Annotated in this window: 42 protein-coding genes and 3 pseudogenes (1 of these 45 running past the window's edge); 32 read left to right on the top strand and 13 right to left on the bottom strand. The window is 57.0% G+C overall.

All coding sequences use genetic code 11. The annotated features are described in order from the left end of the window. The 18 genes from trbC to SK53_RS21645 all read left to right on the top strand — a co-directional run. Positions 1–259 carry the end of a type-F conjugative transfer system pilin assembly protein TrbC gene (gene trbC / locus SK53_RS21555; protein WP_039265177.1) on the top strand. Its footprint begins 365 nt before the window's first position, so only the last 259 of its 624 coding nucleotides appear in the window; its start codon lies beyond the left edge, outside the window; the stop codon is at positions 257–259. Next, the gene (gene traN, locus SK53_RS21560) at positions 256–2,091 is read left to right on the top strand and encodes a type-F conjugative transfer system mating-pair stabilization protein TraN (protein ID WP_048210000.1); all 1,836 of its coding nucleotides are present in this window, start codon (positions 256–258) and stop codon (positions 2,089–2,091) included. The genes trbC and traN overlap by 4 nt, the downstream gene beginning before the upstream one ends. Then, on the top strand, positions 2,088–2,870 hold the full coding sequence (gene traF / locus SK53_RS21565) for a type-F conjugative transfer system pilin assembly protein TraF (protein WP_039265175.1): 783 nt from the start codon (positions 2,088–2,090) through the stop codon (positions 2,868–2,870). Before traN ends, traF begins: the two co-directional genes overlap by 4 nt. A 9-nt stretch (positions 2,871–2,879) precedes the next feature. Beyond that, on the top strand, positions 2,880–3,347 hold the full coding sequence (locus SK53_RS21570) for a hypothetical protein (RefSeq protein ID WP_048210001.1): 468 nt from the start codon (positions 2,880–2,882) through the stop codon (positions 3,345–3,347). Further along, positions 3,344–3,562 (top strand): hypothetical protein, encoded by a 219-nt coding sequence (locus SK53_RS21575; RefSeq protein WP_032656077.1) that lies wholly within the window; start codon positions 3,344–3,346, stop codon positions 3,560–3,562. The genes SK53_RS21570 and SK53_RS21575 overlap by 4 nt, the downstream gene beginning before the upstream one ends. Further along, positions 3,552–4,160 carry a type-F conjugative transfer system pilin assembly thiol-disulfide isomerase TrbB gene (locus SK53_RS21580; RefSeq protein WP_032656074.1) on the top strand — a complete coding sequence of 203 codons (609 nt, stop codon included), beginning with the start codon at positions 3,552–3,554 and terminating at the stop codon, positions 4,158–4,160. Before SK53_RS21575 ends, SK53_RS21580 begins: the two co-directional genes overlap by 11 nt. A 17-nt stretch (positions 4,161–4,177) precedes the next feature. Next, positions 4,178–4,441 carry a hypothetical protein gene (locus SK53_RS21585; RefSeq protein WP_032656071.1) on the top strand — a complete coding sequence of 88 codons (264 nt, stop codon included), beginning with the start codon at positions 4,178–4,180 and terminating at the stop codon, positions 4,439–4,441. Further along, positions 4,438–4,842, top strand: a complete 405-nt coding sequence (locus SK53_RS21590; protein WP_048210002.1) for a hypothetical protein — start codon at positions 4,438–4,440, stop codon at positions 4,840–4,842. Before SK53_RS21585 ends, SK53_RS21590 begins: the two co-directional genes overlap by 4 nt. Further along, entirely contained in the window at positions 4,835–6,199 is a 1,365-nt protein-coding gene (traH, locus tag SK53_RS21595) for a conjugal transfer pilus assembly protein TraH (protein ID WP_048210003.1), read from the top strand. The genes SK53_RS21590 and traH overlap by 8 nt, the downstream gene beginning before the upstream one ends. After that, complete coding sequence (gene traG, locus SK53_RS21600) at positions 6,199–9,156, top strand: conjugal transfer mating-pair stabilization protein TraG (RefSeq protein WP_048210004.1); 2,958 nt, start codon at positions 6,199–6,201, stop codon at positions 9,154–9,156. Before traH ends, traG begins: the two co-directional genes overlap by 1 nt. A gap of 1 nt (position 9,157) precedes the next feature. After that, complete coding sequence (locus SK53_RS21605) at positions 9,158–9,847, top strand: hypothetical protein (protein ID WP_048210005.1); 690 nt, start codon at positions 9,158–9,160, stop codon at positions 9,845–9,847. A 147-nt stretch (positions 9,848–9,994) separates the two neighbouring features. Beyond that, positions 9,995–10,726, top strand: a complete 732-nt coding sequence (gene traT / locus SK53_RS21610) for a conjugal transfer complement resistance protein TraT (protein ID WP_048210006.1) — start codon at positions 9,995–9,997, stop codon at positions 10,724–10,726. Positions 10,727–10,916: 190 nt separating this feature from the next. After that, complete coding sequence (locus SK53_RS21615) at positions 10,917–11,228, top strand: hypothetical protein (protein WP_048210007.1); 312 nt, start codon at positions 10,917–10,919, stop codon at positions 11,226–11,228. Between the two features lie 119 nt (positions 11,229–11,347). After that, positions 11,348–13,948, top strand: coding sequence for a type IV conjugative transfer system coupling protein TraD (gene traD / locus SK53_RS21620; RefSeq protein WP_048210008.1), 2,601 nt, complete (start codon positions 11,348–11,350; stop codon positions 13,946–13,948). Next, positions 13,945–19,446, top strand: a complete 5,502-nt coding sequence (gene traI, locus SK53_RS21625) for a conjugative transfer relaxase/helicase TraI (RefSeq protein WP_048210009.1) — start codon at positions 13,945–13,947, stop codon at positions 19,444–19,446. Before traD ends, traI begins: the two co-directional genes overlap by 4 nt. A 27-nt stretch (positions 19,447–19,473) precedes the next feature. Continuing rightward, entirely contained in the window at positions 19,474–20,262 is a 789-nt protein-coding gene (locus tag SK53_RS21630; RefSeq protein ID WP_048210010.1) for a DsbA family protein, read from the top strand. Between the two features lie 582 nt (positions 20,263–20,844). Next, positions 20,845–21,858 carry a plasmid replication initiator RepA gene (gene repA, locus SK53_RS21640; RefSeq protein ID WP_048210011.1) on the top strand — a complete coding sequence of 338 codons (1,014 nt, stop codon included), beginning with the start codon at positions 20,845–20,847 and terminating at the stop codon, positions 21,856–21,858. Between the two features lie 880 nt (positions 21,859–22,738). Continuing rightward, positions 22,739–23,545, top strand: coding sequence for a DUF4225 domain-containing protein (locus tag SK53_RS21645; protein ID WP_048210012.1), 807 nt, complete (start codon positions 22,739–22,741; stop codon positions 23,543–23,545). On the opposite strand, the gene SK53_RS21650 is transcribed toward SK53_RS21645, so the two are convergent. From SK53_RS21650 to merR, 3 genes are all read right to left on the bottom strand, one after another. Beyond that, entirely contained in the window at positions 23,520–23,846 is a 327-nt protein-coding gene (locus tag SK53_RS21650) for a hypothetical protein (RefSeq protein ID WP_048210013.1), read from the bottom strand. The two genes, SK53_RS21645 and SK53_RS21650, sit on opposite strands and share 26 nt — an antisense overlap. A gap of 131 nt (positions 23,847–23,977) precedes the next feature. Then, complete coding sequence (locus SK53_RS21655) at positions 23,978–24,748, bottom strand: TraX family protein (RefSeq protein WP_048210014.1); 771 nt, start codon at positions 24,746–24,748, stop codon at positions 23,978–23,980. Between the two features lie 39 nt (positions 24,749–24,787). After that, positions 24,788–25,222, bottom strand: a complete 435-nt coding sequence (gene merR / locus SK53_RS21660; protein WP_000429836.1) for an Hg(II)-responsive transcriptional regulator — start codon at positions 25,220–25,222, stop codon at positions 24,788–24,790. Between the two features lie 71 nt (positions 25,223–25,293). Between merR and SK53_RS21665 the strand changes: the two genes are divergently transcribed. From SK53_RS21665 to SK53_RS21705, 9 genes and pseudogenes are all read left to right on the top strand, one after another. Then, positions 25,294–25,644: a mercuric transport protein MerT gene (locus tag SK53_RS21665; RefSeq protein WP_001294663.1), complete on the top strand. Its 351-nt coding sequence runs from the start codon at positions 25,294–25,296 to the stop codon at positions 25,642–25,644. Positions 25,645–25,657: 13 nt separating this feature from the next. Continuing rightward, positions 25,658–25,933 carry a mercury resistance system periplasmic binding protein MerP gene (merP, locus tag SK53_RS21670; protein WP_000732292.1) on the top strand — a complete coding sequence of 92 codons (276 nt, stop codon included), beginning with the start codon at positions 25,658–25,660 and terminating at the stop codon, positions 25,931–25,933. Between the two features lie 35 nt (positions 25,934–25,968). Next, positions 25,969–26,391: an organomercurial transporter MerC gene (gene merC / locus SK53_RS21675; protein ID WP_001340589.1), complete on the top strand. Its 423-nt coding sequence runs from the start codon at positions 25,969–25,971 to the stop codon at positions 26,389–26,391. Positions 26,392–26,442: 51 nt separating this feature from the next. After that, a complete protein-coding gene (merA, locus tag SK53_RS21680) occupies positions 26,443–28,137 on the top strand; it encodes a mercury(II) reductase (protein ID WP_000105636.1) in 1,695 nt (564 codons plus the stop codon). Positions 28,138–28,154: 17 nt separating this feature from the next. After that, positions 28,155–28,517, top strand: a complete 363-nt coding sequence (gene merD / locus SK53_RS21685; protein WP_001277456.1) for a mercury resistance co-regulator MerD — start codon at positions 28,155–28,157, stop codon at positions 28,515–28,517. Beyond that, entirely contained in the window at positions 28,514–28,750 is a 237-nt protein-coding gene (gene merE, locus SK53_RS21690; protein ID WP_000993386.1) for a broad-spectrum mercury transporter MerE, read from the top strand. The genes merD and merE overlap by 4 nt, the downstream gene beginning before the upstream one ends. After that, positions 28,747–29,394, top strand: a pseudogene (locus tag SK53_RS21695) (EAL domain-containing protein); the annotation flags it as partial. The gene merE and the pseudogene SK53_RS21695, both read left to right, overlap by 4 nt. Positions 29,395–29,528: 134 nt before the next feature. Then, positions 29,529–30,779, top strand: a pseudogene (locus tag SK53_RS21700) (transposase); the annotation flags it as partial. A 64-nt stretch (positions 30,780–30,843) separates the two neighbouring features. Then, entirely contained in the window at positions 30,844–31,548 is a 705-nt protein-coding gene (locus SK53_RS21705) for an IS6-like element IS26 family transposase (protein ID WP_001067834.1), read from the top strand. 189 nt (positions 31,549–31,737) lie between these two features. On the opposite strand, the gene SK53_RS21710 is transcribed toward SK53_RS21705, so the two are convergent. After that, entirely contained in the window at positions 31,738–32,553 is an 816-nt protein-coding gene (locus tag SK53_RS21710; protein WP_000018329.1) for an aminoglycoside O-phosphotransferase APH(3')-Ia, read from the bottom strand. 150 nt (positions 32,554–32,703) lie between these two features. On the opposite strand from SK53_RS21710, the gene SK53_RS21720 reads away from it, so the two are divergent. The 4 genes from SK53_RS21720 to mphR(A) all read left to right on the top strand — a co-directional run bounded on the left by SK53_RS21720 (position 32,704) and on the right by mphR(A) (position 36,254). Next, entirely contained in the window at positions 32,704–33,408 is a 705-nt protein-coding gene (locus SK53_RS21720) for an IS6-like element IS26 family transposase (RefSeq protein ID WP_001067834.1), read from the top strand. Positions 33,409–33,529: 121 nt separating this feature from the next. Further along, a complete protein-coding gene (locus SK53_RS21725; RefSeq protein WP_000219391.1) occupies positions 33,530–34,435 on the top strand; it encodes an Mph(A) family macrolide 2'-phosphotransferase in 906 nt (301 codons plus the stop codon). After that, complete coding sequence (mrx(A), locus tag SK53_RS21730; RefSeq protein ID WP_000004159.1) at positions 34,432–35,670, top strand: phosphorylated macrolide efflux MFS transporter Mrx(A); 1,239 nt, start codon at positions 34,432–34,434, stop codon at positions 35,668–35,670. The genes SK53_RS21725 and mrx(A) overlap by 4 nt, the downstream gene beginning before the upstream one ends. Next, positions 35,670–36,254 carry a macrolide-binding transcriptional repressor MphR(A) gene (mphR(A), locus tag SK53_RS21735; protein WP_001137892.1) on the top strand — a complete coding sequence of 195 codons (585 nt, stop codon included), beginning with the start codon at positions 35,670–35,672 and terminating at the stop codon, positions 36,252–36,254. Before mrx(A) ends, mphR(A) begins: the two co-directional genes overlap by 1 nt. Positions 36,255–36,746: 492 nt before the next feature. Here mphR(A) and SK53_RS21740 read toward each other — a convergent pair whose 3' ends face one another. From SK53_RS21740 to dfrA12, 9 genes and pseudogenes are all read right to left on the bottom strand, one after another. Next, a complete protein-coding gene (locus tag SK53_RS21740; protein ID WP_001389365.1) occupies positions 36,747–37,511 on the bottom strand; it encodes an IS6-like element IS6100 family transposase in 765 nt (254 codons plus the stop codon). A 226-nt stretch (positions 37,512–37,737) separates the two neighbouring features. After that, positions 37,738–38,043, bottom strand: coding sequence for a PadR family transcriptional regulator (locus SK53_RS21745; protein ID WP_000130000.1), 306 nt, complete (start codon positions 38,041–38,043; stop codon positions 37,738–37,740). Between the two features lie 10 nt (positions 38,044–38,053). Beyond that, entirely contained in the window at positions 38,054–39,259 is a 1,206-nt protein-coding gene (chrA, locus tag SK53_RS21750) for a chromate efflux transporter (RefSeq protein ID WP_000184001.1), read from the bottom strand. 155 nt (positions 39,260–39,414) lie between these two features. Next, positions 39,415–39,618, bottom strand: a complete 204-nt coding sequence (locus SK53_RS21755) for a hypothetical protein (RefSeq protein WP_000376616.1) — start codon at positions 39,616–39,618, stop codon at positions 39,415–39,417. A 127-nt stretch (positions 39,619–39,745) separates the two neighbouring features. Next, positions 39,746–40,585, bottom strand: coding sequence for a sulfonamide-resistant dihydropteroate synthase Sul1 (sul1, locus tag SK53_RS21760; protein WP_000259031.1), 840 nt, complete (start codon positions 40,583–40,585; stop codon positions 39,746–39,748). Beyond that, a complete protein-coding gene (locus SK53_RS21765) occupies positions 40,579–40,926 on the bottom strand; it encodes a quaternary ammonium compound efflux SMR transporter QacE delta 1 (protein ID WP_000679427.1) in 348 nt (115 codons plus the stop codon). The genes sul1 and SK53_RS21765 overlap by 7 nt, the downstream gene beginning before the upstream one ends. Positions 40,927–41,042: 116 nt before the next feature. Continuing rightward, positions 41,043–41,881, bottom strand: a pseudogene (locus tag SK53_RS21770) (AadA family aminoglycoside 3''-O-nucleotidyltransferase). 5 nt (positions 41,882–41,886) lie between these two features. Beyond that, a complete protein-coding gene (locus SK53_RS23690) occupies positions 41,887–42,177 on the bottom strand; it encodes a DUF1010 domain-containing protein (RefSeq protein WP_001336345.1) in 291 nt (96 codons plus the stop codon). A gap of 111 nt (positions 42,178–42,288) precedes the next feature. Continuing rightward, a complete protein-coding gene (gene dfrA12 / locus SK53_RS21775; protein WP_001083725.1) occupies positions 42,289–42,786 on the bottom strand; it encodes a trimethoprim-resistant dihydrofolate reductase DfrA12 in 498 nt (165 codons plus the stop codon). A 144-nt stretch (positions 42,787–42,930) separates the two neighbouring features. On the opposite strand from dfrA12, the gene intI1 reads away from it, so the two are divergent. Then, on the top strand, positions 42,931–43,851 hold a 921-nt coding region (gene intI1 / locus SK53_RS21780), incomplete at its 3' end, for a class 1 integron integrase IntI1 (RefSeq protein WP_048210015.1).

The following is a 43,851-nucleotide window of genomic DNA, read 5'->3' on the forward strand; positions in this document are numbered from 1 at the left end:
TCTGGTGAATAACGACATGCGACAGACCGCGGCGGCTATGTTTGAGCTGAGTAAGGAGGACAAGGACGCCGGCGTGCAAATCGATCCAACGTTGTTCACTCAGTACAACATCACCACGGTGCCCGCCCTGGTGGTGACCTGCCCTGGCCACTATGACGTCATCAGGGGAAGCCTGCCCCTGCAGCAGGCTCTCGAAAAAGTCGCTGAAAGTGGTGATTGTGCGGCAACGGCACGCCATCTTCTGGAGGCCGGCAAATGAAAAAACTGCTTTCAGCGGTGCTGATGCTTTTTCCGCTTCTGGCTGGCGCAGCTGATCCTGCCTTTGAGGCGGGAGCGAGCTTTGGCAAAGGCAATGCTTCCGCCGGCACGGGAGCCCTGAAGAACCCGGATACCGTCACGGGGGCAATACCAGGCTATACCGCTAATCCACCGGAGAAAGGGTATTACGGCGGCGTGGATGGCGGAGACGGCGGGCTGGCCAACAAAGGGCAGGCCGCTCTGCAGGGCAATGACGCAGCGCAGTCGGTTATCAACGCCGGAAAAACGAACCCGACGCCCGCCATCGACCCGAACGCACCTTTCATCACAATCGGAAAAAATGCGGAGAGTACGGCAGACGGGATCATGAATGGCACCAGTCAGCAGTGTAAGGAGACGACGGTATCAAAATCGACGTTTGAGAACTTTACCTGCGATCGGGATATGGCCACCATCCAGACGTGCGGAAGAAGAGCCAGTATCACCGGGCATTATGAGGATAACTACAGCTATAAGACCATCACCATAGATTCAGACAATCTGGACGTCAGCAGCCCGCAAGTGTCCTACAGCATGCCGGAAGGAACGGTGTATTCAGCGACGATGAATTACACGTTCAAGAAAAATTTAGCGTTCAGCAACGATCTCTGGTTCCTGAACATTACGGCTCTCGGTTCGCTGATGACGATGTACCAGACCTCCGGATCGTATGACCTGCCTCCGGGTAAGAGTTTTACCGAAGGAGAGAAGCTGACTATCACGTTTAATAACAAAAGAAACGTACCCGAAAGGGTTGCCAGCATTTGGCAGACCGGAAAAACCAACCACATGTACCATTTTGTCATCACCATCGTTTACCGTACCGGCACTAAGGTTTGGGTTCCGCAGACGACCTGGACTGAAAGCTGTGGTTTTGACAAAAAATCGGCCCTGTCCAGCGCAGGCAGTATCTGTACCGAACCAGGCGGCACTCGTACCATCACTGTCGACGGGAAGCAGTACAGCCAGACAAACAGTTGCTGGGCATATTCAGATTCTTATGTGACGGGTACCAGTTCTCGCGGGAACTGCGGTTCGCTGATGGATAACCCCGCCTGCACGCTCTCTTCCCATTCCTGTACAACAACTGAGTCGGGCATCTGTACCCATCAGTCAGAAACGTATCAGTGTCAGAAAACCTGGTCATCAAGCGGTCTGGTCTGCGGCGGGGAGTATATATGTCAGTCCGGTGCCTGCGATGAGACGAACGGTACCGGTGATAACGGGTTTGATACGGCTGTGGCCAAACTCGCGGGCCTGGCCTCTGCGGCAGAAGATGTCAGGGATCAGAACAGCACTATAGATGTCAGGGCCTTCACGGGTAAGGCCATGAGCTGCCGTAAGGCGTTTGCAGGCTTCTCCAACTGCTGCAAGGATTCCGGCTGGGGACAGGATACGGGGCTTGCCGCCTGTAACGATGATGAATTAGCTCTCGGGAAGGCCAAAGCCAAAAAGATCACCGTCAGCGTCGGCGATCGCTGTGACCGTCAGGTGCTGGGTGCCTGCATCCAGAAAAGTCAGGTCTACTGCGTCTTTGACGGCAAGCTTGCCCGCATCATTCAGGAGCAGGGGCGTCGCGACCAGCTGGGCGTTAAGTTCGGCAGCGGCGACAGCCCGAACTGCCGGGGGATCACGGTCCCAGAGCTGCAGAGTATCGACTTCGACAAAATCAACTTCTCTGACTTCTACGAGGATTTGATGAAGAACCAGAAAATCCCCGATACCAGCACGCAGGTCCAGCAGATTAAGGAGCGCATCGCCGCGCAGGTGAACCAGCAGGGAGGTGGTAAATGAAGCGTGTCCTCTGTGGCCTGCTCATGGCGCTGGCGAGCCATACGGCAGTGGCCGAGGAGATTGTGACGCCGGCAGAGCCGTTCACCGGCTGGTCCTGGTACAACGAGCCGAAAAAGCCGCCGGAGCAGTCCAGAAAGCCACAACAGCCTGCACCGCAGGCCATTCCGGACCTCAGCAGAATGTCCCCGATGGAGCAGGCCCGGGTACTGAAAGGGTACACACAGGAGGCGCTTAATCGCGCCATCCTGTACCCCTCGCGGGAAAACACGGCGACGTTCCTGCGCTGGCAGAAGTTCTGGACCGATCGGGCATCGATGTTCAGCCAGTCCTTTGCGGCGGCGCAGCTGAGCCACCCGGATCTCGACTACAACCTGGAGTATCCGCACTACAACAGCATGGCGCCGTTTATGCAGACCCGCGACCAGCAGACGCGGCAGAGCGCCGTGGAGCAGCTGGCGCAACAGTACGGTCTGTTCTACTTCTACCGGGGCAGTGACCCGATTGACGTGCAGATGGCGGGCGTGGTGGCGGACTTTGCGAAAACCAACGGGATTTCGCTTATCCCGGTATCGGTTGACGGTCAGGTGGCCGCCTCCCTGCCGCAGAGCCGTCCGGATACGGGGCAGTCCCGGTCAATGAATATTACGCACTTCCCGGCGCTCTACCTTGTTGACCCCCGGAGCAAGAATTACCGCGCGCTGTCATACGGCTTCATGACGCAGGATGACCTGTCTAAGCGATTCCTGAACGTGGCCACCGGCTTTAAACCGAATTCCTGAGAGTTTCTTATGACAAAAATGCTTTTACCCCTCATCCGTGATGCAGGGCGTTTTGCCCTGTTCACCCTTGTCTTCGGCCCGGCGCTGTTGCTGTACGGTATTGTGATAGCCATATCGCTGGAGGGCTCGCTGGCCGGGCAGTTTGTGAAAGAGGCGCAAACGCTAACCAAAGGCGCGCCCGACGGTAAGGTAATGCAGTGCGTTACGCATTATGAACCGGCACCACGACCCCGGCTACCTGAACCCGGCGAGGAGGCCAGTCCTCCTTCTTATCAGCTCCCGCCGATGTCGATTTGCCATCGTGAACCGGTTGACAGCGAACGCTGGACAAAGCCGATGGATGCCACGCTTTTCAACTTCTGGCTGATAGCTGCGCTCTTCGGCGCAACTCTGGGTTTTCTGACCCATCTGTATATTCATCGTCGCGCCTCTGTGCATGAGGGGCGTGATATCTTCCAAAAGGAAACACATGTATGAATGCATCCCTTGTTGCAGGACTGATTTTCTGGGGCACGATGGCGCGCGTACTGAGCGAGCTGATGACCTGGTCGGTTGAGCATACGCAGCAGGGGCTTTTATGGCTCTGCAATGGTATGTGGGCCGGGGCGGCTGGCATGGTGGTGTATGCCGTGTATCGCTGGTTCCGTGACGAAAGAGGGCAAACGCATAAGGAAGGCGACCATGAACATTAAAACCGGACTCACGGCTCTGCTGATGGCCATACCGCTGCTGGCGAACGCCGGGGCGCGCGAGGAGTTAGTGGCGCTTGAAGCGACAAAAACGGCCTCTGCTGACGCTGCAGCCGTCACCGCCTCCACCATTCCGGTTCCCGCGCCGGTAAACCTGATGTCGCTGCCGGACGGTCGCCAGGCAAACATGAAGGATTATGCGGTGGTGCTCTTTATGCAGGCGCACTGTCAGTACAGCGCGAAGTTTGACCCGCTGCTGAAGGGCTGGGCCGATGAGCATGCCATCAGGGTGTACCCGTACACCCTTGACGGCGGCGGGGACGTATCTTACCCGACCCCGATGATCCCGCGTAAGACGGACCCTAACTCTCCCATCGCAGATGAGATTGTCACCTTCTTCGGAAACGGTTTGCCAATTGCGACACCGACGGCCTTTATGGTCAACGTCAACACCCTGAAAGCCTATCCACTCACCCAGGGCGTGATGGAAATCCCCACGCTTGAAAGCCGTATGGCCAGCCTGATTCAGGCCGACCTGGATAATGTTGACCCGAAATCGCTGCCGCCGATGCCGGCAAGTGCGCAGGTCACCCCTCAGTAAGACAACCGGACTTCAACATGAATACAACATCGTATGCATTATCGCGTGCCGAGCGCGTGTGGCTGCTGTTCAGCATGACGTTGCTGGTATCTGCCGCGTTTTACGGGACGCTGGCCCATCGCGTGGTCAGCGCACTGTCCCGCCCGGAAATGACTCTTTACCTTCAGGACGTGCCGGTGCTGCTGCTCATTTCGCTGAGTGTCGGCTTCTTTTTCACTGCCACCGGGTTGTACATCTGCCGTCTGACCCTGTCCCGGAAACCCCGTGAGGAGATCGCATGAAATTCACCAGACTGAAAACCTGTGTCCGCAATGGCTTCATTAAACAGATGAAGGACTCTGAGGGGAGCAAAGAGTCCCGGCAGTGGGCGAATTTATTCACGCTGAAACTGCTGTACAGCCTTGTTTTCTTTATCTTCGCTGAAAGAATTTATGTGTGGTGGGCTGACAACACGCTGGCTGCCATGCCGGAGCCGCTTGTTCGTTCTGAACAGTTTACACTCTCGCTGCTCATCCATTATCCGCAGTATCTCCTGTGGGCGATCATGAGTGGTCTGTTTGCAGTACTGGTACTGCACTGCATTCTGTGCTGTGTGGGCAAACTTGAGGAATCCCTGTACTGCCGGATAACCCGAAAAGACAGCGGGTTGGAGCCTGAGAGAACAGAGGTGCCCAATGATTAAGGCACTGATAACGGCAGGCGCTGTCTTTCTGGCTGGGCTGGTTGCACTGCCGGCGAAGGCGGACGTCAACGGCGACCTGAACGGTTTCTTCAATAATCTGGGCTACAGCGGCAACGTGACTCAGGCACAGGCCTGGCAGGGACAGGCGGCCGGGTATTTCTCGGGTGGTTCTGTCTATCTGCGAAACCCCGTCAAAAACGTGCAGCTCATCTCAATGCAGTTGCCCTCCCTGAACGCCGGCTGCGGCGGTATCGATGCCTATCTGGGGTCGTTCAGTATGATCAGCGGCGAAGAAATCCAGCGATTCGTGAAGCAAATCATGAGCAACGCCGCTGGCTATGCCTTCGACCTGGCTCTGCAGACGATGGTACCGGAGCTGAAGCAGGCGAAAGACTTTCTGCAGAAACTGGCCAGTGACGTGAACAGCATGAACATGAGTTCATGCCAGGCCGCTCAGGGCATCATCGGCGGGCTGTGGCCAGTGACGCAGGTCTCTCAGCAGAAAATCTGTCAGGACATTGCCGGCGAAACCAACATGTTTTCCGACTGGGCGGCTTCCCGTCAGGGCTGCACCGTCGGAGGACAGGGCGACAAAGTCACGGCTAAGGCCGGGGATGCTGAGAAGGATCAGGTGCTGAAGAACAAAAACCTTATCTGGGACACCCTCAGTAAGAATGGTCTTCTCGGCAACGACCGCGCGCTGAAGGAGCTGGTCATGAGTACCGTCGGCTCCATCATTTTCAACAAGGATGGCGATGTGACAATTCTGACGCCGCTGGTTGATAACCGCGACCTGATTAAAGTCCTGATGCGCGGGGGGACGGCGAAGGTCTACGGATGCGACGAATCCACTCTGTGTCTGGGACCTGTTGTCACCAGTCTGACGATTTCTGAGTCCAACGCTCTGGTCACGCTGGTTAAAAACCTGATGCTCTCAATGCAGAACAAGCTGGTCGACGATACTGCGCTGACCGATCAGGAAAAAGGCTTTGTGAACACCACCTCTGTACCGGTGCTGAAGTATCTGACTAACGCCCAGAGTATGGGGATGAGCGCCACGTACCTTCTGCAGGTTTCCGACTTCATTGCTCAGGACCTGATGATTCAGTACCTCCAGGAGCTGGTGAAACAGGCAAGCCTGTCTCTGGCCGGCAAGAACTTCCCTGAAGAAGCAGCCGCAAAACTACGCGACAACATCATTCATGCGCAGGGACTTCTCGCTGACATGAAGCTGCAGTCAGCAGCCGATCAGAACGCGCTGGACGGTATCGACCGCAACATGCAGTACCTGCAGCAACAGGTATCCACCATTGTTTCAGGCTCCTATCAAAGCAACTATCACTGGGGTGATCGCTGATGCTTGAGATATATACCATTTATGGCGGGGGAATGTGGAAAACGGCGCTGGACGCCGTTGTCACCCTTGTCGGCCAGAATACTTTCCACACCTTACTGCGTATTGCCGGCACCTTCGGTGTGCTGGCCGTACTGCTTACCTTCATCAAACAGCGTAACCCGATGGTTTTCGTTCAGTGGCTGGCGGTCTTCATGATCCTGACTTCCATCCTGCTGGTACCGAAACGCTCAGTGCAGGTCATTGACCTGTCCGATCCCGGTGCGGTCTGGGTAACCGATAACGTACCGGTTGGCCTGGCGGCTATCGCGTCGCTGACGACCAGTATCGGGTATAAGATGGCGTCAGTTTACGACATGCTGATGGCCAGACCCGACTCGGTGACCTACAGCAAAACCGGGATGCTGTTTGGCTCGCAGATTGTGGCAGAAACCAGTGACTTCGCCACGCAAAACCCGGAGCTGGCGCAGATGCTGCCGGATTACGTGGAAAACTGTGTGATCGGCGACATTCTTCTGAATGGTAAATACACAATCAATCAGCTGCTCAATTCCACTGACCCGCTGACGCTGATAACCAGTAACCCAAGCCCTCTGCGGGGCATCTTTAAGATGACCTCCACCTCACGCCAGTTCCTGACCTGCCAGCAGGCCGCAACGGAGATACAGAAGCTCGCCAATACTGACGTCAACCCGGGGAGTGCGACGTTTACCTGGCTGACGAGAAAGGTCTTCGGCAACAAGCTGAATGGCGCGACGCTTCTGGCCAACGCTATGGGGGAAAGCTACGGATATTTTTATTCCGGTGGTATGACTGCTGCGCAGATCATGAAGAACAACATCACGAACAGTGCAGTACGGCAGGGGATCAAGGGTTTTGCCGCTCGCTCATCCGATACGGCTAACCTGCTTAATCTGGCCACCGAGAACGCTGCAACAAAACAGCGACTCAGCTGGGCTGCAGGTAACGAGCTGGCGACCCGAACGCTGCCGTTTGCACAGTCCCTGCTGATGCTTATCCTGGTTTGCCTGTTCCCGCTGATGATTGCGCTGGCCGCGTCAAACCACACGCTTTTTGGTCTGAACACCCTGAAAATATACGTTTCCGGTTTTATCTATTTCCAGATGTGGCCAGTGATGTTCGCCATTCTTAACTATGCCGCCAACTACTGGCTGCAGAGCCAGTCCGGGGGCACGCCCCTGGTGCTGGCCAACAAGGATGTGGTTGCGCTGCAGCATTCGGACGTGGCGAATCTGGCAGGGTATTTGTCCCTTTCCATTCCGGTGCTGTCGTTCTATCTGACCAAAGGTGCTGCGGCGATGGGCTCTCAGGTGGCAGGGAGTGTACTCAGCTCGGGCGCCTTCACGTCAGCAGGTGTGGCCGCGACCACAGCCGACGGAAACTGGTCGTTTAACAACATGTCGATGGACAATGTCAGCCAGAACAAGATGGATACCAACCTGATGCAGCGTCAGGGTCAGCAAACCTGGCAGGCGGATAACGGCTCCACGCAGACTCAGACGGCCGGTGGCCATACGGTTATCGACGGCTCGGGTGCAATGTCGAACCTGCCGGTGAACATGAAGCTCAGCCAGCTGGCCAGCAGTGGATTCCAGGAGTCCGCCCGTCAGTCGCAGGTACAGGCGCAGACTGCACTCGATGGCTACAACCACAGCGTTACCAGTGGCTGGTCACAGCTCTCTCAGCTTTCTAATCAGACCGGTACCAGCGACAGCCTGACCAGCGGTAGTGAAAATAGCCAGGCCACTAATGCAACGCGCGGTGCTGGCATGATGTTGTCTGCCGCTGAAAGTTATGCGAAAGCAAACAACATCTCGACGCAGGAAGCCTATAACAAACTGATGGATATCAGTAATCAGGGTTCTATATCTGCAGGCATTAAAGGAACGGCCGGAGGGGGGCTTAATCTGGGTGTTGTTAAGTTAGGTGCTGAAGGAAGTGTTTCAGGCGATTTGCGGCATTCGACGGGCAGCTCAAGAGGAATCCAGAATTCAGATTCCCATTCGCAAGATATGCGGCATGATCAGAACAGCCAGGCAGTTAATGACTTCCGCCAGGGTATGGATATGGTTAAAAGCAGCCGTATCACCGATGGCGCGAATCATTCCGAAAATGCAGCAAGCAGTAATGTTCAGCAGCTGGCCGCAACACTCAATGATGCTGAAAGCCAGTACCATCAGTACACCACCAGTTCTACACAGAGTAGCGAGTTCAGTCGGATGGCCACCGTTGCGCAGAATCAGAGCGCAAGCCTCGATACGAACTATACGCAGGAGTTTGTGGACTGGGCGGCTAATAAATACGGTGATAAGGCCCAGTCCATGCTGACAAGTGCGCCGTCGGCGCGAGAAGCTGCGATGGAATTCGTAAATGAGCGTCTCAAACCTGAAATTATGGGGGATTATCAGCAGGGTCGTTCAGATCTTACCAGCGGCCAGGAGCATGCACCATTCAGTGGTGAGCATATTGTTCAGCCAGCGGGCGGCAGTCAGCAGGTATCAGGTTCATCTGGTCATGATGCTGGAGTCAGTTACAGCTCTCAGAATGGTGGTGCTCATAGCTCGGGAGGTGTTGGCGGCGAAAAAGTACGTGGTGATGCTATGCAGGAGTCCTATAGAGAAAATCAGGCTAAGTTGCATGAACATTCTACGCAGGATTTTGGTCCTCAGAATGAATTACAGCGCCGAGTGGCGGAACAAAGATCTGAAAATGAGCATAAAATCAACGAATCTGCTGGGGAAATTGATAAAAAACAATCCACTGTTCAGGCATCCAGTGATATCCTGAAAGGAGAAAACTTAATCGGTCAAGGGCGATTCAAGCTTGGTCGTGCCGAAGCTGAACTGGATCAATCAAGTAAACTCAATCCGTTTAATGATCTCCAACCAGATGAACTGCAACAGAGAGTGGCAGAATTAAGGAAGAAAACTGGAGGGTAAAATGAACAAAAAAGTAAGTGCTTATTGTTGTTTCATTCCAATCGGCATTTATGCAGCTTATTCTTTAAGCATGCAGGTACTTTTTGACGTGCCATTTATGGCTAAGAGCATGCTCTTATCAATTATCCCCAGCGCTATCTATCTGCTCTGCTTTTGGAAGTTACGAAGCAGCCAAAGAGGGATGAGTTTAAAAGCAACTTTCCTGAGTAACGTGGTGCTTGCAGTCTTGCTAACCTTCCTGATGGCGTATGTAGGCAATGATACAGAAAGTGCTTTAATAGCAGGCATAGCTGTTCACTCGTTAATAGCTTTTATCCTAGTGGGAGCAGTATTGCGACCTACTACTTACAAGGATAATACCCTTCTTAAGGATGAAGATAATGGGCGGATATACGTTATCCGGAACGGGATAGCTCATGTGTTACCAGATAATGAGGCTCAACGCCTTAGCGCTATTGACAACAAAATTATCAGCTTTTCAGGCAGCCAAATGAGTATCCAAGATGCCGGTATAACCCCTGTTCCTTTAAATACTTCCTTCAACGATTCGTTCAGTAATGGAATAACGGTGAACCCTGCATCAGGAATGCCAATGGTTGGTGGCATCTCTGGCCTGGATATACACGGAAACAGTTGGGGAACAAACTTCAACGAACCTTTAAATACGTATGACCCTAACCGGGGATACTGAGAGTAAGGGGGCAATGGCCCCCTTAATTTTTGTAGTAATCTAAGCCAATCATCTATTTAACCTAAATTCCCTTTCAAATCAGCCGATAACATCTCTGTTAGCTATCTCTCGCTAACGGGGACGTTTTTCTATGCACAGGAAGAATTCATGAAATTAAAACAATTAGCCGTTGTAGGTCTGATCGCTTCTACTCTTGCACTGTCAGGTTGTGGTGCCATGTCCACTGCGGTGAAGAAGCGTAATCTCGATGTCAAAACTCAGATGAGTGAAACCATCTGGCTGGAGCCATCATCAGAGAAAACGGTTTATCTTCAGATCCGTAATACCTCTGACAAGGACATGTCTGGTCTGCAGGCACAAATTACAAATGAACTGGCCGCCAAAGGCTACCGCGTCACCAGTTCTCCTGACGCCGCCTACTACTGGATTCAGGCAAACGTGCTGAAAGCCGAAAAGATGGATCTGCGTGATGCGCAGGGCTTCCTCAAGACCGGGTACGAAGGTGCGGCAATGGGAGCGGCACTGGGTGCGGGTATTACGGCGTATAACTCGTCTTCAGCGGGCGCAACGCTGGGTGTAGGTCTTGCCAGTGGCCTGATTGGTATGGCTGCAGATGCAATGGTTGAAGACGTGAACTACACGATGGTGACCGATCTGCAAATTTCCGAGCGCAGCAAGGCGACCGTCACGACTGACAATATTGCTGCACTGAAGCAGGGAACCTCAGGCGTCAAGCTACAGACCAGCTCAGAACAGGGTAACCGCGCCAAATACCAGACCCGTGTGGTATCAAATGCCAACAAGGTAAACCTCAAGTTCGAAGAGGCGAAACCTGTCCTGGAAGCTCAGCTGGCCAAATCCATCGCCGGCATCATGTAATACCCTGCGGCTGTGGCGACCGTCACAGCCTGTTCCCCCTCAGACTGATATTTACCGCGTTCTTTCCGGAGCAGGGTGCGTCAGTGCTTTCTGTCAGTTACCAGTAATTACGCTTCCTCGCATGACTGCGCCAGGCGCAGCCCTGTCTGCGGCGAGCGTTGCGTCCTTAATTTCAAGGAGTTCGTCCATCATGATGCATCAGAGAAATGAACGTGCAGATTACTCAGCTGAATTCTGGTCACTTATCCATCTGGAAAGCGAGCTGATGGCAGCAAGGGCCTGGATGAATGTATTCGGTTCACTTCCTGAGGGGCAGGGTATGACCATTGTTGCTTTCTGGGCTGGCTATGAATTTACCCTTTATGATCTGGAGCCCCGGGAGTGGCATTCAGCGGTTTATAGGGATGTGGCCTCGTCAGTCCGTTCTGTGGCTGCATACATTAATAAACAGGACTGGGAGGACGGATGTCAGCAGGCCAGGTATGAACTGAGTCAGATGTAATAACCTGACGATTAACCCCCCCACGCGGTACCACATTTTTTCATCACCCTTTTCAACGCTTCTTCTCTGATAACACACATCACCGAGCAGGTGATGCGATAACGGCCGGACAACACGCTATGAGCTTCGCAGGAAAAAACCTCACCCAGGGCGGGCAGATGACCGCCTACCGCTGGCGCATGTTCATTCAGGTGAACAACTGGATAGGATTCTGGATCTTCATCCTGTTCGCCGTACTGACTACCGCCATCTTTCTCTGGCGAATCCCTCAGGAAGCCCTGGATAACGGTTCCCTGTGGTGGTTCGCCAGTATCAACAGCAGCTTTATTGACCTTATGCCGGCATCGGGAACGCCAAAAATCTACGACGTTCACTACTGGTATGCGCCGACCGCGACGGCAATGGTGCTGAAAATGACCCTGCCGCAGATTTATACCGACCCGTACATGCAGGCGATGGGCGACCAGTGTCTGCGCGAGCTGCAATGGGCGGCTGGCGCCAGCGGGCTGTTCAGTATGGTGGTGTTTATCGCCGTGACCTGGTTTATCGCGAATATCGGCCGAAAGGAGAGCGAGGACGAATATCTCTCCGGCATGCAGCTGACCGACAAGCCAGCGGAAGTGAATAAATTACTGCGCAAAAACGGTGAGATCTCTGATCTGCGCGTAGGCGACCTGCATATGGTCAGGATGGCGGAGGTACTCAATTTCCTGATGCATGGCACTATCGGGGTGGGGAAGTCGACGCTGATACGCTGGTTACTCGACTACATCCGCAAACGCGGTGACCGGGCCATCATTTACGACTCAGGTTGTACCTTCACAGAAACCCACTATAACCCGTCCACCGATATCATCCTTAACGCCCACGACGAGCGATGTGCCAACTGGCAGATGTGGGGTGAGTGCGTTGACGCGGTCGATTACGACAACCTGGCCGCCAGCCTCATTCCGGTAGAAGGGGAATCCGATCCGTTCTGGGTATCCAGCTCGCGAACCATTTATGCCGATCTTGCAATTCGTATGTCGACGGACCCGGAACGGAGCATTGAGAAGTTCCTCAAAACCCTGCTGTCCCTCAGCATGAAAAATCTGCGTGACTATCTGGCCAACACGCCCTCAGCCAACCTGGTTGAGGAGAAGATCGAGAAAACGGCCATTTCCATTCGCTCGGTGGTAACCAACTACGCCAAAGCCCTTCGCTATCTGCAGGGGCTGGATGACGGAACGAAGCCGCCGTTCACCATCCGCGAGTGGATGACGCAGGAGCGCTATGACAGCAGCTGGCTGTTTATTTCAACCCAGGCACGTCACCGCAAGAGTGTACGCCCGCTGATCTCGCTGTGGGTATCTCTGGCCACGCTGATGCTGCAGAGCATGGGGGAGAACAGCGACCGCCGCGTATGGTTCATTATCGATGAAGCCCCCAGCCTGCAGCGCATCCCCGAGCTGGCCGAGACGCTTGCCGAGGCGCGTAAGTTTGGCGGATGTTTCGTGCTGGGGATGCAGAACATGGCCCAGCTGGTTCACGTTTACGGCCGCGAGCTGGCCAAAAGTATCTTCGACCTGATGAACACCCGTATGTACGGCCGCTCACCGAGTGCGGAGATGGCCAAAGTGGTGGAAGAGGAGCTGGGCAACCAGCGTAAGCGCAAAATCCGCGAGCAGAACAGCTACGGTCTGGACCAGGTGCGTGACGGTGTGTCCCTCGGTAAGGACGAGGTCAATAACCCGATTGTCGACTACGAGCAGATCATGCGTCTGCCGAACCTCAACTTTTATGTGCGCCTCCCGGGGGAGTATCCGGTCGTCCGTCTGAAGCTGAAATATCGCGCGCCGAAGAAGCGGCAGGCAGGCCTTCTCGAGCGCAATATCCGCGATGCACTGAGTCCGGAGCTGGAGAGGGTTATTCAGGAGAACGAGCGCGCAGCTGCAGCTGCAGGTCTGACGTTCCCGACCGGTGATGAAGTGCTGGAGAAGGGGAGCGAGACATCCTCTGCAGACGACAGTCCAGCTCCTGTTTCTTCTTCAGGATCATCCGGCGCGCCGGTAACTCCGGCCGCCGAAAATGTGGCTCGTACCCGAATGGAAGAACCGAAACCTTCGCGCAGCGCTGCATCTGAACGGAAGCCAGTACCAGCCAGGGAGCCCGTCACATCCCGGGCAGAACCAGTGGTTCAGCAAGAAGTCACTGAGAACAACAATCCGGTGACAGACCCTGTCACCGAAGACAAAAAAGATAACGTGGTTTCTCTGCGTATTGTCGGGCCGGCTAAAAGCACCTCTCAAACGCCGGACAAAGCACCGATCTTATCCGATGTATCCGGTAGCAAATCTGTGGCTGGCTCCGGGCAACCGATGCCGGATGCCCTCAAAGCCTTGCGAAACCGTCACCACATACCTGAACCGCCCGTCGCCTCACCTCTAAGCATGCTGCAGAGGGCACGCCAGCGCCCGGCCTCTTCGGAAAGCGATCCGCAGACAGAGGAAAACGGCGGAGAGTCCATGAACCTCGACATGAAGGTAACGGCACTGCCTGACGGCGGCCTGAGTCTGACGACGGCAGGGAAGTCAGTGACACCGCAGACCCCGGATGAAGCCCACAGCACCCACCGGCAGCTGGCGCAGGAAGAAGAGAACATTTTACTTCACCGTCACGCGGACGACCCGGGTTACGACGAAAACGACCATCACTATTACGACAGAGAGCCTGAACTATGATGTCAGTCGCCCCAGTAGCGTCAGCCGGCGAGGCTGCAGGCTACTACAGCAATTCCGATAACTACTATTTTCTGGGCAGCCTGCAGAGCCTCTGGATGGGTGAGGGGGCAAAAGAGCTGGGCCTTGAGGGCAACATCCGTGGCGATGATCTGACGGCCGTGCTCGAGGGCCGTCTGCCGGACGGCTCACGGCTTGGCAAGGAGGTTAACGGACAGCACGTCCACCGCCCCGGTCATGACCTGACCTTTTCCGCCCCCAAGAGCGTGTCCATTCTGGCACTCATCGGCAACGATAAAGAAATGGTGGAAGCACATAACCATGCCGTCCGCGTGGCGGCCGGCTATGTGGAGAAGCTCATCTCGGCCCGCGACACGAAAGACGGCGTTACGTCCATCGTACACACCGGCAAGATGGTGGCGGCCGCCTATACGCATGATACCTCGCGCAATCTTGATCCGCAGTTGCACACCCATCTCCTGATTGCCAACATGACGGAGTATGCGGGCAAATGGAAAGCCCTGGCCACGGACTATATCCATAACGCGGGCTTTATCGAAACCGTCATGAAGCATCAGGTCACGCTTGGGAAAATTTATCGCAGCGCGCTGCGTGAGCGGGTTGAAGCGCTCGGCCATGAAGTGGAAGAAGTAGGCAAGCATGGCATGTGGGAGATTAAGGGCGTTCCGGAAGACGTCAGGGACGAATATTCCTCCCGGGGCAGGGAAATTCAGGGTGCCGTGGGGGCTGAAGCCACGCTGCGCAGCCGGGATGTGGCCGCCAAAGACACCCGCAGGGCGAAAGTCGACCCTTCGAGGATGCGCCTGATGGAACGCTGGCTGGGCCAGATGAAGGAGAAAGGATTTGACCTGAAGGCGTATCAGGAAAGCGTGGTGCCGCGTGATGCAGGTCTTCGTGAGAACGCGCCTCAGCCGGAGCGAGATCACCTGGCTAAGCCGGTTCCTGCCGGGCCTGAACTGGCTTCTCTGCAGACGTCGTCCACGGCAGAAAAGAGCGTCGATACACCTGCTCAACCCGCAGAACGGGAGAGCCAGTCCCGTCAGCCTGTACCACAGCAGACTGACACGCTGAGTCAGCCGGCGCAGACCGGACCCGAAAAGACGCCGGCGACCAGGAGCTTTCCTGCAGCGCAGCTGGACACTGAAATACCCCGCCCGGAACTGACTGAGGCTGTCCGTCTGGCCATCTCGCAGCTCAGCGACAGTAAAACGCGCTTCACCTTTGGCGAGCTGATGATGACCACGGCGGAGCTGAGCGAACAGCTGCCGGAGATTCAGGATATTCGCGTGGCCATCGATGCGGCGCTGAAGGACGGCATGATTGTGCCGCTGGACAGTGAGAAAGGGGTCTTCACCTCCCGTATTCACCTGCTGGATGAACTCTCGATCCAGGCGCTGAGTCAGGAACACCTCAAATCCACAAAAGTCGTCAGTTTCACCCGTCCGGCGCAGTACGCGCCGGCGGCACTGGAAGTGGTGGAGAAAGACGCCCTGGTTCTGATGAATGCCCCGTCAGGCGTGGCGGGTATCCGTGACCTGACCGCGCAGCTGGCCGGTATTGCCGGCGCGAACGGTCGTGACGTGCAGGTGCTGGCCAGCTCTGCCGAGCGCGCCATTTCGCTGGCGAAATCCGACGATTTGCGGGAGCGGATCATCAGCCGTCAGCATGTTCTGAGCGGTGATTTCCACCTGAAACCCCAGAGCACGCTGATTATCGAAGGGGCAGAGCGTCTGGGATTAAAGGAGACGCTGGTACTGCTGGGCGAAGCGCGTGCGCAGGACGCACAGCTGGTCTTTCTCGACAGTGCCGGGCGTCAGGCGAACGGTAATGCCATGTCCGTGCTGGAGTCCGCGGGGGTTGCCCGCTCCCGCCGCACGGAGCCGGCGCCCGGGCTGGAGGCCGAAGTGGTCAGTATTCCGAACAAACGCGACCGTTACGAGGCGCTGGCCAACCGGTTTGCAGAGCTGAGCGGAGGAACTGATAACGTCACCGCCGTCGTGGTCGGCAAACGTGAACAGGCGCAGCTGACGGGTCTGGTACGTGAGGCGCTGCAGAACGCAGGACAGCTGGGGCGCGACGGCGTGGAGATAGAGGCCCGGCAGCCGGTGTGGCTCGACAGCAAAACGCGCCGGATGCCCGGTTCATACCGTCCCGGCATGGTGCTTGAAGATCGCACGGACGCAAAAGAGCGTAAGTCCTATGTGATTGACCGGGTGCATGAGGACACGCGAGTCCTCTCGCTCATCGACGGGGATGGCGTGCTGACCCGGATGAAAATCGGGGATATCAGCGCTGACTGGCGTCTCTTCAGCCGTGAAACCCTCAGCGTGGCCACCGGCGAAAAACTGCTGTCCGTGGCGGGTGACCGTGAGCACAGCCTGAAGGCCAAAGATCGTCTTGAGGTGACCGGGATAAGTGAAAAGGGGATTGAGGTTAAACGGGGGGAAGACACCCTGACGCTGCCAAAAGACCAGCCGCTCTATCTGTCACATGCTTACGTGACCGCGCCGGGCGGACGGGATAACGACACCGGCGTGGTGCTGGCCGCGCTGAACAGCCGCGACATATCGACCCAGACCATGAACTCGCTGGCACAGAGTGGCCACCGGGCGGAAGTGTTCACGGCCGAAGTGCAGGACCGGGCTGAAGCCCGGCTGCAGCGCATGAAGACCAGTGCCTCTCCCGTGCAGCTGGTCAGAAACCTGAGCGGTCACCAGGACGTCAGTCAGGCGGTTGATTCACTGCATGACAGCGTCCGGACTGACGCGGGCCTGGCCGTCTGGCGTGCCATTAACGACCAGCGCACCGTGGTGATCAGCGAGCTTAAGCTGGCAACGGAAGCGCAGAAATATCATCCCGACCTCGAGGCCATCGGGAATGAAATTGGCGCGATGATTAAAAATGGCGAGCTGTTGTCCGTATCCGCAGGGGGAGAGCCGGTACTGGTTTCCCGGTCCACCTGGGAGATGGAGAAAGCCATTCTGCGCGTGGTGGAGGAAGGGAAAGGCACACAGCAGCCGTTGCTGGAACAGGTACCGGAGGCCGTGCTGAACGGACTCACCGATGGCCAGAAAAAGGCGACCACCCTTGTGCTGGGTACCACGGATCAGTTTATCGGGATTCAGGGCTATGCCGGCGTGGGGAAAACCACGCAGCTGAAGGCGGTGATATCTGCACTGGAGACCCTGCCGGCGGACGTTCGTCCGGTGATGACGGGGCTTGCTCCTACGCACCAGGCGGTGAAAGAGATGAACGACGTCGGTGTCCGGGCGCAGACCATCAAATCCTTTATCGTTGAACATGACCAGGCGACGGCCGCAGGCAGGAAGCCCGACTATAAAGGACAGGTGTTTCTTATCGATGAATCCTCAATGGCAGGCAACCAGGATACGGCAGCCCTGTTCCAGGCCATTGCCAGCGGCGGCGGTCGCGCGGTCTCGATGGGGGATATCGACCAGTTTGAATCGGTCGACGTGGGCGCACCGTTTAAGCTGATGCAGGAGCGCAGCCCGATGGATGTGGCCATCATGAAGCAAATCGTCCGTCAGAAAGACCTGCAGCTGCGCGGTGCCGTTCACGACATCATTGATAACCGGATCGATGCGGCCCTGCAGCGCATTGAAACCCAGCCGGCTGACCGTGTGGCGCGTAGCGCTTCAGCCGCGCTTCCGGAAAGTGCTATTCAGGAAACGGAGACGCCTGTTAGCGACATCGTGGCCGACTGGACGGACCGGACGCCGGAGGCGCGGTCCCGTACCCTCATTATCACCCAGCTGAACGCCGACCGTCGTGCGGTAAATGCCGGCATTCATGCTGTGCTGGCTGCCCGGGGAGAGCTGGGGGAGAAGGCCATTACGGTGCCGGTGCTCGATAAAATCACCCACACCCGTCATGAGTTCAATAAAACCGATGCATGGGAAGCCGGGATGGTGGTTAAACGCGGCGATCGCTACCAGGACGTGCTGGCCGTTGACCGCAACGGCAGTACGGTGACGGTGCGAGATGAGGAAGGCAAAATTGGGCTGTATTCCCCGAAGCAACTCATCACCGGCGACGTGCAACTGTTTCGCCGCAGCGAGAGGGAAGTCCGTGCCGGCGATCTGCTGAAGTTCACGGCGACAGACAAGGAGCAGGGACAGATGGCCAGCCAGCGCTATACGGTAGAGTCGGTCAGCGAAACGGGCAATATTCGTCTGAAGGGGGAAAACGGCCGCATTACCATCAATCCTCAGGCCGTCAGGGCGCAGCAGCATATTGATTACGGCTGGGCCGTCACCGGCTACGGTGCTCAGGGGGCCAGTAGCGATTATGTCATTGCGCTTGAGGGCACGGAAGGCGGGCGTAAGGCACTTGCCTCCCGTCGCGCCTTCTACATCTCGGCCTCGCGCGTGAAAGAGCACGTCCAGATATACACCGACGGGAAGGCGGACTGGGTTAAGGCGGTAAAAACGCCGGAGCGGGATATCAAAACGGCGCACGATGCGCTCGCACCAGAAACGCAGCGTAAACAGGCGAAAGCCATCTGGGCAATGGGACAGCCGGTGAATAAAACGGCCATTGGCCGCGCCTGGGTGCGCCATCAGGGTATGCAGGACGCGTCACTGACGGCAAAAATCATTCCGGCCACCCGGCGCTTTCCTGAACCGGCGCTGGCGCTGCCGGTGTATGACAACAACGGCCGGAGTGCGGGCCTGGCCCTGGTTTCCCTGGTTGCCAGCCCGGAAGGGCGGATGACACAGGGGGAGACCCGGATGGTCATGACAGAACGTGCCCGTGGTGCGGTACTGCAGCGGAGTCAGTCCGGAAACACGATTGTGGCCAGCGACCTGACTGCCGCGCTCGATGCTGTCCGCAACCATCCAAAGGACGGTGTGGTCTGGCAGACCAGCGATGAACCGCCTTCAGCCTACCTTCTGAAAGTCAGTGGTGGAAGTCTCAGGCGCGAGGAGGAAGGACTTGCTCAGCGTATCAACGCCAAAGAGAGTGACATCCTGCTTTCGGCAAAAGCTGAACGTAATGAAACCGCATCAGAAACAGTGGATCTTAAAGCTGCCCTGGCTCAGGAAGAAGCAAGACGCCAGCAACAGGAGCCTCTTATCAGTAAGGCACTGTTACAGGAGAATGCGACAAAAGATGTGGAGGAGAAATTCATATATACAGATCCGGATGTTATTCACATTCGGCCTGATATGCTCACGGACAGTGATGGTACTGAATCCGTAAAACCTGACAGTCGGGTATTGAAACAAATTGCTGCCAGTGACAGTAACGCCGCCAGTGAAGCAGGAAGGGAACTTCGTCACGAGAGCCAGCCTGAAACTGCCCGTTTAGGCAAAGAACAGCATGCAGCATCACTGATTGTTAATCAGCTTGCCAACAGTGAACGGGATATTGTTCGTCAGCCGGACGCCGGCGAACGTGGGCGTATGCCGGAACATGACGAACACACCCTCACCCGAACCATTCAGAAAGAACGTTAATCCCCCTTTAAACATGAGAGTTCAGTAATGAAAGCAAACACAATAGCGGCATTAATAGTTACAACATACATTGGCTTTGGTTTTACTGCCCACGCCTCAGCACCTCAGCCGGTATTCAGCCCGGAGCAGGAAGCACGAATCGGCGAAATTGCCGCAGACTACCTGGTGGCACACCCGGAAATCCTGGTCACGGTCAGCAGTAAGCTGCTGGAGCAGCAGCAGACGCGTAAGCAAAATATGTTTGCACTCAGCGTGATGGATAATCAGACCGCTCTGTTGCAGGACCCTGACACCCCGGCCTTCGGCCCGGAAAAGGCGAAAGTGGCAGTCATCGAGTTTTTTGATTACCAGTGCGTGTTCTGCAGCCGCTTCGCGCCGGAGCTGGAAAAAGTCATGAAAGCACAGCCGGACGTCCGCTATGTCTTTAAGGAGTGGCCTATCTTTGGCAACCGCTGGCCAGAATCTCTTCAGGCCGCACAGCAGGGTCTGTCGGTCTGGAAACAAAAAGGAGCACAGGCGTATGTGACCTACCATAACGCCCTTTACGCCACTGGGCACAACGAGGGCGCCCTCACAGAGAGCGATATCAGGGCGGCGGCGTCAAAAGCCGGACTGGCAACGCCAGCGAAGGACGAAAATACCGCATCCCTTGAGAAAAACAGTAACCTGGCAGAGGCGCTGGGACTCACCGGAACGCCGGGGATCATCGTCATGCCCGTTAGCGGAGCCACTCCTGACACCATCACGGTCTTCCCGGAAGCCGTTACCGCTGAAAAACTGCAGGCCGCTATAAGGAAAGCCTCACAGGGACAATAGTCCACCGGTCCGGCGAACGTCTCCCGCCAGAGACTGTTCTTCATGTTCCGCGCGTAAATGCCATCTTCCCGTTCCGTTCCCCTGCGCTTCCTCGATCAGGCCTGCCGGCCTGATGCTGCGGCGAGCGCTGCCGGTTAAACGTCCCTTCAGGACAATTAGCACGCAAACAATGAACGCTAATCTGGCCTGACATCTGGAAATATTGCCAGCGAGAAGGTAGTATTCGGATCGTCAGCGATCGTCTTGTGGTGGGACAGATTGTTGATTCAGATTACTTTTGTGACCTAACTCAAACTGACGGTTTGACTGCTTTGTGGTGAGGCAGACGGGTGGCAGAAGATGGTTTTACGGAAGAAATGCGGACTTCCGGAAACAGACAGGGACAGGACGTGTCCAGTAAAACGTTCAGGAGCAGGTGACGGGATTTCCCGGAGCCTGAATGCACAAACCCCCCGATAACTGTCATCATCTTGGCGGAAGAAACAGGTATCAGGGGGTCCAAAAGCAGGCGCGTTGCCTGTGAAGGATTATAACGCATGCACCATAGAAAACAACACCCGGCCGCCATAAGAACAGGCCGCCGTGAATGACAAGCAGATTTCTGTTCACTGGTCTGAACTTCCGGCCGAAGAGTTAATCCGTTTCTGGCAGGATGTCGATGCCGGCACACAGGATAATTTTCTTACTGAGCCGGTCAAAAAGCGGACCCGCCGTAAGCGCGGTGAACACTCCACAAAAGCCAAATGTGAAAACCCGTCCTGGTTCCGTCCTGAGCATTATAAAAAGCTCTCCGGGGAACTGGGGCATGCCTACAACCGTCTCGTGATGTTCGACAAGCGGACCGGCCGCCCCAGACTGCGTGTTCACGTTTCCCGTCATCCCCTTTTTGTCACCGGTCGCCGTAAGGCAGGACGCAGATATGGTTTCCGGCCGGAACGCCGGAGCCTGATCGACTCCCTCTGGCCCCTGCTCATCAGTTTCTGTGATGGCGGCAAGCATACCGTCGGCATGTGTATCTCCAGGCTGGCCAGAGAGTTAAGCCCGAAGGACGCTAAAGGAAATGTCATCCCGGAAACGGAGGTGACAGTGTCACGCTTATCCCGCCTGATTGAAGAGCAGGTACGCTTTGGTGTGCTTGGGCTGGCGGAAGAGCGCACCTGGGATCGGGAATCCCGCTCCTGGCTGCCGACCTATGTCTATATCACCCATCTGGGATTCCAGATGCTGGGCGTCAATATGGACAAGCTGTTTAAGGAGCAGGATAAGAAGCTCCGTCAGAGCGCCGAGCGCGAGCAGCTGATCCGGGAAGGGGTGATGAGCGAACATAATGATGTTCAGCCCCACTCTGCGCGTAAATGCTGGTCTGCCCGTAAGCGCCGTGAAGCACTGATTTACCGTCGTAAAAAAGGCGCTGAGCGTAAACGTGCCAATAACCTGATAAAGCTGCCGGTGGATGAACGTCTTCATGCCATGGAAAAATGGGTTTTCAAAACCCTTCCTCATGATGAGGCGTACTGGTGTACGCCGGAACGACTGACACAGCTGGCGATTCAGCATCTTTACCAGCTGGACCTGGCGCTGTCACCGCCGGACTAGCCGCGACATACGGCACATCATCTCCCTCTGTTCACATGCCCCTCGCCGGGGCTTCTGGTGCTGGTTTTTCCCGGAAAAATTGAGCATTTTTTGTTCCCGCCACCCGGTCGGGCGGCATTTTCTGACGCAGACGCATTACCCTGATGGCCTGGAAAACCGGTGAATTCTTTTTTCCACAGAAATCCGCAAACGAATAAGTCACCTTTTCCGGAAAGGAAAAAAACAGAACCCGCAATTTAATCTAACCCCCTTTTTTTATCGCTCTGTTCATTTCATTCCAGAGTGGATCTTTGTCTTCCGCCACTCTGTGGATAATTAAAAAGGCCTTCGCATGCAGCGGCCTCACGGCCGCGCGCTCAGAAGAAAATCAAAAGTTCCTCCCGTCGCACACGACGGGCCCCGTTCAGGCCAGAACCTGCCCCCCTCTCCTGGCCTGACCCCTGCTAAACCGACGCCGCCCCGGCCCGAAGGGCCGGAACACCCTCGCTTTAAGAGGGATGTTGTAACTAGAAATCAGAGCTGCTGCAGTTAGCGTCGCGGCAAGCCCGCTGTACACGCTCGTAAGCGCCTGACGGCGCTAACGCGGAGATACAGCCCGTCAGCGGCCAGAGGCCTTGACGGACTCACTCCGACCGCGCACATTAGCAATCAGGAAGCTTTAAGCGGGTATAGCTTTGCAGGGAAGGGATGGGATTGGCAGAACCTATCAATCCGTAACGGCTGATGCCGGTTACGACGCCCCTCACCAGAATCACCCGGTTCAGCTCCGGCTGGCGTCTCCATGCCGCTTCGCGGCATATATGTACCCTTTAAAGCAGGGTTGCCTAAATCCGGGAGCGCGATAAGCTTTAACGGGTGATTTTCAATCAGGATGAGAAACATGGATATAATTCTTCCGGGAAACAAAAGCCAGGCACGAGTCTGGGCAGAAACCATGATTAATCTGGAGGCCCGCAAACTCGTCAATACCGCTAATATTGTTGGCGCCCGACATCTGGGGGATGGATTGACGCGTCTCAAATTCATCGATGAAATTAAATCTGTCATTAATGGCGAATTTGAGCGTGCCCGGCGGGCACAGTCTGACGAAGAGTGCATGACCTGCCTGCGTAACCTGCAGGCCGAAAACACCAGTCTGCTTGAGCAGAGCCGTCAGCTCCAGACCGGTTATGCGAAGCTATATGCCCAGATCAAATACGTCAGGGATGAAGACCGGATGGTCGGTTATGTCATCTCAGGAATTAAAGTGGTGCTGGCAGGTATGCAGGGCGTATTTGGCTTCGTGCTGACTTCCTCAATGACCCCCGTTGGCGTTCTTGCCGGGGCTATTCTGATTGTCGACTCGGCCAACACGATAACCCGTGAAGTTGGTCGTCAGTTCCTGAATGAACCTGACACGCAGGGTATGTTTGGTGATGGTGCCATGAACATCGCTAAATTCATGGGATTTGAACGATCAACAGGGTTGGGGTTATACAACGGGATCGCGCTTGCAGGCAATATCTACAGTGTCTATGGATTAATGGCCAGACCTGGAACATGGCGTCTGTTTAACTATATCAGCACCGATTTTTACCGGAAAATCGACACCATGTCCCGGGGCAAACTGACAATGAAAATTGTGGGATGGGGGGTAAAGGCTAAGGTTGTTTTCGATCTGATCACTTCTGATGAGGCTGGGAAATGAGATTCCGGCGGTAATGCCATGATTTATAGGCCAGCTTCAAAGGCATGGTAATCGTAAACAGAGTGCCAAGAACAAGAATAGCCACGCCAAAGGAAATGGCATGCATCCTCGAGCCCGCCAAAAGTGTGGCCACAAAAATCAGTAACATGACTGACAGCACCCATATCAGGGCCTTAAAACGGTTTGCCAGATCGTTCAGCAGGGTATCAATCTCCGTACCCGTTTTAGCTGAACTGGCCCGCAGCCGGACAATGTCCTCTTCACTGAAGCCGTGGTTCGTCAGATCACTTTCATGTTTCATGCTTCTCTCCTTTTCCCTGCGGGAAGTTTAACATGCCCTGCGCTAATAATCAGTTAAGCCCGACCGATAACCTCTCAGGTGGTTACGGGCTATCAGCTCTTTCTCACTGATAGCCATCACGTCATCCTAAGTCAGCCAAAAGCAGACTGTACCAGACCAATAATCCCCAGGTGGCCGGCGTAAGCATAATAAAAGAAATTACGCGGCATGAAACGCTTGCGGCCCTCCGGACAGATTTTTCTGCAGAAGGAAACCACTGCCAGGGGGAATGCCAGAGTAGGCAGCGTGGCCAGTAATAATGTTTCTGCGGGCATATCCAGGAGATGCGATAACCCGTTTAAACAAATCAGTGACAGCACGGCAGTGATGGCCGCCAGACGCTGCACTTCGGGTTTTTCGTTGCCAGAAACGGTTGCCATACTGATGGCCAGCGTTATTCCTGCCAGCCCGTAGCTTGCCGGCTGCAATGGCCAAATCATGATGGCCAGGAGCAGATATCCCACAAACATTCCTTTCAGGCCGTGCTGGTACTGCAGGGCAATCAGCTGCGTGACGCCGGCAAACACGAACAGAATGTTCAGGGCCCACCAGGGCTGGTGATGCCAGAAGGCCAGGCTGAACACCGGCTGCGTGATGACTGCCCAGATCCACAGACGATTGGCTCTCTTCTGCAGTCGTTCCGGGGTACGCTGTACGTTCATCGCCCATATAAGCGTGAACAGGGGGAAGGCCATCCGGCCAAGCGCATACATCACCGGCAATGCTGGCGACAGAAACACCGTATTGATGTGGTCGATAATCATGGCCAGAAGTGCGAGAAGTTTGACCATATCGAGAGCTGCGGGACTGAGCTGGCTGGCGTCCCGGATACTGGGAAGAACGTCGGGTACTGAATGATTCATGCTGTAGGGGGCACCTCAGAAAACGGAAAATAAAGCACGCTAAGGCATAGCTGACCTTGCCAGGCCTGCTTCGCCCTGTAGTGACGCGATCAACGGGCAGGAAACATTCCCCTTTCGTGCATGGCAGGCGCACACGAGTTCAGACAGCACGGTTTCCATGCGCGCCAAGTCGGCCATCTTCTCGCGCACGTCCTTGAGCTTGTGTTCGGCCAGGCTGCTGGCCTCCTCGCAGTGGGTGCCATCGTCGAGCCGCAACAGCTCGGCAATCTCGTCCAGACTGAACCCCAGCCGCTGTGCCGATTTCACGAATTTCACCCGAACCACGTCCGCCTCCCCATAGCGGCGGATGCTGCCGTAAGGCTTGTCCGGTTCCCGCAACAGGCCCTTGCGCTGATAGAAGCGGATTGTCTCCACGTTGACCCCGGCCGCCTTGGCAAAAACGCCAATGGTCAGGTTTTCCAAATTATTTTCCATATCGCTTGACTCCGTACATGAGTACGGAAGTAAGGTTACGCTATCCAATCCAAATTCAAAAGGGCCAACGTATGTCTGAACCACAAAACGGGCGCGGTGCGCTCTTCGCCGGCGGGCTGGCCGCCATTCTTGCATCGACCTGCTGCCTGGGGCCGCTAGTACTGGTCGCCCTGGGCTTCTCCGGTGCTTGGATCGGCAACCTGACGGTGCTGGAACCCTATCGACCGTTGTTCATCGGCGCGGCGCTAGTGGCGCTGTTCTTCGCCTGGAAGCGGATTTACCGGCCCGTGCAGGCATGCAAGCCAGGTGAGGTCTGCGCGATTCCGCAGGTGCGCGCCACCTACAAGCTGATTTTCTGGATCGTGGCCGTGCTGGTCCTGGTCGCGCTTGGATTTCCCTATGTCGTTCCATTTTTCTATTAACCAGGAGTTCATCATGAAGAAACTGTTTGCCTCCCTTGCCCTCGCCGCCGCTGTTGCCCCGGTGTGGGCCGCTACCCAGACCGTCACGCTAGCGGTTCCCGGCATGACTTGCGCCGCCTGCCCGATCACAGTCAAGAAAGCGCTCTCCAAGGTCGAAGGCGTGAGCAAGGTCGATGTGGGCTTCGAGAAGCGCGAGGCCGTCGTCACTTTTGACGACACCAAGGCCAGCGTACAGAAGCTGACCAAGGCCACCGCAGACGCCGGCTATCCGTCCAGCGTCAAGCAGTGAGCCAGCAAGCCAACGACAACAGCGAGAGCCGCTTCATGGGACTGATGACACGCATTGCCGATAAAACCGGCGCGCTCGGCAGCGTCGTTTCCGCGATGGGCTGCGCCGCCTGCTTTCCAGCCCTCGCCAGCTTCGGCGCGGCCATCGGGCTGGGCTTCTTGAGCCAGTACGAGGGACTGTTCATCAGCCGCCTGCTGCCGCTGTTTGCCGCGCTGGCCTTCCTGGCGAACGCGCTGGGTTGGTTCAGTCATCGGCAATGGCTGCGCAGTCTGCTCGGCATGATCGGCCCGGCCATCGTGTTTGCGGCCACGGTCTGGCTGCTCGGCAACTGGTGGACGGCGAACCTGATGTACGTCGGCCTGGCCTTGATGATTGGGGTGTCGATCTGGGACTTCGTGTCGCCGGCGCATCGCCGTTGCGGACCGGACGGCTGCGAACTCCCCGCCAAGCGCTTGTGAAAGACGGCTGACCGTGCGACACGGCGGCCCACACGAATAAGGAACGATGGTATGAGCACTCTCAAAATCACCGGCATGACTTGCGACTCGTGCGCAGTGCATGTCAAGGACGCCCTGGAGAAAGTGCCCGGCGTGCAATCAGCGGATGTCTCCTACGCCAAGGGCAGCGCCAAGCTCGCCATTGAGGTCGGCACGTCACCCGACGCGCTGACGGCCGCTGTAGCTGGACTCGGTTATCGGGCCACGCTGGCCGATGCCCCCTCAGTTTCGACGCCGGGCGGATTGCTCGACAAGATGCGCGATCTGCTGGGCAGAAACGACAAGACGGGTAGCAGCGGCGCATTGCATATCGCCGTCATCGGCAGCGGCGGGGCCGCGATGGCAGCGGCGCTGAAGGCCGTCGAGCAAGGCGCACGTGTCACGCTGATCGAGCGCGGCACCATCGGCGGCACCTGCGTCAATGTCGGTTGTGTGCCGTCCAAGATCATGATCCGCGCCGCCCATATCGCCCATCTGCGCCGGGAAAGCCCGTTCGATGGCGGCATCGCCGCTACCACGCCGACCATCCAGCGCACGGCGCTGCTGGCCCAGCAGCAGGCCCGCGTCGATGAACTGCGCCACGCCAAGTACGAAGGCATCTTGGAGGGCAATCCGGCGATCACTGTGCTGCACGGCTCCGCCCGCTTTAAGGACAATCGCAACCTGATCGTGCAACTCAACGACGGCGGCGAGCGCGTGGTGGCATTCGACCGCTGCCTGATCGCCACCGGCGCGAGCCCGGCCGTGCCGCCGATTCCCGGCCTGAAAGACACTCCGTACTGGACTTCCACTGAAGCGCTGGTCAGCGAGACGATTCCTAAGCGCCTGGCCGTGATTGGCTCATCAGTGGTGGCGCTGGAGCTGGCGCAGGCGTTCGCCCGACTCGGAGCGAAGGTGACGATCCTGGCTCGCAGCACGCTGTTCTTCCGCGAAGACCCAGCTATAGGCGAAGCCGTCACGGCCGCATTCCGCATGGAGGGCATCGAGGTGAGGGAACACACCCAGGCCAGCCAGGTCGCGTATATCAATGGTGAAGGGGACGGCGAATTCGTGCTCACCACGGCGCACGGCGAACTGCGCGCCGACAAGCTGCTGGTCGCCACCGGCCGCGCGCCCAACACACGCAAGCTGGCACTGGATGCGACGGGCGTCACGCTCACCCCGCAAGGCGCTATCGTCATCGACCCCGGCATGCGTACAAGCGTGGAACACATCTACGCCGCAGGCGACTGCACCGACCAGCCGCAGTTCGTCTATGTGGCGGCAGCGGCCGGCACTCGCGCCGCGATCAACATGACCGGCGGTGACGCGGCCCTGAACCTGACCGCGATGCCGGCCGTGGTGTTCACCGACCCGCAAGTGGCGACCGTAGGCTACAGCGAGGCGGAAGCGCACCATGACGGCATCAAAACTGATAGTCGCACGCTAACGCTGGACAACGTGCCGCGCGCGCTCGCCAACTTCGACACGCGCGGCTTCATCAAACTGGTGGTTGAAGAAGGCAGCGGACGACTGATCGGCGTGCAGGCAGTGGCCCCGGAAGCGGGCGAACTGATCCAGACGGCCGCACTGGCGATTCGCAACCGGATGACGGTGCAGGAACTGGCCGACCAGTTGTTCCCCTACCTGACGATGGTCGAAGGGTTGAAGCTCGCGGCGCAGACCTTCAACAAGGATGTGAAGCAGCTTTCCTGCTGCGCCGGGTGAGGACAAGGAGGTGTGCGATGAGCGCCTACACGGTATCGCAACTGGCCCATAACGCTGGGGTGAGCGTACATATCGTGCGCGACTACCTGGTGCGCGGCTTGTTACGGCCGGTGGCCTGCACCACGGGCGGCTACGGCGTGTTCGACGATGCGGCCTTGCAACGGCTGTGCTTCGTGCGCGCGGCCTTCGAGGCGGGTATCGGCCTGGATGCCCTGGCGCGGCTGTGCCGTGCGCTCGACGCAGCGGACGGCGCACAAGCCGCAGCGCAGCTTGCCGTGCTGCGCCAGTTGGTCGAGCGGCGGCGCGCGGCGTTGGCCCATCTGGACGCGCAACTGGCCTCCATGCCAGCCGAGCGGGCGCACGAGGAGGCATTGCCGTGAACGCCCCTGACAAACTGCCGCCCGAGACGCGCCAACCCGTTTCCGGCTACCTGTGGGGTGCGCTGGCCGTGTTGACCTGCCCCTGCCATCTGCCGATTCTCGCCGCCGTGCTGGCCGGGACGACCGCCGGTGCCTTCCTTGGCGAGCATTGGGGTGTTGCCGCGCTCGCGCTGACCGGCTTGTTCGTTCTGGCCGTAACGCGGCTGCTGCGCGCCTTCCGGGGCGGATCATGACGAGTTCGCAGCCCGCCGGATGGACGGCGGCCGAGTTGGCGCAGGCGGCGGCGCGCGGACAGCTTGACCTGCATTACCAGCCGCTGGTCGATCTGCGCGATCACCGGATCGCTGGCGCGGAAGCGTTGATGCGCTGGCGGCATCCGAGGCTTGGCCTGTTGCCGCCCGGCCAGTTCCTGCCGCTGGCCGAGTCGTTCGGCCTGATGCCGGAAATAGGCGCGTGGGTGCTGGGCGAGGCCTGTCGCCAGATGCACAAGTGGCAAGGACCGGCATGGCAACCGTTCCGTCTTGCCATCAATGTGTCCGCCAGCCAGGTTGGGCCAACGTTCGACGACGAGGTAAAGCGGGTGCTGGCCGATATGGCCCTGCCCGCCGAGCTTCTGGAGATCGAACTGACCGAATCGGTCGCATTCGGCAATCCAGCCCTGTTCGCCAGTTTCGACGCCTTGCGCGCCATCGGCGTGCGCTTCGCCGCCGACGACTTCGGCACCGGCTATTCCTGCCTGCAACATCTGAAATGCTGCCCCATCACCACATTGAAAATCGACCAATCCTTTGTCGCCAGGCTCCCGGATGATGCCCGTGACCAAACTATCGTGCGGGCGGTGATCCAGCTCGCGCACGGGCTGGGCATGGATGTCATTTTCAGAAGACGACTGCACCAGTTGATTGGGCGTAATGGCTGTTGTGCAGCCAGCTCCTGACAGTTCAATATCAGAAGTGATCTGCACCAATCTCGACTATGCTCAATACTCGTGTGCACCAAAGCGAGGTGAGCATGGCGACGGACACCCCACGGATTCCAGAACAAGGCGTGGCCACTCTGCCTGATGAGGCTTGGGAGCGTGCGCGCCGTCGTGCGGAGATCATCAGTCCGTTGGCGCAGTCGGAGACGGTCGGGCACGAAGCGGCCGATATGGCGGCTCAGGCGCTGGGCTTGTCTCGGCGCCAGGTATACGTTCTGATCCGGCGTGCCCGGCAAGGCAGCGGCCTCGTGACGGATCTGGTGCCCGGCCAGTCCGGTGGAGGTAAAGGTAAGGGGCGCTTGCCGGAACCGGTCGAGCGCGTCATCCACGAGCTACTGCAAAAGCGGTTCCTGACCAAGCAGAAGCGCAGCCTAGCGGCCTTTCACCGCGAAGTCACTCAGGTGTGCAAGGCTCAAAAACTGCGAGTGCCGGCGCGCAATACCGTGGCCTTACGGATCGCTAGCCTTGACCCGCGCAAGGTCATCCGCCGGCGGGAAGGCCAGGATGCCGCTCGTGACCTACAAGGTGTGGGCGGCGAGCCTCCTGCCGTGACCGCGCCGCTGGAGCAGGTGCAGATAGACCATACGGTCATCGACCTGATCGTGGTCGATGACCGCGACCGGCAACCTATTGGCCGCCCGTACCTGACCCTCGCCATCGACGTGTTCACCCGCTGCGTGCTCGGCATGGTCGTCACGCTGGAAGCGCCGTCTGCCGTTTCGGTTGGCCTGTGCCTCGTGCATGTCGCCTGCGACAAGCGCCCTTGGCTGGAAGGACTGAACGTGGAAATGGATTGGCAGATGAGCGGCAAGCCCTTGCTGCTCTACCTAGACAACGCGGCCGAGTTCAAGAGCGAGGCCCTGCGCCGGGGTTGCGAGCAGCATGGCATCCGGCTGGACTATCGCCCGCTGGGACAGCCGCACTATGGCGGCATCGTGGAACGGATCATCGGCACGGCGATGCAGATGATTCACGACGAACTGCCGGGAACGACCTTCTCCAACCCTGACCAGCGCGGCGACTACGATTCCGAAAACAAGGCCGCCCTGACGCTGCGCGAGCTAGAGCGCTGGCTCACATTGGCGGTCGGCACCTACCACGGTTCGGTGCACAACGGCCTGCTCCAACCGCCGGCCGCGCGCTGGGCCGAGGCCGTGGCGCGTGTCGGCGTACCGGCCGTCGTCACACGCGCTACTTCGTTCCTGGTCGATTTTCTGCCGATCCTCCGGCGCACGCTGACCCGCACCGGCTTTGTCATCGACCACATCCACTACTACGCCGATGGGCACTGTTGCAAATAGTCGGTGGTGATAAACTTATCATCCCCTTTTGCTGATGGAGCTGCACATGAACCCATTCAAAGGCCGGCATTTTCAGCGTGACATCATTCTGTGGGCCGTACGCTGGTACTGCAAATACGGCATCAGTTACCGTGAGCTGCAGGAGATGCTGGCTGAACGCGGAGTGAATGTCGATCACTCCACGATTTACCGCTGGGTTCAGCGTTATGCGCCTGAAATGGAAAAACGGCTGCGCTGGTACTGGCGTAACCCTTCCGATCTTTGCCCGTGGCACATGGATGAAACCTACGTGAAGGTCAATGGCCGCTGGGCGTATCTGTACCGGGCCGTCGACAGCCGGGGCCGCACTGTCGATTTTTATATCTCCTCCCGTCGTAACAGCAAAGCTGCATACCGGTTTCTGGGTAAAATCCTCAACAACGTGAAGAAGTGGCAGATCCCGCGATTCATCAACACGGATAAAGCGCCCGCCTATGGTCGCGCGCTTGCTCTGCTCAAACGCGAAGGCCGGTGCCCGTCTGACGTTGAACACCGACAGATTAAGTACCGGAACAACGTGATTGAATGCGATCATGGCAAACTGAAACGGATAATCGGCGCCACGCTGGGATTTAAATCCATGAAGACGGCTTACGCCACCATCAAAGGTATTGAGGTGATGCGTGCACTACGCAAAGGCCAGGCCTCAGCATTTTATTATGGTGATCCCCTGGGCGAAATGCGCCTGGTAAGCAGAGTTTTTGAAATGTAAGGCCTTTGAATAAGACAAAAGGCTGCCTCATCGCTAACTTTGCAACAGTGCCAATTTATGAGTAAAGGATTATGTCCACGATAAGCACCTGGGTCGATTCCTGGGAGGCGGCCATGAGGGTAGGGAAGCGCCGTCCCGTCAAGTCAGCGTAATGCTCTGCCAGTGTTACAACCAATTAACCAATTCTGATTAGAAAAACTCATCGAGCATCAAATGAAACTGCAATTTATTCATATCAGGATTATCAATACCATATTTTTGAAAAAGCCGTTTCTGTAATGAAGGAGAAAACTCACCGAGGCAGTTCCATAGGATGGCAAGATCCTGGTATCGGTCTGCGATTCCGACTCGTCCAACATCAATACAACCTATTAATTTCCCCTCGTCAAAAATAAGGTTATCAAGTGAGAAATCACCATGAGTGACGACTGAATCCGGTGAGAATGGCAAAAGCTTATGCATTTCTTTCCAGACTTGTTCAACAGGCCAGCCATTACGCTCGTCATCAAAATCACTCGCATCAACCAAACCGTTATTCATTCGTGATTGCGCCTGAGCGAGACGAAATACGCGATCGCTGTTAAAAGGACAATTACAAACAGGAATCGAATGCAACCGGCGCAGGAACACTGCCAGCGCATCAACAATATTTTCACCTGAATCAGGATATTCTTCTAATACCTGGAATGCTGTTTTCCCGGGGATCGCAGTGGTGAGTAACCATGCATCATCAGGAGTACGGATAAAATGCTTGATGGTCGGAAGAGGCATAAATTCCGTCAGCCAGTTTAGTCTGACCATCTCATCTGTAACATCATTGGCAACGCTACCTTTGCCATGTTTCAGAAACAACTCTGGCGCATCGGGCTTCCCATACAATCGATAGATTGTCGCACCTGATTGCCCGACATTATCGCGAGCCCATTTATACCCATATAAATCAGCATCCATGTTGGAATTTAATCGCGGCCTCGAGCAAGACGTTTCCCGTTGAATATGGCTCATAACACCCCTTGTATTACTGTTTATGTAAGCAGACAGTTTTATTGTTCATGATGATATATTTTTATCTTGTGCAATGTAACATCAGAGGGCACTGTTGCAAATAGTCGGTGGTGATAAACTTATCATCCCCTTTTGCTGATGGAGCTGCACATGAACCCATTCAAAGGCCGGCATTTTCAGCGTGACATCATTCTGTGGGCCGTACGCTGGTACTGCAAATACGGCATCAGTTACCGTGAGCTGCAGGAGATGCTGGCTGAACGCGGAGTGAATGTCGATCACTCCACGATTTACCGCTGGGTTCAGCGTTATGCGCCTGAAATGGAAAAACGGCTGCGCTGGTACTGGCGTAACCCTTCCGATCTTTGCCCGTGGCACATGGATGAAACCTACGTGAAGGTCAATGGCCGCTGGGCGTATCTGTACCGGGCCGTCGACAGCCGGGGCCGCACTGTCGATTTTTATATCTCCTCCCGTCGTAACAGCAAAGCTGCATACCGGTTTCTGGGTAAAATCCTCAACAACGTGAAGAAGTGGCAGATCCCGCGATTCATCAACACGGATAAAGCGCCCGCCTATGGTCGCGCGCTTGCTCTGCTCAAACGCGAAGGCCGGTGCCCGTCTGACGTTGAACACCGACAGATTAAGTACCGGAACAACGTGATTGAATGCGATCATGGCAAACTGAAACGGATAATCGGCGCCACGCTGGGATTTAAATCCATGAAGACGGCTTACGCCACCATCAAAGGTATTGAGGTGATGCGTGCACTACGCAAAGGCCAGGCCTCAGCATTTTATTATGGTGATCCCCTGGGCGAAATGCGCCTGGTAAGCAGAGTTTTTGAAATGTAAGGCCTTTGAATAAGACAAAAGGCTGCCTCATCGCTAACTTTGCAACAGTGCCGGATTGAATATAACCGACGTGACTGTTACATTTAGGTGGCTAAACCCGTCAAGCCCTCAGGAGTGAATCATGACCGTAGTCACGACCGCCGATACCTCCCAACTGTACGCACTTGCAGCCCGACATGGGCTCAAGCTCCATGGCCCGCTGACTGTCAATGAGCTTGGGCTCGACTATAGGATCGTGATCGCCACCGTCGACGATGGACGTCGGTGGGTGCTGCGCATCCCGCGCCGAGCCGAGGTAAGCGCGAAGGTCGAACCAGAGGCGCGGGTGCTGGCAATGCTCAAGAATCGCCTGCCGTTCGCGGTGCCGGACTGGCGCGTGGCCAACGCCGAGCTCGTTGCCTATCCCATGCTCGAAGACTCGACTGCGATGGTCATCCAGCCTGGTTCGTCCACGCCCGACTGGGTCGTGCCGCAGGACTCGGAGGTCTTCGCGGAGAGCTTCGCGACCGCGCTCGCCGCCCTGCATGCCGTCCCCATTTCCGCCGCCGTGGATGCGGGGATGCTCATCCGTACACCGACGCAGGCCCGTCAGAAGGTGGCCGACGACGTTGACCGCGTCCGACGCGAGTTCGTGGTGAACGACAAGCGCCTCCACCGGTGGCAGCGCTGGCTCGACGACGATTCGTCGTGGCCAGATTTCTCCGTGGTGGTGCATGGCGATCTCTACGTGGGCCATGTGCTCATCGACAACACGGAGCGCGTCAGCGGGATGATCGACTGGAGCGAGGCCCGCGTTGATGACCCTGCCATCGACATGGCCGCGCACCTTATGGTCTTTGGTGAAGAGGGGCTCGCGAAGCTCCTCCTCACGTATGAAGCGGCCGGTGGCCGGGTGTGGCCGCGGCTCGCCCACCACATCGCGGAGCGCCTTGCGTTCGGGGCGGTCACCTACGCACTCTTCGCCCTCGACTCGGGTAACGAAGAGTACCTCGCTGCGGCGAAGGCGCAGCTCGCCGCAGCGGAATGAGCGAACGTCGATATAGCCCGCTCGCGACGCTGTTCGCGGCGACCTTTCTCTTCCGGATCGGCAACGCGGTGGCGGCCCTCGCGCTTCCATGGTTCGTCCTGTCTCATACAAAGAGCGCGGCCTGGGCGGGCGCCACGGCCGCTAGCAGCGTCATCGCGACCATCATCGGCGCGTGGGTTGGTGGTGGCCTCGTCGATCGGTTCGGGCGCGCGCCCGTCGCATTGATCTCGGGTGTGGTGGGCGGCGTGGCCATGGCGAGCATCCCACTGCTCGATGCCGTTGGCGCCCTCTCGAACACTGGGCTGATCGCTTGCGTGGTGCTCGGTGCCGCGTTCGACGCACCCGGTATGGCCGCGCAGGACAGTGAGCTGCCCAAACTCGGCCACGTCGCCGGGCTCTCCGTTGAGCGCGTCTCGTCACTGAAAGCGGTGATCGGGAACGTCGCGATTCTAGGTGGCCCGGCCCTTGGGGGGGCCGCAATCGGCCTGCTTGGCGCTGCGCCAACGCTCGGGCTGACGGCGTTCTGCTCCGTCCTTGCAGGTCTGCTCGGCGCGTGGGTGCTTCCCGCGCGTGCCGCTCGGACGATGACCACGACGGCGACTCTCTCCATGCGCGCCGGCGTCGCTTTTCTCTGGAGCGAACCCCTGCTGCGCCCTCTCTTTGGTATAGTGATGATCTTCGTGGGCATCGTTGGCGCCAACGGCAGCGTCATCATGCCTGCGCTGTTTGTAGATGCAGGACGCCAAGTAGCAGAGCTCGGGCTGTTCTCCTCAATGATGGGGGCTGGTGGTCTCCTTGGCATTGCCATTCATGCGTCGGTCGGCGCCCGGATATCAGCGCAGAACTGGCTGGCGGTGGCATTTTGTGGCTCTGCGGTGGGCTCGCTTCTGCTTTCACAGTTGCCAGGCGTGCCGGTGCTGATGTTGTTGGGCGCGCTCGTGGGACTGCTGACCGGCTCAGTCTCTCCCATTCTCAACGCTGCCATCTACAACCGCACGCCGCCAGAACTTCTCGGCCGGGTACTCGGCACGGTCTCGGCGGTGATGCTGTCAGCCTCGCCCATGGTTATGCTTGCGGCCGGCGCGTTTGTCGACCTTGCTGGTCCGCTCCCTGGCCTCGTTGTATCGGCCGTGTTTGCGGGGCTCGTGGCTCTACTCTCGCTCCGTCTTCAATTTGCTACAATGGCGGCGGCAGCCACAGCCTCCGCCCCAACCCATACAGAAGGTGAACACTGATGCCCCGCCCCAAGCTCAAGTCCGATGACGAGGTACTCGAGGCCGCCACCGTAGTGCTGAAGCGTTGCGGTCCCATAGAGTTCACGCTCAGCGGAGTAGCAAAGGAGGTGGGGCTCTCCCGCGCAGCGTTAATCCAGCGCTTCACCAACCGCGATACGCTGCTGGTGAGGATGATGGAGCGCGGCGTCGAGCAGGTGCGGCATTACCTGAATGCGATACCGATAGGCGCAGGGCCGCAAGGGCTCTGGGAATTTTTGCAGGTGCTCGTTCGGAGCATGAACACTCGCAACGACTTCTCGGTGAACTATCTCATCTCCTGGTACGAGCTCCAGGTGCCGGAGCTACGCACGCTTGCGATCCAGCGGAACCGCGCGGTGGTGGAGGGGATCCGCAAGCGACTGCCCCCAGGTGCTCCTGCGGCAGCTGAGTTGCTCCTGCACTCGGTCATCGCTGGCGCGACGATGCAGTGGGCCGTCGATCCGGATGGTGAGCTAGCTGATCATGTGCTGGCTCAGATCGCTGCCATCCTGTGTTTAATGTTTCCCGAACACGACGATTTCCAACTCCTCCAGGCACATGCGTAAACGGAGGTGTGCAGAGTCCCTGCGGCAGGCGACGAACACGACCGTCGTCGATTAGTACCGGTACGGTCGGTGGTATCGAAGTCTTGATCACCACTCAGGTCTACGGCTTACAAATGGTGACCATCCCGATACTTGCGTCAGAGCACCGGGCCGATTCTTTGACAGTGAATCACTCCCGTAAGGTTGTGCCGGTGTGGGTGTCCCGGGTCGAGACGATACTCCGCCAATGCGCCCAGCAAACAACCTGGCCATCGCAGGTGGTGGGGAGCGGTGTGGCGGATGAGTTGGACAAGTTGGTGTAGCAGCACGAGCACGGCGAGATAACATCGCAGGAGTTCGACATGCTCAAGAGACAGCTGATTGCGAATCGCGATGCAGATTCATAACCCGATTGCGGGTTGGCTTCACTCCACCATCACCGAGCAGACTAGCACGGCGGGCTCTGTTGCAAAGATTGGCGGCAGTCAGAGGTAGGCTGTCGCTCTGCGCCGATCAGGCGGCTGCTGCGAAATGGTGGTTGAGCATGCCCATGGCCTCCGTCAGCGCCGAGGGCCCAATGCCAAAAGCTCTCTCCACAAGGCGCACCTCGCCCCTGATGCCGGGCTGCAGGCACCAGGGGCGAGCCTGTCCTTTGCGCAGGGCTCGCATGACTTCGAATCCCTTGATCGTGGCATAGGCCGTGGGGATCGATTTGAAACCGCGCACCGGCTTGATCAGTATCTTGAGCTTTCCGTGATCGGCCTCGATCACGTTATTGAGATACTTCACCTGCCGGTGGGCCGTCTCCCGGTCCAGCTTTCCTTCGCGCTTCAATTCGGTGATCGCTGCACCATAGCTCGGCGCTTTGTCGGTATTGAGCGTGGCAGGCTTTTCCCAGTGCTTCAGGCCTCGCAGGGCCTTGCCCAGGAACCGCTTCGCTGCCTTGGCGCTGCGGGTCGGCGACAGGTAGAAATCGATCGTGTCGCCCCGCTTGTCGACTGCCCGGTACAGGTAGGTCCACTTGCCCCGCACCTTGACGTAGGTTTCATCCAGGCGCCAGCTCGGATCAAAGCCACGCCGCCAGAACCAGCGCAGCCGCTTCTCCATCTCCGGGGCGTAGCACTGGACCCAGCGATAGATCGTCGTATGGTCGACCGAAATGCCGCGTTCCGCCAGCATTTCCTCAAGGTCGCGATAGCTGATCGGATAGCGACAATACCAGCGCACCGCCCACAGGATCACATCACCCTGGAAATGGCGCCACTTGAAATCCGTCATCGTTCCGTCCGTCCAATCTCCGCCAAGCATGCTCAAGCTTCACGATTTTTGCAACAGAGCCCACACGAGTATTGAGCATAGTCGAGATTGGTGCAGATCACTTCTGATATTGAACTGTCAGGAGCTGGCTGCACAACAGCCATTACGCCCAATCAACTGGTGCAGTCGTCTTCTGAAAATGACAATCCAGTTAGGGTATAGCTCAACCTGACATAGAAGCAAAAACTCAACCACCTTCTACCAACTCTCCGAACAGCTCCTTGACCTTTGTTTTCGCATCAGCAAGTGCAGTTCTGCCTTGTTCAGTGATGTCATAAACACGCCGTTCACGTCGCCCGGTGCGTTCGTGGCGTGAGGTCAGATAGCCTTTTTTTTCCAGGCCGTGCAGCATCGGGTACACGGTGCCAGCGCTCATCTCGTAGCCGTGTCGGCGTAGCTCTTCGATGATCCCCAGCCCAAAGACAGGTTCCTCGGCTGCATGGTGAAGGATGTGCAGGCGGATCAAACCGCCGTAGAGGTCTTTGTCAGTCATTTTTTGTGCCTCACAGAGCGACGCTCAACAGCCACCCAGCTGCACCGCTACCGAGGACAACCAGCCACGGCGGGAGCTTCCAGAACATAAGTGCGACAAGGGCAACTAATGCCAAGCCGAAGTCTTGCGGCTGAAAGATGGCGCTAGTCCATACAGGCTGATACAGCGCGGCCAGCAGCAAGCCGACTACAGCGGCATTGATCCCGGCCAGCGCAGCTTGGATGCCTGTATTGCGGCGCAAACGCTCCCAAAATGGCATTGATCCGACGACCAGCAAGAACGAGGGCGCGAAGATAGCCAGCAGACACACAATGCCGCCGATCCAGCCCGACGGGGCGGTGTTCATCGAGGCACCAAGAAACGCGGCGAACGTGAACAAAGGGCCGGGCACCGCTTGAGCTGCCCCGTACCCCGCGAGAAAGGATTCATTGTTGACCCAGCCGGAGGGCACCACTTCGGCTTGCAGTAATGGCAGCACAACGTGACCACCGCCGAACACCAGTGATCCGACACGATAGAAGGAATCCACCATTGCCATGGTTTGACTTGGCATCAGTTCGGCCAACACCGGCAGGCCAATCAGCAAGACAAAGAACAGCGAGAGCCAAAGCACGCCGGCCCGGTGACTGACCGTGATAGGTAGGGGGTCATGCTCAACAACTTTCGCTGGCTTGAACAATAACCGGCCTGCGATGCCTGCGATAGCAATCACGCCAACCTGTCCCCACGCGGACGGCACAAGTAAAACGACGCAGGTAGCAATTGCCATGATGGTGACTCGCAGCCCATCCGTGCATAGGTTACGCGCCATGCCCCATACTGCTTGAGCGACCACGGCCACAGCCACCACTTTTAAGCCATGCAACGCGCCCTGCGAGACGTAATCGCCATAGCTGGAGATGCCGAGCGCAAAAAGGATCAAGGCTATGGCAGACGGCAGCGTGAAGCCAGCCCAAGCAGCCAGCGCCCCGCTGTATCCAGCCCGAGACAGTCCTACCGCTATGCCGACCTGGCTGCTTGCAGGCCCTGGCAAGAACTGACAAAGCGCGACCAAGTCAGCATAGCTCCGTTCGGAGAGCCAGCGCCGCCGTGTGACAAATTCGGCGCGGAAGTAGCCCAAGTGCGCAATGGGGCCGCCAAAAGATGTCAATCCAAGCCGCAGAAAAATAAGAAAGACCGACCATGGTCTGCTGTCATCGGTAGGGTTATTCGTCATACTTTCGCCTTCATGATCTGCAACGAGTTGATCAATAATAAGCGAAATTCGATAACGAAATTCGATATAAATCTAGAAAAAAATACCTCTATGTGTACTACGCAGTTTTAGCTGTGGCTTTCACAGGAGCACGCTTACTTACGGCTTAGCGTGCTTTATTTTCCGTTTTCTGAGGCGATCCCTAGGAGCTCGGATCTCAGGACGAAGGTCTCCGCGAATGTCCGGTCGATCCGCGCGACGTCCCAGGCGGGCGTTCCCTTGGCGGACATCCACGCCGCAGCGTCGTGCATCAGCCGCACAACCTCGTCGATATCACCCGAGCAGGCGACCCGAACGTTCGGAGGCTCCTCGCTGTCCATTCGCTCCCCTGGCGCGGTATGAACCGCCGCCTCATAGTGCAGTTTGATCCTGACGAGCCCAGCATGTCTGCGCCCACCTTCGCGGAACCTGACCAGGGTCCGCTAGCGGGCGGCCGGAAGGTGAATGCTAGGCATGATCTAACCCTCGGTCTCTGGCGTCGCGACTGCGAAATTTCGCGAGGGTTTCCGAGAAGGTGATTGCGCTTCGCAGATCTCCAGGCGCGTGGGTGCGGACGTAGTCAGCGCCATTGCCGATCGCGTGAAGTTCCGCCGCAAGGCTCGCTGGACCCAGATCCTTTACAGGAAGGCCAACGGTGGCGCCCAAGAAGGATTTCCGCGACACCGAGACCAATAGCGGAAGCCCCAACGCCGACTTCAGCTTTTGAAGGTTCGACAGCACGTGCAGCGATGTTTCCGGTGCGGGGCTCAAGAAAAATCCCATCCCCGGATCGAGGATGAGCCGGTCGGCAGCGACCCCGCTCCGTCGCAAGGCGGAAACCCGCGCCTCGAAGAACCGCACAATCTCGTCGAGCGCGTCTTCGGGTCGAAGGTGACCGGTGCGGGTGGCGATGCCATCCCGCTGCGCTGAGTGCATAACCACCAGCCTGCAGTCCGCCTCAGCAATATCGGGATAGAGCGCAGGGTCAGGAAATCCTTGGATATCGTTCAGGTAGCCCACGCCGCGCTTGAGCGCATAGCGCTGGGTTTCCGGTTGGAAGCTGTCGATTGAAACACGGTGCATCTGATCGGACAGGGCGTCTAAGAGCGGCGCAATACGTCTGATCTCATCGGCCGGCGATACAGGCCTCGCGTCCGGATGGCTGGCGGCCGGTCCGACATCCACGACGTCTGATCCGACTCGCAGCATTTCGATCGCCGCGGTGACAGCGCCGGCGGGGTCTAGCCGCCGGCTCTCATCGAAGAAGGAGTCCTCGGTGAGATTCAGAATGCCGAACACCGTCACCATGGCGTCGGCCTCCGCAGCGACTTCCACGATGGGGATCGGGCGAGCAAAAAGGCAGCAATTATGAGCCCCATACCTACAAAGCCCCACGCATCAAGCTTTTGCCCATGAAGCAACCAGGCAATGGCTGTAATTATGACGACGCCGAGTCCCGACCAGACTGCATAAGCAACACCGACAGGGATGGATTTCAGAACCAGAGAAAGAAAATAAAATGCGATGCCATAACCGATTATGACAACGGCGGAAGGGGCAAGCTTAGTAAAGCCCTCGCTAGATTTTAATGCGGATGTTGCGATTACTTCGCCAACTATTGCGATAACAAGAAAAAGCCAGCCTTTCATGATATATCTCCCAATTTGTGTAGGGCTTATTATGCACGCTTAAAAATAATAAAAGCAGACTTGACCTGATAGTTTGGCTGTGAGCAATTATGTGCTTAGTGCATCTAACGCCGGAGTTAAGCCGCCGCGCGTAGCGCGGTCGGCTTGAACGAATTGTTAGACATCATTTACCAACTGACTTGATGATCTCGCCTTTCACAAAGCGAATAAATTCTTCCAAGTGATCTGCGCGTGAGGCCAAGTGATCTTCTTTTTGTCCCAGATAAGCTTGCTTAGCTTCAAGTAAGACGGGCTGATACTGGGCAGGTAGGCGTTTTATTGCCCAGTCGGCAGCGACATCCTTCGGCGCGATTTTGCCGGTTATTGCGCTGTACCAAATGCGGGACAACGTAAGCACTACATTTCGCTCATCGCCGGCCCAGTCGGGCTGCGAGTTCCATAGCTTCAAGGTTTCCCTCAGCGCCTCGAATAGATCCTGTTCAGGAACCGGGTCAAAGAATTCCTCCGCTGCCGGACCTACCAAGGCAACGCTATGTTCTCTTGCTTTTGTAAGCAGGATAGCTAGATCAATGTCGATCATGGCTGGCTCGAAGATACCCGCAAGAATGTCATTGCGCTGCCATTCTCCAAATTGCAGCTCGCGCTTAGCCGGATAACGCCACGGGATGATGTCGTCATGCACGACAAGGGTGACTTCTATAGCGCGGAGCGTCTCGCTCTCGCCAGGGAAAGCCGAAGCCTCCATAAGATCATTGAGCAATGCTCGCCGCGTCGTTTCATCAAGCTTTACGGCCACAGTAACCAACAAATCAATATCGCTGTATGGCTTCAGGCCGCCATCCACTGCGGAGCCGTACAAATGCACGGCCAGCAACGTTGATTCCAGATGGCGCTCAATGACGCTTAGCACCTCTGATAGTTGGTTCGAAATTTCGATGGTCACCGCTTCCCTCATGATGTCTAACGGGCGAGGTAAGCCGACCGCAGAATGCGGGTCGGCTTGACCGAAATGTTAGAACCAGAAGCCAAAACGGATAACTTGAATTTGGCGACGGGCGCTAACCGTGAAAAAACGCTGCGCCACCGAGGCGGCACAGCACTGCAAAAACGATAGCTGCTTGCGCTTGCTACGCAAGGGCTAGAGGCCAAAAAGACTGAAAACCTGCGCAGCCCATGCAGGCGAAGCCCGGAAAAAAGGCAAAACAGGCACTGAATAACGCCTGAAAAGCTAAATGCCGTTTGAATAAACATGAGCTAAATAAAGCTGGGTTTCAGTGGTGCTAACGTTGGACGTAACGAGAGCCGGAGCGCAGCGGAGGGAACCAAAATGCGCAGCATTTTGGCGTCCCGTTGACGGAATGGTTAGCCGTTTCGACGCGCATAAACGGAGTGGGTGTACGGAATTACAGCTTGAATGGTTTCGGTTGAGACAAGCTCGAATTCTGTTTCGTTGAGCATTGGGAAGAAGGCGTCACCCTCGAAGGTTTGATGTACCTCAGATAGAAACACGCCGTGGGCGTGAGGTAGTGCCAGAGTGTATATCTCAGCTCCGCCCGCGACGTAGAGTTCATTGCCGAGTTCGGATGCCAAAGCGATAGCGTGCGACAGCGTTGAAACAACTACGCAGCCAGTGGCGCGGTAGTTAGCTTGGCGTGAGATTACCAATGTGTGACGGTTCGGTAGAGGCTTGCCGATAGACTCAAAGGTCTTTCGCCCCATGACAACGACTTTTCCCTCAGTGAGTCTGCGAAAAATCTTCTGCTCACCCGGAATTTTCCAGGGGATATTAGGACCATTGCCAATAACCCGATTGGCTCCCATCGCAGCAACGAGATAAATGCGTACTGATTCCGAGTTCATATGGCTAACTTTGTTTTAGGGCGACTGCCCTGCTGCGTAACATCGTTGCTGCTCCATAACATCAAACATCGACCCACGGCGTAACGCGCTTGCTGCTTGGATGCCCGAGGCATAGACTGTACAAAAAAACAGTCATAACAAGCCATGAAAACCGCCACTGCGCCGTTACCACCGCTGCGTTCGGTCAAGGTTCTGGACCAGTTGCGTGAGCGCATACGCTACTTGCATTACAGCTTACCAACCGAACAGGCTTATGTCCACTGGGTTCGTGCCTTCATCCGTTTCCACGGTGTGCGTCACCCGGCAACCTTGGGCAGCAGCGAAGTCGAGGCATTTCTGTCCTGGCTGGCGAACGAGCGCAAGGTTTCGGTCTCCACGCATCGTCAGGCATTGGCGGCCTTGCTGTTCTTCTACGGCAAGGTGCTGTGCACGGATCTGCCCTGGCTTCAGGAGATCGGAAGACCTCGGCCGTCGCGGCGCTTGCCGGTGGTGCTGACCCCGGATGAAGTGGTTCGCATCCTCGGTTTTCTGGAAGGCGAGCATCGTTTGTTCGCCCAGCTTCTGTATGGAACGGGCATGCGGATCAGTGAGGGTTTGCAACTGCGGGTCAAGGATCTGGATTTCGATCACGGCACGATCATCGTGCGGGAGGGCAAGGGCTCCAAGGATCGGGCCTTGATGTTACCCGAGAGCTTGGCACCCAGCCTGCGCGAGCAGCTGTCGCGTGCACGGGCATGGTGGCTGAAGGACCAGGCCGAGGGCCGCAGCGGCGTTGCGCTTCCCGACGCCCTTGAGCGGAAGTATCCGCGCGCCGGGCATTCCTGGCCGTGGTTCTGGGTTTTTGCGCAGCACACGCATTCGACCGATCCACGGAGCGGTGTCGTGCGTCGCCATCACATGTATGACCAGACCTTTCAGCGCGCCTTCAAACGTGCCGTAGAACAAGCAGGCATCACGAAGCCCGCCACACCGGGCACTGTTGCAAAGTTAGCGATGAGGCAGCCTTTTGTCTTATTCAAAGGCCTTACATTTCAAAAACTCTGCTTACCAGGCGCATTTCGCCCA

It is taken from the genome of Enterobacter sp. MGH119, from assembly GCF_001037675.1.
GTDB classification, from domain to species: domain Bacteria; phylum Pseudomonadota; class Gammaproteobacteria; order Enterobacterales; family Enterobacteriaceae; genus Enterobacter; species Enterobacter hormaechei_C.

Coding starts and splice junctions, on each gene's coding strand:
- SK53_RS21585 (WP_032656071.1), top strand. CDS start 4,178: ATGAATACAACATCGTATGCATTATCGCGTGCCGAGCGCGTGTGGCTG.
- sul1 (WP_000259031.1), bottom strand. CDS start 40,585: ATGGTGACGGTGTTCGGCATTCTGAATCTCACCGAGGACTCCTTCTTC.
- SK53_RS21615 (WP_048210007.1), top strand. CDS start 10,917: ATGATGCATCAGAGAAATGAACGTGCAGATTACTCAGCTGAATTCTGG.
- SK53_RS21745 (WP_000130000.1), bottom strand. CDS start 38,043: ATGACTGACAAAGACCTCTACGGCGGTTTGATCCGCCTGCACATCCTT.
- SK53_RS21720 (WP_001067834.1), top strand. CDS start 32,704: ATGAACCCATTCAAAGGCCGGCATTTTCAGCGTGACATCATTCTGTGG.
- SK53_RS21740 (WP_001389365.1), bottom strand. CDS start 37,511: ATGACGGATTTCAAGTGGCGCCATTTCCAGGGTGATGTGATCCTGTGG.
- SK53_RS21630 (WP_048210010.1), top strand. CDS start 19,474: ATGAAAGCAAACACAATAGCGGCATTAATAGTTACAACATACATTGGC.
- merP (WP_000732292.1), top strand. CDS start 25,658: ATGAAGAAACTGTTTGCCTCCCTTGCCCTCGCCGCCGCTGTTGCCCCG.
- merR (WP_000429836.1), bottom strand. CDS start 25,222: ATGGAAAATAATTTGGAAAACCTGACCATTGGCGTTTTTGCCAAGGCG.
- SK53_RS21570 (WP_048210001.1), top strand. CDS start 2,880: ATGACAAAAATGCTTTTACCCCTCATCCGTGATGCAGGGCGTTTTGCC.
- traD (WP_048210008.1), top strand. CDS start 11,348: ATGAGCTTCGCAGGAAAAAACCTCACCCAGGGCGGGCAGATGACCGCC.
- traN (WP_048210000.1), top strand. CDS start 256: ATGAAAAAACTGCTTTCAGCGGTGCTGATGCTTTTTCCGCTTCTGGCT.
- dfrA12 (WP_001083725.1), bottom strand. CDS start 42,786: ATGAACTCGGAATCAGTACGCATTTATCTCGTTGCTGCGATGGGAGCC.
- traF (WP_039265175.1), top strand. CDS start 2,088: ATGAAGCGTGTCCTCTGTGGCCTGCTCATGGCGCTGGCGAGCCATACG.
- SK53_RS21645 (WP_048210012.1), top strand. CDS start 22,739: ATGGATATAATTCTTCCGGGAAACAAAAGCCAGGCACGAGTCTGGGCA.
- traG (WP_048210004.1), top strand. CDS start 6,199: ATGCTTGAGATATATACCATTTATGGCGGGGGAATGTGGAAAACGGCG.
- SK53_RS21650 (WP_048210013.1), bottom strand. CDS start 23,846: ATGAAACATGAAAGTGATCTGACGAACCACGGCTTCAGTGAAGAGGAC.
- SK53_RS21665 (WP_001294663.1), top strand. CDS start 25,294: ATGTCTGAACCACAAAACGGGCGCGGTGCGCTCTTCGCCGGCGGGCTG.
- SK53_RS21580 (WP_032656074.1), top strand. CDS start 3,552: ATGAACATTAAAACCGGACTCACGGCTCTGCTGATGGCCATACCGCTG.
- SK53_RS21710 (WP_000018329.1), bottom strand. CDS start 32,553: ATGAGCCATATTCAACGGGAAACGTCTTGCTCGAGGCCGCGATTAAAT.
- SK53_RS21655 (WP_048210014.1), bottom strand. CDS start 24,748: ATGAATCATTCAGTACCCGACGTTCTTCCCAGTATCCGGGACGCCAGC.
- merC (WP_001340589.1), top strand. CDS start 25,969: ATGGGACTGATGACACGCATTGCCGATAAAACCGGCGCGCTCGGCAGC.
- traH (WP_048210003.1), top strand. CDS start 4,835: ATGATTAAGGCACTGATAACGGCAGGCGCTGTCTTTCTGGCTGGGCTG.
- chrA (WP_000184001.1), bottom strand. CDS start 39,259: ATGACGAATAACCCTACCGATGACAGCAGACCATGGTCGGTCTTTCTT.
- merD (WP_001277456.1), top strand. CDS start 28,155: ATGAGCGCCTACACGGTATCGCAACTGGCCCATAACGCTGGGGTGAGC.
- SK53_RS21605 (WP_048210005.1), top strand. CDS start 9,158: ATGAACAAAAAAGTAAGTGCTTATTGTTGTTTCATTCCAATCGGCATT.
- SK53_RS21725 (WP_000219391.1), top strand. CDS start 33,530: ATGACCGTAGTCACGACCGCCGATACCTCCCAACTGTACGCACTTGCA.
- SK53_RS21705 (WP_001067834.1), top strand. CDS start 30,844: ATGAACCCATTCAAAGGCCGGCATTTTCAGCGTGACATCATTCTGTGG.
- SK53_RS21575 (WP_032656077.1), top strand. CDS start 3,344: ATGAATGCATCCCTTGTTGCAGGACTGATTTTCTGGGGCACGATGGCG.
- merA (WP_000105636.1), top strand. CDS start 26,443: ATGAGCACTCTCAAAATCACCGGCATGACTTGCGACTCGTGCGCAGTG.
- SK53_RS21590 (WP_048210002.1), top strand. CDS start 4,438: ATGAAATTCACCAGACTGAAAACCTGTGTCCGCAATGGCTTCATTAAA.
- SK53_RS23690 (WP_001336345.1), bottom strand. CDS start 42,177: ATGTTTATTCAAACGGCATTTAGCTTTTCAGGCGTTATTCAGTGCCTG.
- SK53_RS21765 (WP_000679427.1), bottom strand. CDS start 40,926: ATGAAAGGCTGGCTTTTTCTTGTTATCGCAATAGTTGGCGAAGTAATC.
- traT (WP_048210006.1), top strand. CDS start 9,995: ATGAAATTAAAACAATTAGCCGTTGTAGGTCTGATCGCTTCTACTCTT.
- traI (WP_048210009.1), top strand. CDS start 13,945: ATGATGTCAGTCGCCCCAGTAGCGTCAGCCGGCGAGGCTGCAGGCTAC.
- SK53_RS21755 (WP_000376616.1), bottom strand. CDS start 39,618: ATGGACAGCGAGGAGCCTCCGAACGTTCGGGTCGCCTGCTCGGGTGAT.